This is a genomic window from Pseudomonas sp. sp1636 (assembly GCF_030376615.1).
Classification (GTDB): domain Bacteria; phylum Pseudomonadota; class Gammaproteobacteria; order Pseudomonadales; family Pseudomonadaceae; genus Aquipseudomonas.
The window spans coordinates 222,809-278,894 of record NZ_JARRAB010000005.1; the positions used below are offsets into that span (position 1 = coordinate 222,809).

Consider the following 56,086-nt stretch of genomic DNA (forward strand, 5'->3'; position numbering starts at 1 on the left):
CTACAAACGCTGGGTGCTGACTGACCTGCCGATCATCCCCGAGCGCTGGAAGATGCTGGTCAAGCCCAAGACCGCCAGCCAGTTCAAGGCGGTCAAGCGTCTGCTCGGCGAAGCCGACGAACTGGTGATCGCCACCGACGCCGACCGCGAGGGCGAGATGATCGCCCGCGAGCTGGTCGAGCATTGCCGCTATCGCGGGCCGATCCAGCGCCTGTGGCTGTCGGCGCTGGACGATGCCTCGATCCGCAAGGCCCTGGCCGCGCTCAAGCCCGGCGCCGACACCTTCAGCCTCTACCAGTCGGCGCTGGGCCGCTCGCGCGCCGACTGGCTGATCGGCATGAACATGAGCCGGCTGTTCACCCTGCTTGGCCAGCAGTCCGGCTATCAGGGCGTGCTGCCGGTGGGCCGGGTGCAGACCCCGACCCTGCGCCTGGTGGTCGACCGCGACCGCAGCATCGCCGCCTTCGTGGCGCTGCCGTACTGGGCCATCGAGGTGGCGCTGCTGGCCGACGGCACCGCGTTCAGCGCCCAGTGGCGCGCGGCCCCGGACGTCTGCGACGAGCAGGGCCGCTGCCTCAATCAGGCCCTGGCGCAAGCGGCGGCGACGGCCATGGGCAACGCCGCCAGCGCCCAGGTGGTGAAGCTGCGTAGCGAGCGCCTGCGCGAGGCGCCGCCGCTGCCGTTCGATCTCGGCACCCTGCAGGAAGTCTGCTCGAAGAAGCTCGGCCTCGGCGCCCAGGAAACCCTGGACATCGCCCAGGCGCTCTACGAAACCCACAAGCTGATCACCTACCCGCGCAGCGATTGCGGCTACCTGCCGCTCAGCCAGCACGCCGAGGCGCCGGCCATCCTCGCCGCCCTGGGCCGCGTCGACCCCGCCCTGACCGGCCTGCTCGAGCACCTGCAACCGCAGCGCCGCTCGCGGGCCTGGAACGACGGCAAAGTCAGCGCCCACCACGGCATCATCCCGACCGCCGCCGCGCAGCACCTCGAACGCCTGAGCGGCAAGCCGCGGGCGGTCTACAGCCTGATCCGCGCGCGCTACCTGGCGCAGTTCCTGGCCAACCACGAATACGAGCGCACCCAGGCCGACTTCGACTGTGCCGGCCAGGCCCTGCGCGCGGTCGGCAAGCTGATCGTCGAGGCCGGCTGGCGCCGCGCATTGCCCGAAGCCCTGGCGCCGGCCAAAGGCCGCGAAGCGCCCCCCGCGCAAACCCTGCCGGCCCTGCGCGAAGGACAGGACTGCAGCGTGGCGGGCGTGACCCTCAAGGATCTGTGGAGCCAGCCGCCGAAACCCTTCACCGAGGGCGACTTGATCAAGGCGATGAAGAACGTCGCCAAGCTGGTCGACGACCCACGGCTCAAACAGAAACTCAAGGACACCACCGGCATCGGCACCGAAGCGACCCGCGCCGGCATCATCCAGGGCCTGCTCGAGCGCGGCTACCTGGTCAAACAGGGCAAGGCCCTGGCCGCCACTCCGGCCGCTTGCAGCCTGATCGACGCCGTCCCCCGCGCCATCGCCGACCCCGGCACCACGGCGATCTGGGAGCAGGCACTGGACATGGTGCAGAGCGGCGAGATGAGCCTGGACGAGTTCGTCGGCAAACAATCGGCCTGGATGAGCAAGCAGGTGCAACGCTGCGCCGGCCTGCACTTGACCATCAACGGCCCGGCCAGCCCGGCGGCCGGCGCACCCTGGAAGGGCAAGCGCAAGACCGGTAAACGCAAGGCGGCGGGGAGCAAGCGGGTAGCCAAGCCGGTTGGGCGAGGGTGAGCGGGTAGCGGGGGAGGCTGCAAATAATTGTGCTCGCGGCTCAAAGCATAAAGTGTGGTTTGTTGCCTATTGCCTTGCTCTCCCGCTGCATTGTTTCTGCCTCAGAGCGATGCGATCTGTTGAATGTAGCCAAGCTTCTCTTCTGACAAGCCCGTCAGCTGCGCCTCTTGGACGCGTCCTTCACGAATCAGCTGACCGAACACGAAGAGCAACTGCGAGTAGCGATAGTCGTATTTGCGCTCGATCTCGCGTTGCTGGCGCGCCAGGTATTCCTGGAGCGGCCACATCTCCTGCGGCTCCGTGATGGCGGCGGCTCTTGCCTTGAAGTCGGCCATGATCTCGGCCAGTTCGGTTGTGAGCGCCGCCTCGAATACGCGGTGCGCGAGCTTCTTCTCGGCAGCGAGCCACTTGAGATCGTGCATGGATACTCCTGACCGGCGCGACGGCCCTGCTTGGCACACGGAACACTTGGGGGCAGGCCGCAATGTTGCGCCTGCCCCCGGCTTCAGTTCGATTAAAGCCCTCACTACCCCGCTGTTCAACCTGCTCAGGGGCGGAGTCGATTGCCGTGTTACTCCGCCTCGCTGTGCGGCGGCCATTTTTGCCTTGTCGTGGCGGCCTCGCCAACTTTTTCCAGCGATCGCCAAGGCATGACTGCAAAGGCTGCCGGAGCACAAGCGGTGCGTCGATGCGCCATCAGGTGCGGAAGCGGCTGACGTTTTCCTGCAGGGTGTCGGCCAGGTCGCGCAGACGGCTGGCGGTCTGGTGGTTGCTCCCCACGGCCTGGCCGTTTTCCTCGGCCATGCGCGCGATCATTTCTACCTGCTGGGCAATTTCGTTGGAAACGCTGCTCTGCTCGCGCAACGCGTTGGAGATTTCTGCCACGGTGGCCTGCACCTGCTCGGCTGCCTCGCGGATGCGCGACATGGCCTCGCCGGCTTTCTTCGCCCGTGCCACCCCGGCGCCGACTCGTTCCACGCCCTTCTCCATGCCGGCCACCGCGCCCTGGGTGCCCTGCTGGATGCTCTGCACCATCTCGGAGATTTCCCGTGTCGAGTTGGCCGTGCGTGCCGCCAAATTGCGCACCTCGTCGGCCACCACGGCAAAGCCACGGCCCTGCTCGCCAGCCCGCGCCGCCTCGATGGCCGCATTGAGCGCCAGCAGGTTGGTCTGCGCGGCGATATCGCCGATCACCCCGACAATGGTGGAGATCTGCCCGGAGCGCTCGCCCAGTTCTTCGATGGTGCGCGCCGATTCGGCCACCGACACCGCGATCTCGCTGATCTCCTGCACCACCGAGGCCACAATTGCCCCGCCCTCGCGGGACAGCTCGCCGGAGCGCAGCGCCAGGGCGTCGGCATCGCCGGCACCACGGGCGATGTGCTCGATGCCCACGGTCATCTCCTCCACCGCCGCGGCCATGCTGGAGGCCGCATCGCTCTGCTTCTGCGAGGCGACATTGATTTGTCCGGAGGCGGCGACCAGATCGCGGGCCGAGTCGGCCACCTGGCTGGAGTTGTTCTTGATGCCGCCGATTAGCCCGCGCATGGTTTCGGCCATGGAATTGAAGCCGCCGGCAACGAAACGCAGCTCGTCATGCGCCTGCAGCTGAATATGGCTGCTCAGATCACCGCCGGCGAGCTTCTCGCTGCCCTCGCGCAGGCAACGGATGCTGGTCATCACCGACAGGTAGGCGCCCATCGACAGGTAGCCGATCACCGCCATCACCAGCAAGGCCAACGCCAAGTTGAAGTACAGCACCTGCTGCGCCGCCGCCATGCGCTGCTCCAGCAGTTGGTCGAGGGTCGGCAGCAGCACGTCGTACATCTGCGCGTAGCCGATGGCGATGCCCGCGGTGGTCATGTCGAAGAACTGCGCCGAGCTGGTGCTCTGGAAGTCGTCCCGCAGCACCATGCCGTTGACCACCTGCTCCACCGCAGCGATCTTGGCATGCATGGCCGCCACCGCCTGCTGCAGCTGGCTGCGCAGTTCCGGGCGGCGCTCGGCAACCTTGTTCAGGCCGTCATCCACCTCCGCCATGGCGCCCTTGATTTCTTCGTTGAGCACGATGATCGCCACGCGTTGCGCGTTGTCGGCGCTGCCCTGGGCCAGCACGCCCGCGCCACGGGCGCGCAGGCGACCGAAGCGCTCCAGCAGGAGCGGCAGGCGATTGGTCGCAGCGGTCATCAGATAAAAGCTCGCCTCGTCCGGGTCGAAGCTCAGGCCGTAGGCGTCGGCCAGCTGGATCTGGAACTTCAGCAGGCGGGCGATCAGCAGGGTGTGTGCATCGAAGTTTTCCGCGCGGCTGCGCTGCAGGCCGTCACGGCGCAGCGCCGCCCAGTCGCTTTCGATCTGCTGCCATTGCGTCAACCGGCGCTTTTCTTCGCTCAGTTCGGCGCGCAGCGCGGCCATGGCCCGCTCGACATCGGCCTCATGCTCACTGCGGCGGCCCTGCACGGCCGTGTTGCCGCTCAGCAGCATGGACGACAGGCCACGATGCTGCTGGGTCAGCTCGACCACCTTAGCCAGCGGACGGGTCAGCGCGGTGGCGACCAGTTCGTTGCGCGAACGCTCAATGGTGCGCTGCAGCTCGCCGGTCAGGCTCCACATCAGGTTGGCAAAAGCGAGCAGCACCAGCAGACCGATCAGGCCGAACTTGAGCGGGTAATTGAGCCTGTTCATCAAGGCTTCGGCCGGAGCGAATAGCGTTCTCATGGGTGGATCCTTGATAACTGGAAAAGCAGCTGGTGGACACACGACGGAACTTAAGCAAACAACAGGCCAATCTCGGCCTGTAAGAAGCTGTCGGCAGGTGGCGCGCAATACCTGACAGCATTAATCGGAAAGGGCGAGCTGTCCCTGATTACAGTCAAGCCAAAGGAGCATTCAGGGGCAGGTCGCGGTGTCGCTGTTGTTAGGGGGCCGCGTCGGGCCATTCGCAGAAACAACCTAGCGCCATGGTGTTGCTGGCGTTGACCGCGCGCCCGCTGCTCAGGGCTTCGAGAATCGGCTCGATGACACTGTTGCTCGAATTGCAGGTGAGTCCTTCGCTGTAGGGGCCGAAATAGGCCAGCTGGCCCTGTTTGTCCCAGATCGCCACTGCTGGGCTGGCCGGTATGCCGGCGCTGCCGGGGAGCGGGGCCAGGGCCTGCATGGCGCTCAGGCTGGCCGGCAACTGGCCCTTGCTGCCAGGCTTTTGCACGGCATGGAAGTTCACGCCCAGGGGGCCGAAGCGCTTGATCAGTTCGGCCAGGTGTTGCTGGTTGCCGATGCTGCACGGGCAGGCTGGATCCCAGAAATGCACCAGGCGGATCGGTCCGGGGCCGGCCAGTTCGGCGGGCAGGCGCAGTTCGTCGCCGGCAAACAGTGCGGTTTGCTGGTCGAATGTGCGCACATAGCGCGCCTCGAACCACCGGAAGGCCGCGAACATGGCCGCGATCCAGATCAGCGTGATGAGGCTGGCGAGCAGGGTCTTGCGGCTGAGCTGGGGCATGGCACGATCGGTAGGTAAAAGGACGCCTAGCTTGCCATGATCGGCCGGGCAGCAGAATATCTTTAACCGGCCGCGTGGCTGTACATGCACCGCGGGAAGCCCGCCTGATTGGATGGAAAGCTTTATGCCAGAACGTTTTCAGCCCGCCGACCTGGTCGCCAATCTGCGACCCTTGGCCGCAGCGACGACGGCTCTGCCGCACGAACAGGCGTACCGGCGTTTCTACGGTTTCGAGCAGTTGCCGAGCAAGGGCCGTCTGCTCGGTTATTTTCAGGTCGGCGATTATCGGATTGCCGCCCAGGTCTGGTGGCCGCAGGCGCCGCGCGCCACCTTGCTGTTGATTCATGGCTATTACGACCACAGCGGCCTGTATCGCCATGTGATCGAGTGGGCGCTCGGCCTGGGATTTGCCGTGCTGGCCATCGACCTGCCGGGGCATGGCCTGTCCAGCGGTGCGCGCGCCAGTATTGACGACTTCGCCGAGTATCAGTTGGTGCTGCAGGGCGCGCTGGAGCAGGCCGCCGCCCTCGATTTGCCGCAGCCCTGGCACCTGTGCGGACAAAGTACCGGCGGCGCCATCCTGATCGACTACCTGTTGACCGGGAAACCCGCGCCCGAAGTGGGCGAAACCATTCTGCTGGCGCCGCTGGTGAGGCCTCGGGCCTGGAACTGGTCGCAGCTCAGCTATCGGCTGTTGAAGCCCTTTGTCCGCGAGGTGCCACGGCGCTTCAGCGATAACTCGAGCGACCCCGATTTTATCGACTTCGTGCACAACCGCGATCCCTTGCAGCCGCGCAGCCTGCCAACCGCCTGGGTCGGCGCCTTGAGCCAATGGGTGCCGCGCATCGAGGGGGCGCCACGCAGCGCGCGCAGCCCGCTGATCATCCAGGGCGAAGCGGACATGACCGTGGACTGGCAGTACAACCTCGAGCTGTTGCAGGACAAGTTCGCCGCGCCCGAGATTTTCCGCCTGGCCGAGGCGCGCCATCACCTGGCCAACGAGTCACCGGCCTTGCGTCGGCGTTATTTCGATTTTCTCAGTGAGCGGCTGGCCTGAGGGCAATCCGCCGCGACGTCCGTCAGATCCCCTGCGGAGCAGGCTCCAGATTGGTGCTGCTCTGGCCCACGGCCAGGCCGGCGCGGATTGCCGCCAGGGCGGCCAGGTAGTAGGCCTGGCCCTCTGGCGACTGGGCGAAGCCGACAAATTCTTCCAGCTCCGGGTCGGACAGTTCGCGGTAGACGTGCAGCAAGGTGTTGTCCAGATCCGTGCCTATCTGTTCCATCAGGCGCTGGCGCTGGCTGTTGAGCAAGCTCTGGGCGCCATCGCCACCGAATAGGCCGGGGAGCATCTGGCTGAGGCTGTCGGCCGCGACACCGGCCAGGGCCAGGCTGACTTCGGCGCCGGCTTCCTTGGCCGGCAACGCCTGGGCCAGGTGGCGGATCAGCAGGCGACGAGTGGCACTGGCGTCGATACGTGGCAAACCCTCGGCATGTTGGGCCAATTGATCGCGGTGGGTGGCGAGCAGTTCGGCGGCGACCACCTTACGCCCCAGTTCAGACTGGAAAAACTGCAGGGCGGGCAGTGGGTCGAGGAGATTCTGTCGCAGGCTCTGCTGCGCGCGGCGATCGATCGCCAGCGGGGCGAAGCGCTGGTTGCTGTTGTTCACCAGCGCCTGATAGACCGCTGGCGGCAGGCTGCTGCGATAGCGCGCCTGTGCGGCGCTCAGGGCGTCGTTGAAGTGCGCGCGCTGCTGCGGCCAGCCAGCTGCCTGATACAACTGGATTTGCGCGTCTGCCAGGCTCGGCAGGCTGAGGAACAACAGCAAAACTATGGATAGGACGCGCATACAGACTCCGGTCTAGCGGGCGACTATTTTCGATGGCTTGGCGGGGCTTGTCGAGGCATAGCCCACAGCTGATAGAATCGCCGGCATGTCTACTTCAACCCATTCTGCACTGTTAGCGCGCATCGTCGACGACCTGGCCGAACACGGCTGGTCGTTGCAGCCGCTGTTCGCTCCACCACTGTTGACCCTCGAATTGGCCGATGAGTGCCGCAAACGTGCCGCGCAAGGCGATCTGACCCCTGCCGGCGTCGGTCGCGGCAGCTCTCAGGAAGTGCGCGAAGGGGTGCGTGGCGATCGCATTCAATGGTTGGACGCGGGCTTCTCGCCGGCCTGCGACCGCTATCTGGGGCTGCTCGACGAGCTGCGGTTGGCGCTCAATCGCGAGCTCTATCTGGGGCTGGAGGATTGCGAGTGCCACTTCGCCCTGTACCCGCCTGGTGCCTTCTACCAGAAGCATGTCGATCGCTTCCGCGACGACGACCGCCGCGCGGTGTCGGCGGTGTTCTATCTCAACCCGGATTGGCAGCCCGAGCAGGGCGGCGCCCTGCGTCTGTATCTGGCCGACGGCACGACCCGCGAGGTACTCCCCGAGGCGGGCAGCCTGCTGGTTTTCCGCTCTGCCGACCTGCCCCATGAAGTGCTGCCGGCCAGCCGCGAGCGCTTGTCGCTGACCGGCTGGTTCCGTCGCCGCGGCGGCATCCTGTAGTTGCGGCAGTGCCCTGAATCGGGCGGAGGAGCCATGCACAAAGTTCTGGTCAGTCGTTGCCTGCTCGGCCAGCGCGTGCGCTACGACGGCGGCGCCCACGGCCCCTTCGCGCTGCTTCAGCGCTGGCAGGCCGAGGGCCGCGTGGTCGCGCTCTGCCCGGAAGTCGCCGGCGGACTGCCGACGCCACGAGCTGCGGCGGAAATCCCCGCTGGCCAGGGCGCGCAGGTGCTCGACGGGCTGGTGCCGGTGGTGACCATCGATGGCGACGACGTCAGCGCGGCCTTTATCGCCGGCGCCGAACAGGCGTTGGCGCTGGTCAGGCAGCACGGCATCCGCTTGGCGCTGCTCAAGGCGCGCAGCCCGTCGTGCGGCAACCGGGAGAACTACGACGGCAGTTTTAGCGGGACGCAAGTCGCCGGTGAAGGCGTGACCGCCGCCGCCTTGCGCCGCGCCGGGGTGCAGGTATTCAGCGAGGAAGAGTTGCCCGCCGCCGAGGCGGCGTTAAGGGGCTTGGAGCAGGTGTAGGGTGTTGCCGGTGGTTGGCTTACGCGGTGCGGGAAAATCGCGGCGTCTGTGGGTAACCGACCGGCGGCGCTGATCCAGCCTAGGTTTGCATCCGTTCTGCGCGGACAAAAAAGGGAAGCCGAAGCTTCCCTTTGCATGGCGCGCCAGCCGTTAGAACAGCACGCGGCTGCGGATGGTGCCGTGGACGTGTTGCAGCTTCTCCAGCGCCAGGTCGGAGTAGTCGGCGTCGACGTCGATCACCACATAGCCGACCTTGTCGTTGGTCTGCAGGAATTGGCCGGAGATGTTGATGTTGTTCTCGGCGAACACCTGGTTGATCTTGCTCATCACGCCCGGCACGTTCTCGTGAATGTGCAACAGGCGATGCTTGCCCGGGTGCGCCGGCAGGGCCACTTCGGGGAAGTTGACCGAGGACACCGAGGTGCCGTTGTCGCTGTACTTGACCAGCTTCTCCGCCACTTCCAGGCCGATATTGGCCTGGGCTTCGGCAGTCGAGCCGCCGATGTGCGGGGTCAGAATCACCCGATCCAGGCCGCGCAGCGGGCTGGCGAACTCTTCGTCGTTGGATTTGGGTTCGACCGGGAACACGTCGATGGCGGCACCGATCAGGTGTTCGTCCTTGATCGCGGCGGCCAGGTGCTCCAGTTCGACCACGGTGCCGCGGGCGGCGTTGATCAGGATGCCGCCTTTCTTCATCGCGCGGATTTCCTTCTCGCCGATCATCCACTGGGTGGACGGCAGCTCCGGCACGTGCAGGGAGACGATGTCGCACAGGCCCAGCAGGTCATGCAGCTTGGCGATCTGGGTGGCGTTGCCCAGCGGCAGCTTGGTCACGGTGTCGTAGAAGAACACCTGCATGCCGAGGGCTTCGGCCAGTACCGAGAGCTGGGTGCCGATCGAGCCGTAGCCGACGATGCCGAGCTTCTTGCCGCGAATCTCGAAGGAGTTGGCCGCGCTCTTGATCCAGCCGCCACGGTGGCAGGAGGCGTTCTTTTCCGGAATGCCGCGCAGCAGCAGGATGGCCTGGGCCAGCACCAGTTCGGCCACCGAGCGGGTGTTCGAGTAGGGCGCGTTGAATACCGCGATGCCGCGTTCACGGGCCGCGTCGAGGTCGACCTGATTGGTGCCGATGCAGAAACAGCCAACCGCCACCAGCTTGCTCGCGCAATCGAAGACCTCGGCGGTCAACTGGGTACGCGAGCGGATGCCGATGAAGTGCGCGTCGGCGATCTTTTCTTTCAGCTCGTCGTCGGACAGTGCGCCCTTGTGGTACTCGATGTTGCTGTAGCCGGCCGCCTTCAGGGTGTCCACGGCATTCTGGTGGACGCCTTCGAGAAGAAGGAACTTGATCTTGCTCTTGTCGAGAGAGGTCTTGCTCATCGGAGTACCTGTTGTCCCACAAAATAGTGTCAGGAGAGGCGTCAGCGGCAGTGCTGACCGAACCCGGCAAATCGGCGCGAGGGGCACGGTTCACGGGATGCGTATGCTAGCATGATCTTCTTTTTCCATGCTCGGTTGCGACCTGAATGGTTCTCAGGGCGACCATGAATCGTTTGAGAGTTCACTTGATGACCACTGCTGCCCTGATCGAAGAGCTGAAGACCCTGGTTGAGCCCGGCAAGGTGCTGACCGATGCCGACTCCCTCAATGCCTATGGCAAGGATTGGACCAAGCATTTCGCCCCGGCCCCCAGCGCCATCGCCTTTCCCAAGAGCATCGAGCAGGTGCAGGCGATCGTCCGTTGGGCCAACCGGCACAAGGTCGCCCTGGTGCCGTCGGGCGGGCGCACCGGGTTGTCGGCCGCTGCCGTCGCCGCCAACGGCGAGGTGGTGGTGGCCTTCGACTACATGAACCAGATTCTCGGGTTCAACCCATTCGACCGCAGCGTGGTCTGTCAGCCGGGGGTGGTGACCAAGCAGTTGCAGCTGTTCGCCGAAGAGCAGGGGCTGTACTACCCGGTGGATTTCGCCTCCAGCGGCTCGAGCCAGCTGGGCGGCAATATCGGCACCAATGCCGGCGGGATCAAGGTGATCCGCTACGGCATGACCCGCAACTGGGTGGCCGGCCTGAAGGTGGTCACCGGCACCGGCGAGCTGCTGGAGCTGAACAAGGATCTGATCAAGAACGCCACCGGCTACGACCTGCGCCAGCTGTTCATCGGCGCCGAAGGCACCCTGGGCTTCGTGGTCGAGGCCACCATGCGCCTCGATCGCGCGCCGCAGAACCTCACCGCGATGGTGCTCGGCGCCGCCGATTTCGATTCGATCATGCCGGTGCTGCACGCCTTCCAGAACAAGCTGGATCTGACCGCGTTCGAGTTCTTCTCCGACAAGGCCCTGGCCAAGGTCATGGGCCGCGGCGACGTGCCGGCGCCGTTCGAGACCGAGTGCCCGTTCTATGCGCTGCTGGAGTTCGAGGCGACCAGCGAGGCGGTGGCCGAGGCGGCCCTGGCCACCTTCGAGCATTGCGTCGAGCAGGGCTGGGTGCTGGATGGGGTGATGAGCCAGAGCGAGCAACAGCTGCAGAACCTGTGGAAGCTGCGCGAGTACATCTCCGAGACTATCAGCCACTGGACTCCGTACAAGAACGACATCTCGGTCACCGTATCGAAAGTGCCGGCCTTCCTCCACGATATCGACGCCATCGTCGCCGAGCACTACCCGGATTTCGAGATCGTCTGGTTCGGCCACATCGGCGACGGCAATCTGCACCTGAACATCCTCAAGCCGGAAAACCTGTCCAAGGACGAATTCTTCGCCAAGTGCGCCACGGTCAACCAGTGGGTGTTCGAAACCGTGCAGAAGTACGACGGCTCGATCAGCGCCGAACATGGCGTGGGCATGACCAAGCGCGATTACCTGCATTACAGCCGCTCGGAAGCCGAGATCGCCTACATGCAGGCGATCAAGGCGGTGTTCGATCCGAACGGCATCATGAACCCCGGCAAGATATTCCCGCTTTGACTGGCACCAATCATCTGTAGCCCGGATAAGCCTGGCGCAATCCGGGACGGCAGCTTCCCGGATTGCGCTGCGCTTATCCGGGCTACGAGATCAGGCCGCGAGAGGCGGGCATGATCGTCCTACAAGGCACACTCTCACAAAGAGCCGCGCAGCGCATTCCCATGTACCGCATTCCCATAAGGAGTCGCCCATGAGTTACCAGCACCAGTATGTCGACGGCACCCACATCCATTTCCCCATGGGCAAGGTGGTGTGCATCGGCCGCAACTATGCCGAACATGCCAAGGAACTGAACAACCCAGTGCCGAGCGAGCCGTTGCTGTTTATCAAGGCCGGCAGCTGCGTGGTGCCGCTGGACGAGGGTTTTGTCATCCCCGACGAGCGTGGTGCGGTGCATTACGAGGCGGAAATTGCCGTGCTGATCGGCAAGCCGTTGTCGCGCACGCCGAATGCCGAAGAGGTGCTGGACGCGATTTCCGGCTTCGCCCCGGCCCTCGACCTGACCCTGCGCGAGCTGCAGGCCGCGCTCAAGGAGAAGGGCTACCCCTGGGAAATCGCCAAGTCGTTCGACGGTGCCTGTGTGCTGGCGCCCTTCGTGCCGGGCGATGCGCTGGAAGACTTGAGCGATATCGGCATTCGCCTGAGCATCAACGGCGAAGTGCGCCAGGACGGCAACAGCCGTGACATGCTCAACCCGATCCTGCCGATGATCCAGCACATCGCCGGCCACTTCAGCCTGCAACCGGGCGACGTGATTCTCACCGGTACGCCGGTGGGGGTCGGGCCGTTGCACAAGGGCGACGAGCTGACGCTTGAGTTGCTCGGCCATTCGCGCTTCGTCAGCCGCGTGCTGTAACGGGCCATGCATTTGCGGGGCGCCTGGAGGCGTCCCTCGCGGTAATCGAACTTCAAGCCTGGTTGCTAGTCTGACGACCACCGCTTTCTTGAGTCGTGCCCGATGCTTGCCCCGCTCTTTCGTTTTATGCGTCCGCGCCGGATGCTGTTGCCGTTGCTGGTCGTTGCCACGGCGTTACTGGTCGACTTCCTGCGTCTGGATGAGCGCGCCTGGTTCTGGTTCAAGGAAGGCCAGCTGAGTGGCGTCGAACAGCAGGCGAGCATCTGGCTGCCGGGCTATCGGGTGGTCGTGCAGGGCAAGTCACTGGCCGGCCTGGAGCAGGACGAAACCTCAGGGCTGACGTACAACCCGGCCAGCGACACCCTGTTCAGCGTGACCGGCAAGCACCCGCAGCTGGTCGAGTTGTCGCTGGCCGGCGATGTGCTGCGGCGTATCCCACTCATCGGTTTCGCCGATCCCGAGGGCGTCGAGGTTCTATCCGGCGGACGCCTGGCGATCATCGACGAACGTCGGCGCAGCCTGACGGTGTTCAGTGTCGACGACCATACGCGGCGCATCGATGCGGAGGATTATCCGGCGTTCGATCTGGGTTTTGCCGATGCCGGCAACAAGGGGTTCGAGGGGATTGCCTGGGACTCGCTCAATCAACGTGTGTTGCTCGGCAAGGAGCGCAGTCCGCTGGGGTTGTTCAGCCTGCCGTTTCCCGGCGAGGACGGGGCGGTCGGGGCGCTGCAGGCCTTGCCCTCGCAGCGCGCGTTCGTGCGTGATATTTCTTCTTTGAGTTTCGACGCGCGCACCGGCCACTCCCTGGTGCTTTCCGACGAGTCGCGGTTGCTGCTGGAGCTGGATGGCCAGGGCCAGCCGGTCAGTTTCATCAGCCTGGTCGGCGGTCTCAACGGGTTGCACCGGAGCATCGAGCAGGCCGAAGGCGTGACCATGGATGCGGCGGGCAATATCTACATCGTCGGCGAGCCCAATCTGCTCTACGTGTTCAAGAAAAAGGCCGGGAGCTGACCCGGCCAGTCCGGTCTATTGGCGCGTCAAGCGCTTGACCCCCGCGGCGGTGCCGAGCAACAGCAGATCGGCCGGACGCGCGGCGAACAGGCCGTTGCAGACCACGCCGACGATATTGTTGATCTGCGCTTCCAGCTCGGCCGGGTTGACGATCGACAGGTTGTGCACGTCGAGGATCTGGTTGCCGTTGTCGGTCAGCACGCCCTCGCGGTACACCGGATCGCCGCCCAGCTTGACCAGTTCGCGGGCGACATGGCTGCGCGCCATCGGAATCACTTCCACCGGCAGCGGGAAGGCGCCGAGCACCGGCACCAGCTTGCTGGCATCGGCGATGCAGATGAAGGTCTTGGCCACGGCCGCGACAATTTTCTCGCGGGTCAGGGCGGCGCCGCCGCCCTTGATCAGGTTGAGGCGCTCGTCGCTTTCATCGGCGCCGTCGACATAGAACTCCAGGTCGCTGACCGCGTTCAGCTCGTAAACCGGGATGCCGTGGCCTCTGAGGCGCGTGGCGGTGGTTTCGGAGCTGGCCACCGCGCCGTCGAACTCGGCCTTGTGTTTGGCCAGGGCATCGATAAAACAGTTGGCCGTGGAGCCGGTGCCGACCCCGACGACGCTCTTGGCGTCGAGCTGGGGGAGGATGAAGTCGACGGCCGCTTGGGCGACTGCTTGCTTGAGTTGATCCTGGTTCATCGCGGTATTTGCGCCTGGGTGGAATCGGAAGGCGCGAATTATAGCGCGCAGCGCGGCAAAGCCTCGCCTGTTCGCGCCAGCAAAACCCCGGACCTCGTATGGTCGTTCGGCGCAAGCCTGGGGTAGACTCGCTGACTCCCTCGAAAAGCCGCCTGCGATAACGCCATGCTCGAACAGTACGTCAAGATGATCCTCACCTCGCGCGTCTACGACGTCGCGGTGGAAACCCCGTTGCAAGCCGCCCACCAGCTGTCCGAGCGTCTGGGCAACCAGATTCTGCTCAAGCGCGAAGACCTGCAGCCGGTGTACTCGTTCAAGATTCGCGGCGCCTACAACAAGTTGGCCCAGCTCTCGGCCGAGGAGCGCGCGCGCGGGGTGGTCACCGCCTCGGCCGGCAACCATGCCCAGGGTCTGGCGCTGGCGGCCAAGGTGCTGGGGGTCAAGGCGACCATCGTGATGCCCAAGACCACCCCGGAGATCAAGGTGCATGGCGTGCGCTCGCGCGGCGGCAAGGTGGTGCTGCATGGCGACAGCTTCCCCGAGGCGCTGGCCTATTCGCTGAAACTGGTGGAAGAGAAGGGCTACATCTATGTCCACCCCTATGACGACCCGCACACCATCGCCGGCCAGGGCACGGTGGCGATGGAGATCCTCCGCCAGCACCCCGGCCAGCTCGACGCCATCTTCGTTCCGGTCGGCGGTGGCGGGCTGATCGCCGGGATCGCCGCCTACGTCAAATACCTGCGTCCGCAGATCAGGATCATCGGCGTCGAGCCGGACGACTCCAACTGCCTGCAGGCCGCCATGGCCGCCGGCGAGCGCGTGGTGCTAAGCCAGGTCGGGCTGTTCGCCGACGGCGTGGCGGTGGCGCAGATCGGCCAGCACACCTTCGGTATCTGCCGCCACCATGTCGACGAGGTGATCACCGTCAGCACCGACGAGATCTGCGCGGCGATCAAGGACATCTACGACGACACCCGCTCGATCACCGAGCCGGCCGGCGCCCTGAGCGTCGCCGGGATCAAGAAGTACGTCGAGCGCGAAGGCTGCAGCGGCCAGGTGCTGGTCGGCATCGACTCGGGCGCCAACGTCAACTTCGACCGCCTGCGCCATGTCGCCGAGCGTGCCGAGCTGGGCGAGAAGCGCGAGGCGATCATCGCCGTGACCATTCCCGAGCAGCCGGGCAGCTTCAAGGCCTTCTGCGAGGCGATCGGCAAACGCCAGATCACCGAGTTCAACTACCGCTACCACAGCGACAAGGACGCGCACATCTTCGTCGGCGTGCAGACCCACCCGGAAAACGACCCGCGCGCGGCGCTGGTGGAGAGCCTGCGCGGCCAGGGCTTCCCGGTGGTGGATCTGACCGATAACGAACTGGCCAAGCTGCACATCCGCCACATGGTCGGCGGCCATGCGGCGCGGGTGCGCGACGAGGTGGTGCTGCGTTTCGAATTCCCCGAGCGGCCGGGCGCCCTGTTCAACTTCCTGCAGAAACTCGGCGGGCGCTGGAACATCTCGATGTTCCACTACCGCAACCACGGCGCCGCCGATGGGCGGGTGGTCGCCGGCCTGCAGGTGCCGGAGGCCGAACGCCACCTGGTAGCCGCGGCGCTGGACGCGATCGGCTATCCGTACTGGGACGAAAGCGACAACCCGGCCTACACCCTCTTTCTTGGTTGAGTCGGCAATCCGACAGGGAATAAAGACGTTATGGAACACTACCTGCTACTGAGGATCGTCCACAGCCTGCCCGGTATCCTCCTGCTGCTCGGTGTGCTGGCCCATGCCCTGATGCTGTGGAAGGCCAGGCGCGGCGGCGATGCGGCCATCCTGCAACGCAAGCTGCGACGTACCCGCATGATCAGCCTGCCGTTGCTGGGCCTGCTGGCGCTGAGCTTGCCGGTCAGTGGCTGGGCACTGGTGGACATGGTCGGTTGGCCGCTGGGGCAGACTTGGTTGCTGCTCGGCAGCATCCTGTTCGCGCTGATGATGCTCTTCGGCCTGTTGCTCGCCGGGCGCCTGGCCGCCTGGCAGGCGCTGGGCGAGGCGCCGGCCACCAGCCGCCTGCTGGTTTTTACCGCCGCCTATGCCGGGCTGATCGTCCTGCTGTTGCTGGCGATCATGGGCCTGATGGGCGCCAAACCGGCCTGACGGGGCAGGCGCTCATGGTTGATGCGCGCTGGACGTAGGAGCGGCCCATGGCCGCGATGCTTCTTGCTGGTGTATGCCCTATCGCGGCCATGGGCCGCTCCTACAATGTTGCAGGCCTTGCGCATAAACATAGAACCTAGAAGGACGTGCCGCCCTGAGGCGGGCCTGTGCTTGGGCAACCTACAAGGGGCAGGTGATTTCTAGCGCAGCGAGATCACCGGCCAGCCGCGCTTTTCGGCTTCGGCGCGCAGGTTCGGGTCGGGGTCGACGGCCACTGGCTGGCTGACTTGCTCCAGCAGGGCCAGGTCGTTCATCGAGTCGCTGTAGAAACAGCTGTCTTCCAGGCTGAAGCCGGTTTGCGCCAGCCAGCGGTTGAGGCGGGTGACCTTGCCTTGCTTGAAGCAGGGCACGTCGGTGGTGCGTCCGGTGTAGCGCCCGCCCGCCATCTCGCATTCGGTGGCCAGCAGGGTGTCGACGCCCAGGCGCGCGGCAATCGGCGCGGTGACGAAGCGATTGGTGGCGGTGATGATCAGCAACTTGTCGCCCGCGCCGCGGTGTTCGGCGAGCAGGGCTTCGCCCTTGCTCAGGATCATCGGTTCGACGCAATCGCGCATGAACTCGCGGTGCCACTGCTCGAGTTGCGCCATCTCGCTGCGGCCGAGGATTTCCAGGCTGAAATTCAGGTAGTCGGTAATGTCCAGGCGACCCGCCAGGTAGTCCTGATAGAAGGCGTCGTTGCGCGCTTTATAGGCGACGCCGTCGAGAATGCCGCGCTCACACAGGTAATCGCCCCAGGCGTGGTCGCTGTCGCCGCCGAGCAGGGTGTTGTCGAGATCGAATAAAGCCAGACGCACAGGGCACCTTTCATCAAAACCTAGAAGGGCAGTCAGAATAACGACTTTTAGACGGCCTGCCCATTCGGGTGCCCGCGTTGCTGCTGTCGCGACCTTTGTGGAACAATGCCGAAACATGCGTTTACGAGGTTGTGCGCCGTGATCGATCCTGATGGTTTTCGCCCCAATGTCGGCATCATTCTGACCAATGATGTCGGCCAGGTGCTCTGGGCGCGTCGGATAAACCAGGACGCCTGGCAGTTCCCGCAAGGCGGGATCAACGACTATGAGTCGCCGGAAGAGGCGCTGTATCGCGAATTGAACGAGGAAGTCGGCCTGGAGCAGCAGGATGTGAAAATTCTCGCCTGCACTCGGGGTTGGTTGAGGTATCGTCTGCCTCAGCGTCTGGTTCGCACCCACAGCCAACCCTTGTGTATCGGCCAGAAACAGAAGTGGTTCCTGTTGCGTCTGACCTCGGACGAACAGCGGGTGCGCATGGATCTGACCGGCAAGCCCGAGTTCGATGGTTGGCGTTGGGTCAGTTACTGGTACCCGCTGGGCCAGGTGGTCACATTCAAGCGCGAGGTCTATCGCCGCGCCCTCAAGGAACTCGCTCCGCGCCTGCTGGCGCGGGACTGATACGGACTAGAGCCGAACCATGCTCAATACGCTGCGCAAGATCGTCCAGGAAGTGAATGCCGCCAAGGATCTCAAAGCGGCTTTGGGCATCATTGTGCTGCGGGTCAAGGAGGCCATGGGCAGCCAGGTCTGCTCGGTCTATCTGCTCGACCCGGAGAGCAATCGCTTCGTGCTGATGGCCACCGACGGCCTGAACAAACGCTCCATCGGCAAGGTCAGCATGGCGCCCAACGAGGGCCTGGTCGGTCTGGTGGGCACCCGCGAGGAGCCGCTCAACCTGGAGAACGCCTCCGAACACCCGCGCTACCGCTACTTTGCCGAAACCGGCGAGGAGCGCTATGCCTCCTTCCTCGGTTCGCCGATCATCCACCACCGCAAGGTGATGGGCGTGCTGGTGATCCAGCAAAAGGAGCGGCGTCAGTTCGACGAGGGCGAAGAAGCCTTTCTGGTGACCATGAGCGCCCAGCTCGCCGGGGTGATTGCGCACGCCGAGGCCACCGGCTCGATCCGCGGCCTGGGCAAGCAGGGCAAGGGCATCCAGGAGGCCAAGTTTGTCGGCGTGCCGGGATCGCCCGGCGCGGCGGTGGGCACGGCCGTGGTGGTGCTGCCGGCGGCCGACCTGGAAGTGGTGCCGGACAAGAGCGTCGATGACATCGGCGCCGAGCTGCTGCTGTTCAACGCCGCCCTGGAAGGTGTGCGCACCGACATGCGCGCGCTGTCGGCGAAGATGGCCAGCCTGTTGCGCCCGGAAGAGCGCGCGCTGTTCGACGTCTACCTGATGATGCTGGAAGACGCCGCCCTGGGTAACGAGGTGGTCAAGGTCATCAAGACCGGGCAGTGGGCCCAGGGCGCCTTGCGTCAGGTGATCAGCGAGCACGTCAATCGCTTCGAGCTGATGGACGATGCCTACCTGCGCGAGCGTGCCTCCGACGTCAAGGATCTCGGCCGGCGTCTGCTCGCCTACCTGCAGCAGGCGCGGCAGCAGACCCTGGTGTATCCCGATAATTGCATCCTGGTCAGCGAGGAACTGTCGCCGGCCATGCTCGGCGAAGTGCCGGAGGGCAAGCTGGTCGGCCTGGTCTCGGTGCAGGGCTCGGGCAACTCGCATGTGGCGATCTTCGCCCGCGCCATGGGCATCCCCACGGTGATGGGGGTGGTCGACCTGCCCTATTCGAAGATCGACGGCATCCAACTGATCGTCGATGGCTACCACGGCGAGGTGTTCACCAACCCCAGCGAGCTGCTGCGCAAGCAGTATGCCGAGGTGGTCGAGGAAGAGCGCCAGCTGACCCAGGGCCTCGACGCCTTGCGCGCCCTGCCGTGCGAGACGCTGGACGGTTACCGCATGCCGCTGTGGGTCAACACCGGCCTGCTGGCCGATGTCAAGCGCGCCCAGGAGCGCGGCGCCGAGGGTGTGGGTCTGTACCGCACCGAAGTGCCGTTCATGATCAAGGAGCGCTTTCCCAGCGAGAAGGAGCAACTGGCCATCTATCGTGAGCAGTTGCAGGCCTTCCACCCGTTACCGGTGACCATGCGCAGCCTGGACGTCGGTGGCGACAAGGCCCTGAGCTATTTCCCGATCAAGGAAGAAAACCCCTTCCTCGGCTGGCGCGGTATCCGCGTGACCCTCGACCACCCGGAAATCTTCCTGGTGCAGACCCGCGCCATGCTCAAGGCCAGCGAAGGCCTGGATAATCTGCGCATCCTGTTGCCGATGATTTCCGGGATTCAGGAGCTGGAAGAAGCGCTGCACCTGATTCACCGCGCCTGGGGCGAGGTGCGCGACGAGGGCGTCGACATCCCGATGCCGCCGGTGGGGGTGATGATCGAAATCCCCGCCGCGGTCTATCAGGTGCGCGAGCTGGCGCGCCAGGTCGACTTCCTCTCGGTCGGCTCCAACGATTTGACCCAGTACCTGCTGGCGGTGGACCGCAACAACCCGCGGGTCGCCGACCTCTACGACTTCCTCCATCCGGCCGTGCTGCAAGCGCTGTGCAAGGTAGTCGAAGGCGCGCATGCCGAAGGCAAGCCGGTGAGCATCTGTGGCGAGATGGCCGGCGATCCGGCGGCGGCGGTGCTGCTGATGGCGATGGGCTTCGACAGCCTGTCGATGAACGCCACCAACTTGCCCAAGGTCAAGTGGCTGCTGCGTCAGGTCAGCCTGGGCAAGGCCAAGGAACTGCTGGGCCAGGTGATGACCATCGACAACCCGCATATGGTCCATAGCACCCTGCAACTGGCCCTGCGCAACCTGGGTCTGGGCCGCATGATCAATCCGGCGTCGGCTATCCAGGCCTGATGCCCGCAGGGGCGGGCGGCTGGGCTGCGCGCCTCAGCCCCGCCTACGGCGCTTCAACCCATTCCTCGCCAAGCGGCACGCCATCTGGGCCGAAGCTGCGCTCGACCAATTGCCGTCGGCCATCGGCATGCATGACCAATACCGTGCTGGCGCGGGTGCCATAGCTACGGGTGGCGATGAAGATACTGGAAAGCAGGCGCTCGGTATTCAAGCCTATGCCGGTGTCGGGGAGGCGAGCGTCCTCGACTTGCTGGCCATCGTGGAGCAAATCCAGCAGGGACGATATCTGTGGCGTGATCAGGCATTCGCTGAGCAACGCCTTGGCTTTCTCCACCTTGGGCCAGGGGGTGTCCAGTTCGGCATTCGACAGGCCGTAGATGCCCGCCGTCAGTTGCTCGGGCTCGCCGCGCTGCGAATTCAGCAGCCAGAGCTGCTCGCGGTCGCCGAGCAATAGGTTGAAGCCCGAGTAGTCCCCGGCGCGTTGCGCCAGGTCGCGTAAAAACGCTTGCGGGCCAAGCGGGCCGCTCAAGTACTGTATGGGCAGCTCGCCCCTGGAGCGGCCGCGCGGCGGTTGGCGCGGGTCGCGGATATTGGTCAGCGCGGCGAAACGCCCCTGGGGGCCAATCCCCAGCCAGGTGCCGCCCGCTTGCTGGTCGCGCCCGGCGATGAGGCCGGGCACGTCTGGCCACTCAGCCAGCGGCAGGCTGGGGCGGTCATAGAACTCGTCACGGTTGGCGGCCAACAGCAAGGGCAACGGCTGGCCGGGACGCCAGGCGAAAACGATCAAGCACATGGAGCCCCCTTGGGGAGTCGAAAGTTTGCAGCGCTAAGCTTGTAACGCCAGCGCCCCATTGTGCAACCGTCAATTGCCGCTTAACGCTTCCCGCCCATGTCTGTGCCGATTACCATTGCGCTTTGTTTGCGGGGGTGTCGATGGAACTGCTGCTGTATTTAGTGCTGGGCGCCGCTGCCGGCGTGCTGGCCGGGCTGTTTGGCGTCGGTGGCGGAATCATCATCGTCCCCGTGCTGGTATTCAGCTTCGCCGCCCAGGGCTTCGATGCGGCCGTGCTGACTCATCTGGCGGTGGGGACGTCGTTGGCGACCATCGTCTTCACCTCGATCAACTCGGTACTGGAACACCATCGTCGGGGCGCGGTGCGCTGGCCGATCTTCGTCTGGATGACCCTGGGCATTCTGCTTGGCGCGGCCTTGGGCGCCATGACCGCGGCCGCGATCCAGGGGCCGTTGCTGCAGAAAATCATCGGCGTGTTCGCCATCGTCATCGCCCTGCAGATGGCCCTGGATCTGCGGCCCAAGGCCAGCAGTTCGGTGCCGGGAAAACTGGGCTTGAGCGGCGCCGGCGTAGTGATCGGCTGGGCCTCGGCGATTTTCGGCATCGGCGGCGGCTCGCTCAACGTGCCCTTCCTGACCTGGCGCAGCGTGCCCATGCAGCAGGCGGTGGCGACCTCCTCGGCCTGCGGCCTGCCGATTGCCGTGGCCGGCGCGCTGACCTTCATGTGGCTGGGCTGGGACAGCCCGCAACTACCGGACTGGAGCCTGGGTTTCGTCTACCTGCCGGCGATGGCCGGGATTGCCTTCACCAGCATGTTCTTCGCCCGTTTCGGCGCACGCCTGGCGCATCGTCTGTCGCCACGCCTGCTCAAGCGTCTGTTCGCCTTGCTGCTGTTTAGCGTGGGCCTGAGTTTTTTGATTTGAGGAGTTGTTGATGCTGGCTTACCCGCAGATCGACCCGGTGGCGATTGCCCTGGGGCCGCTGAAAATTCACTGGTACGGCCTAATGTACCTGGTCGGCATCGGCGGTGCCTGGTGGCTGGCGTCGCGCCGGTTGCACAGCTTCGCGCCGAACTGGAACAAGGAAAAGCTCTCCGATCTGGTGTTCTGGGTGGCCATGGGGGTGATCCTCGGCGGCCGGCTGGGCTATGTGCTGTTCTACGACCTAGCCGCCTATATCGCCGAACCCGTGCGCATGCTGCGTATCTGGGAGGGCGGCATGTCCTTTCACGGCGGCTTTATCGGCGTGATGCTGGCGAGCTGGTGGTTTGGCAAGCGCAACGGTAAGAGCTTCTTCCAACTGATGGACTTCATCGCGCCGCTGGTGCCGATTGGCCTGGGGGCCGGGCGTATCGGCAACTTCATCAACGCCGAACTCTGGGGCAAGGCCAGCGACCTGCCCTGGGCCATGGTCTTCCCTACCGACCCTGCACAGCTGGCGCGGCATCCCTCGCAGCTCTACCAGTTCGCCCTGGAGGGCGTGGCGCTGTTCGCCATCCTCTGGTTCTACTCGCGCAAACCGCGGCCGACCATGGCGGTGTCGGGCATGTTCGCCCTGAGCTACGGCATCTTCCGCTTTATCGTCGAGTTCGTGCGGGTGCCGGATGCCCAACTCGGCTACCTGGCCGGCGGCTGGCTGACCATGGGCCAGGTGCTCAGTCTGCCGATGATCCTTCTCGGGGTGTTTTTGATCTGGCTCGCCTACCACCGCCAGACCGCCCAAGGAGCCAGCCGATGAAACAGTACCTCGAGCTGATGCGCCTGGTGCGCGAGACCGGCACCTTCAAGAGCGACCGCACCGGCACCGGCACCTACAGCCTGTTCGCCCAGCAGATGCGCTTCGACCTGGCCGAGGGGTTTCCCCTGGTCACCACCAAGAAGTGCCACCTCAAATCGATCATCCACGAGCTGCTGTGGTTCCTTGCGGGCGACACCAACATCCAGTATCTGAAGGACAACGGCGTGCGCATCTGGGACGAGTGGGCCGACGAAAACGGCGACCTCGGCCCGGTCTACGGCTACCAGTGGCGCAACTGGCCGGCGCCGAACGGCCAGTCGATCGACCAGATCAGCCAACTGATCGAGATGCTCAAGACCAATCCGGATTCGCGCCGCCTGATCGTCTCCGCCTGGAACCCGGCGCTGGTCGAGCAGATGGCCCTGCCGCCGTGCCATGCGCTGTTCCAGTTCTACGTCGCCGACGGCAAGCTGAGCTGCCAGCTGTACCAGCGCTCGGCCGACATCTTCCTCGGCGTGCCCTTCAACATCGCCAGCTACGCGCTGCTGACCCTGATGGTCGCCCAGGTCACAGGCCTCGAGCCAGGTGAGTTCATCTGGACCGGCGGCGACTGCCACCTGTACGCCAACCACCTCGAACAGGCCGACCTGCAACTCACCCGCGAACCGCTGCCGCTGCCGACCATGCAGCTCAATCCGGCAGTGAAGGACATCTTCGCCTTCAAATTCGAGGACTTCGAGCTGCTCGGTTACCAGGCCCATCCGCATATCAGCGCGCCGGTCGCGGTCTAGCAGGCTCTGGCCGGCAACCGGGCCGCAAGCGTTGCCGGTAGTTTTGTTACCCTGACGCTTTGCCGGTTGGGGAGGAGTCTGTTTGTGCCTAGGATTTTGATCATTCTGCTGCTGTGTCTGCTGGGTTTACCCGCCGCCGCGCAGGAGTCGAGCGCGCCGGTCTTGCGGGTGGGCATCAACGAGGTGCCGCCGTTCGTCATCCGCGAGCCGGATGGCAGCTGGCGCGGCATCAGCATCGATCTGTGGAGGGCGGTCGCCGAGCAGTCGGGCTATCGCTACGAGCTGCTGCCGATGCCCTTCGAACGCCTGTTGCCGAGCCTGGCCGACGATCAACTGGATGTGGTGGTCGGCGCCCTGACCATGACCGCCGAGCGCGAGGAGCGCTTCGACTTCACTCATCCGTTCTATCGCACCGGCCTGGCCATCGGCGTGCCGCGGGGCGGCGATGGCAGCGGCTGGGCGGCGGTCAAGGGGTTGCTGTCCTGGCAGTTCGTCAGCCTGATCCTCGGCCTGGCGGTGTTGCTGCTGGTCGTTGGCGGCCTGCTCTGGCTGTTCGAGCGGCGGCGCAACCAGGAGCAGTTCGGCGGCACCCCGGTGCAGGGCTTGGGCTCCAGCTTCTGGTGGGCGGCGGTGACCATGACCACGGTCGGCTACGGCGACAAGGCGCCGGTGACCCTGGGCGGGCGGCTGATTGGCCTGGTGTGGATGTTCGCCGGTCTGATCATGGTTTCGACCTTCACCGCTGCGGTGACCAGCGCGCTCACGGTGGGCAACCTGCAGGGCGGCATCCAAGGGGCCGAGGATCTGCGGCGTGCTCATGTGGCGACTATCGATGGCACCATCAGCGCGCGTTATCTGGACAGCCAGCGCATCCGCCGTAGCGACTACCCCGGCCTGCTCGAAGCGATGCGCGCGGTGCAGCAGGGCGAGGCCGATGCCGTGGTCTACGACCTGCCGATCCTGCAGTACCGCAATGGCGAGCTGGGCCAGGGTGGCTTGCGCATGCTGCCCGGCACCTTCGAGAACCAGTCCTACGCCTTCGCCCTGGCCAACGGCAGCCCCTACCGCGAGCGGCTCAGCCAGGAAGTGCTGCGCATAACGAACGGCGCTGACTGGAACAAGGTGCTGGAGCTGTACCTGGGCAGACCCTGAGAGGGCGTGAAAAACTCTCGCCGACGGCGACCGTCCCCGGGCAGCCCGCTGCTGGCAATGCGCTACGCAAAAAACGGGAGCACTTCAGCTCAGCAAACGCCCCCGTTTTTTGCGTGGCGCGTCTTGCCGTGACTCGAATAACCAAGTGCGCTGTGCGTTTGGCTCGGATTGTTCGTAGCTGGGTGGTTTCAGGCGTTTACGGTTGCGGGCTGCAATCGGCCAAAAGCTGCCAATTGCAGAAGCTGGTGGACAAGTAAACGTTGACCACCCTACAGAGACTTAAACTCACGGTGGAAAACCGCGAAACGTTATCCACCAATGGTCATCCTGGCCACATTGCTTTTTAAGCTTTATCACACATAAAGCTTTTCGCCCTGTTGAGTGAGAGATTTTTCACAGATTTTCAAAATCGGAAGCCATCGATCAGACCATTCATCAAAGTTTGTAGAACTCAACTTTCCGACAAACCAATTGAAAAATTGCTCTTTATTTCCATCCTTAATTTTGAACGGCAAAATCTTTTCCTGCGCATCTTCCGCATATTCTTCAAACCAGTTCGGATGATCAAAATGGATCTGCCTAATCCAGTCGTCAGGCAAAAGCCCCTCTATCGCAAAACGATCTCTGACAATTGCGAACTCGACATTGCTATGAAATGCGACGTTCTTTTTACCAAAAAAACCTTGAAGATCTCTTCTTGCTCGATCGCCGGCATCGTCACCGTCAAGTAAAGTTATTGATGCACGCTCTGTGCTAACAAACTCGAAGGTTGCACGTAAGAAACCCTCTAGGCCTTTTACGCCGCCGTAATCATGAACGCTGAAGTCTCCTGACGTTAATGTAGGGAATTGCGGAGCCAGAGAGTCGGAAGCACGAAGCTTATCAATCACATGCTCAATGTACTTTCTATCGGTTTGCCCTTCAACCAATACATTATATTTGGAGAAATTATAGTAGTCCGAGAATTTCACCCCTAAGGAGCTTCGAATCTTTTTTGTGGCCTCATGATAGGTTTGGAATTTACTGGATTTGGTCCAGCCATGTTCAAGATCAACCCCTAGGACCTTTGATGGATCCTGAGGTACAAACCCTAAAGAATGGGTAGTCAAGACCACTTGAGACTCACTTGAGAGGGATTTCAGTAAACTTAGACACTGTGAAGCCAATTCTGGATGCAAATAGGATTCCGGTTCTTCCAGAAGCCAGATGGAGAGCTTTCCGTCGCCTTTCTCTTGCCTTGCAATCCAACAAAAGCTTGCCAGCAACACTGCAGATTGAATGCCCATGCCTTTCTGAAAGACACTTGTAGTATTGGTGTCCTTCAAATTGAACCCAAGATTTCGAAAAAAATCGTCTGGCTCCGTTGGGAGTTCAAAAGAAGCTTTAAATCCGTCCAGTCCACCATTCTTTAAGAAGCCGTTGATCTCATTAGACGCCCCGGCCAAGGCTTGATTCAATGCAGTAAAATGAGGGTCGAGAACTTTGTGCATTTTTCTGAAAAGATATGGCATCACCAAGCTTCGATAAAGATCGCTTGTACTCTTCTCTGAAGGAATGTAGTGAATAGAAAATTTCCCTAGCACATAGTCGAAAAGCCTTCGCTCCAATCTCGAGTAGGCAACACCATCACTCCCCTTGGGTCTTTTGGAGTTCGGGAAAACCCTATAAACAGGGTTCGAGTTTGGGGAGAATGTTAAGTAGAGTGTAATCTCCTCCTCAGAGCCGGCAGTTATTTCTAGCGCCGCCCGAACTTGACTAGTTATTTCGACTAGATCTGCGTCACCGGCTGAGTTTATATCAGCTATAGTTATCTGTATGTTTGTTCTAAGCGAGCTTTCACCTTTGCAAATGTCACTCTGAAAATCATACTTCAAATCATTCTCGTAACCTGTAAAAAACAGATGGATCGCTCTGAGAGTATTGGTTTTCCCGGAGTTATTCGGCCCTACCAATGTAACCATGTTTTCAAGGTCAAAATTCAACTCGTCCTTGATTGTTCGATATCCACGAACGCTAATATTCTTGATTTTCAATTTTACCCTCGATGAAATTGGCGAGTGTGCTCTAATTTTTGTCTGTGCGATAAGGCTCCAAATAGAAAATTGAAGCTCATCTTTCTTAAACTGAACGGCAATCGGGATTACCAAAATCATACAAGAAAATGCTCTACTACGTCTCTGACGCCCCTGTCGATCGTACCCTGAACCCATATCGTGAACTTTTCAACTAGGAAGGGCGACCGCGGAACCTGGCTCGACTTTGCCAAATTCGATCAAAATTAAACGACAATCGGGGCAGTCCACGATATTGATACTGCCGAGCGTCATCTCTGGGTCGACTCTGCCTGTCGTGACTGATCGCTCCTGGCCGAAAACGGACATTTAGACCAGGAAAAATCTTCTTTGGCCGACGAACCAAGCCAAGACATTGAATACAATGTGCGCCCGATTACCCTGGGCCATGAATATGGCTGCATCGAACAAGGAACTCGCCTCCATGGCCTCCGCAGATAAACAGCAAAAACGCGCCCAGCGGGCCAAAGCCAAGGCCAAGCAGAACCGTTCGGGCAAGTCCAAGGCCAATGTCGTACATCCGCTGCTGGCCAATCCGCTGATCAACGAGCCGTTCGATGATGTCGAAATCGACCTGAGCACCTTCGACTTCAAGGACATCGAAGAGAACGGTTTCGACCCGGCCGACTTCGACGATCTGTTCCAGGCGATGAAAGTCGGCGAAGGCATCAGCCTGCTAGCGATGTGCCTGGTGTTCCTGCAATACCCGGTGTTGGAGCTGGTGGTCGCTGAGGAAGCGGAAGACGCGGCCACCGACTTCATGATGGGCCTGCTGATCACCTATCGCGGGATCTTCCACGATGAAGACGAAGACACGGCAGTGGATTGGATTGGCGGCGACGCCTTTCTGAATGCCTACAACGAAGCGTCGATGATCTTGCAGAAGAAAAACGCTCGCGGCACCCCAGGTGCCCGCGTTTAGCCGCGCGCCGAGCAGCCATTGTCGGCAAGCCCATTCGGCCGGTGTCCGGATCGGCCGGGAGCAGTCATTGCGCTTAATCTGGCCGATGACTGCACCTGGCCGATCTGAGCCAGTCGTAAAGGCTTCCAAAGTGGACATCCACAGTGCCGCCCCTACATCTGGCAGAGCGGTCTGCTAGTCGGTGCCCGCCTGTAGGCCATAGCGACACTGGTTGAGTTTGATCGACGGTGGCCGCAGTTGCGCTCTTCCTGTGGCGAGTGGTCATGATCCTTTGAACTTGCCCATCGCTCCGTGTCGGGCTAGAGTGCGTCCGTCACGGTCAATCCCGTGGCCGGGTGTAGGAGCCCGACATTCACGAAGGCGCGGTAGCGCCATAGCCGAGAGCAGGCGCTTTTTTTGTGCCTGCTGTTTTCTCGCGCAGTTATGGCGGGCCGTGCGAGGCAGGCTTCGGCCTGGCCGGCGTCCTTCGTGGCCGGTTTCCTACCCTTGCACGGTCCGCCACCCATACCCGTAGGAAGGTTGGATGGCGGCTCCTTAAATACGCGAAGGAGCATAAGGAAAATGCGCTACCCCCCTTTTACCCAAGGGCTCCGCCTTGGGCTGTTCGTCTTGTCGTTTACCTCCAGCATGGAGGTGCGCCATGACTAGATCCAACCCCGTTGTTATCCCCTTCCCGAAACGCTTTAAGCCGCTCGATTGCCTGGATGATCCTGTCTGCTATTTCCAGGCAGCGGCCGAGTTGCGGGTGGCGATGCTGCACAAGCTGTTCAACATTCTGGCTCGCTCGGGGGTGGCTGCACCGGCCGCAACGGAGTTGCACGAGCTCTGCCAGAATGCCCGCGAGCTGCTCAACGATGTGGTGGTGCTGTACCGCAGTTCGTTGGCACAGGCACAGGGGAGGGCTGGCGATGAGTAAGCCCTGTACCAGTTTCCTGCCCAGCCATGACGGCCAGAGCGGCGCGGTGATCGAGTGGCCGTGGGATTGCCAGCAGGCCTTCGACAAGGGCGTGATCTGCGCCCAGGCCTGGTTGAGCAACGACGACACCGGCTGGCTGTGGGCCAACCTGATCATCGAGCGCGACGTGCTGCCCGGCGGGCTGCAACGTCGGGCCTTCGAGGTCGGTTTCCTCAGCCGGGTGCACCAGCGTTTGTGTTCGCCGTTCGGCGGCAATCACCAGGCCAGGAAAACCTGTTTGAGCCTTTGAACCTAGGGCGCTACTCGCCGCAGGCAGTACGCCGACGCTTGGCGGGCTGCGGCGAGGCCGCTCTATCTAAAGCTGCGCAAGTTCTTGCGCAGTCGATGGTTTTAGATGCGAATCAGCGCATTGCACGCGATTGGCGAAAAGATCATGGCCTACGCCCAGGGGCAGCTGCTACCGGCGTCGTGCCTGCAATAACAGTCCATATACGGATGCCATCCGGGGCGGAATATAGGGTTTATAGGACTCCCTTGGATGCTATCCCACTAGGATGCGGCAGCCAGCGTCGCGCTCAGCGCGGCGAGCTGCTCCTGGCGTTCGCTCTGTTGCAGGCGCGCGCCGGGGTTGAGCGACGACCATTCGGGGTGGGCGCGGGCCTTGTGCAGGGCGGCGGGCAGTTTGCCCTCGCGCCATAGCGCCTCCTGCGGTGCGGCCAGGGCGATGGCCTGCACCGCCGCATGGCCGCGGGCTTCCAGGGTTTGCAGCAATAATTGTTGGCGCAGGGCGAGCAGGCGCAGCACGGCGTCGTCCACCGTCAGTTCGCGCTGGCCCTTGAGCTTGCCTTTCAGGCGCGCGCCGTAGCCGCGCAGGGTCTGCGCGCCGCCGCCGATCAGGGCGCCGAGGGCGGCAGCGGCGCCGAGGGTGACGCCGCCCACCAGCAGGTCGATGCCGACTCCGGTGGCGGCGCCGGCGGCCATCCCGCCGCCGACCTTGACCCCAAGTTGCTTGAGGGTTTCCGGGTTGAACAGGTCATTACCCCAGCGGCCGTCGAGCAACGGCAGCTCTGCCGCTTTGGCGTCGTCCTGGCGGAAGGCGTACAGCCGTAGCAGTGCCTCGACGCAGCGCTGTTCGCGCTGGCGGATGGCTTCGCGCAATGCGCGGATCGCGCCTTGTTCCGGCAGCGCTTGCGCGGCCACGCTGCGCCGGCAGGCGGCGCAGTCGAGCAGCAGCTCGGCGATCAGCCGGATTCCGCTGTGGCGGCGGGCCTGGCGCTGCGTCTGGTGGTCGTCGATCAGCCGTTGCAGCGCTGGCCGGGCCTTTTCCAGCAGCAGGGCGAGGCTCTCGTACAGCCGCCGTTCGCCGTCCAGTGGCGGCGCCACGCTGTCGAAGGCGACCCGCGCATGCAGGCCCAGGCGGGCCAGGGCTTGGCCCCAGTCGTCTTCGCGGTGCTGGTGGCCGGCGACGAAATTCAGCACCGGCAGCAAGGGCCGGCCGCACATGGTGAGGATCGCCAATTCGTCGCGGTACTTGGCCAGCACCGGCTCGCGGGCGTCGATCACATACAGGCCGGCATCCGAGGCGAGCAACTGGCGCAGCACCTTGGCCTCCTGCTCGAAACGCTGGCGCGCCTCGCTGCCGTCGAGAAAGCGCGCCAGCCGGGCCGGGCCATCCAGGCGCTCGCCGGGACGCTCGAGACGTTCCAGGTAGTCGAGCAGGGCGATGGCGTCTTCCAGGCCGGGGGTGTCGTACAGCTCCAACAGGGGCTGGCCGTCCACCGACAGGCGTACGCCCTCGACATGGCGGGTGGTGCTGGGGCGATGGGAAACCTCGCCGAAGTCGACATCGCGGGTCAGGGTGCGCAGCAGCGAGGTCTTGCCGACGTTGGTGTGGCCGACCACGGCCAGCTTGAGAGGGTGGTTCATGGCGTGGCCCCGGTAGCCCGGATAAGCCTTGGCGCAATCCGGGGCAGTGGCTTCCCGGATTGCGCTGCGCTTATCCGGGCTACGTAAGCAATGGGTTCAGTCATGGCCGCTCTCCAGCCAGCGCAGCGGGGCGCCGTCACTGTGCGCCAATTGCAGCTGATCCAGGGCGGCGTGCCAGTCGCCGAGACGTTCGCTGTCCAGGGCTTCGCCGGGCTGGGCCGGCAGCAGCCAGACGCGCGTGGCGGCGGCCGTGCGCGCCAGTTCGCCGAGCAGCGCCAGGCTGCCGCGATCCGGCGAGCGGCGCGGGTCGCAGGCTATCGCCAGGCGCGCCGGGGGGAAGCGGCTGAGTTGTTCGAGCAGGCGCTGGCGCTGTTCGCGGCTGTCGATCACCCCGGCATCGCCGACCCCCCTGGGCAAGGCCGGCGGCCAGGGGCGTCGCTCGTCCAGTTCGATGGCGACCAGCAACGCACCCTGGTTGCCTTGCGCGTTGCTGCCGGCGGTTGGCGGTGGCAACGGTGCGGGCGCCGTATCGCACACGCCCAGGCGTTCGCTGCTCGGTTGCAGGCGCTCGCGCAGCAGGCTGTAGCCGGGCAGGCCAATATCCAGCTGCAAGGCGGCGCAACCCCGGCGCCAGCGCCACAGGCAGAACAACCCGAGCAGCAGGCGCGGCAGCAGGCCGTAGACCAGCAACACGCCGACCAGCCAGCCGGCCCAGCTCAGGCGCGCGGCTTCGCTGGCCAGGGCGCTGTCGCCGCTGGCGCGGATCAGCTCGGCGTCCGGCAGGCTGAAGCCGAGCAGTGCCGGCAGCGCACCCAGGGCCTGGGTCAGGGCGATAAAGGTTTCGCCGCCGAGAATGGTGCTTTCCCAGACGAAGCCATAGCGGCGGGTGGCGAGCAGCGTCAGCAGGCTCAGCAGTGCCGCCAGTAGGGCCAGCAGCCACAGGCCGTGGATCAGCATGCCCAAGCCCCAGCGGCTCAGGCGCTGGCGTTGCAGCAGCACCAGCAAGGCCGGCGCCAGTTGCGCGGCCTGGGCGTCGCGGGCGAGTTTTTCGCTGAGCCACCACCACAGCCGGCCGAGGGCGCCAGTGCTGTCGCGCGCCAGCAGCAGACCCAGAACCCAGCCGAGCAAGAGCAGCAGGTTGAGGCCGAGCAGGCTGCCCAGGGCCCAGAACACGTTGACCGGGCGTTGGCCGTCGCCGAGAGCGGCGACAGCCAGGCCGATGCCGCTGAGCAGGGCCAGCAGCAGCAGCGCCGCCAGGGCCAGGCGCGCGCCCTGCAGCCAGTGGCGCAAGGCCTGGGTCTGGCCGTCACGCTCGGCCAGCAGCAGGGCGCGGGCCTGGATGCGTGCGGCCAGAGTGCCGCCGCCGGCCTGGGCGCGGCGGTTGGCTTCACGGTCTTCCAGCGGGCCGGCGTGCTCTTCGCGCAGGCGAATCGCTTCGCTCAGCCAGAGGCACTGGAGTTTGTGCGGGACAGGGTTTGCGCTCACGCGGTGTCTCGTCGTTCGGCTCAGGGGCTGAGCATAACCCGTGCCGCCGCGTTGGGTTAAGCCTTGTCCGCCTGGGCCGGCTGCACGGGCGGCGGTGGCTCTGCTATGCTCGCCGCCATGAAAAACTCCCTGCCCCTCTGCCTGATCGCCGCCCTCGCGCAGAACCGCGTGATCGGCCGCGACAACCAACTGCCTTGGCATCTGCCGGCCGACCTCAAGCACTTCAAGGCGCTGACCCTGGGCAAGCCGATCATCATGGGGCGCAAGACCTGGGACTCGCTCGGCCGGCCCTTGCCCGGCCGGCTCAATCTGGTGGTCAGCCGCCAGCCCGGCTTGCGCCTCGAAGGCGCCGAAGTCTTCGCCTCGCTGGAGGCGGCCATCGCCCGCGCCGAGCAGTGGGCGCGCGAGCAGGGGGTCGACGAACTGATGCTGATCGGCGGCGCGCAGCTGTATGCCCAAGGCCTGGCGCAGGCCGAGCGGCTGTACCTAACCCGGGTCGAACTGAGCCCGGAGGGCGATGCCTGGTTCCCCGAGATCGCCGCTGGCGCCTGGCAGCGCACGGCCTGCGAGGCCTTTGCCGCCCAGGAACAAGCGCCGGCCTACGCCTTCGAGACCTGGACGCGGCGCTGAGGGTGGCGAGCCGCTGCCCCTGAGCCGCGCTGCGACATTCTGCCGCTTTCTTGACCCCAGCCAATTCGAGCCGGGCCCGATAGGGCTATGCTTCGCCCTTCTGCAATCGCCATCACAGGTTGTACAGCATGCGTGGAGCCGACTCCGACAGCCACCAGGCGGATGCCATTGCCGCGCTTTTCATGCGCCATCCCTTGTGGGAGGACGCCTTGGCGTTGCTGCTCGGCACGGCCATGGTCGCCTTGGGTATCGCCTTCTACGCCCAGGCCGGGTTGTTGACCGGCGGCACCGTGGGCCTGGCGTTTCTCTTGAAATACCTGTTCGGCTGGCAGTTCGGCCTGGCGTTTTTCCTGATCAATCTGCCGTTTTATGCCCTGGCCATCTGGCGGATGGGCTGGCGGTTTACCCTGCGTACCTTCTGCGCGGTCGGCCTGGTTTCGCTGTTGGCCGAACTGACTCCGCAGTGGGTCGGTTTCGCCCAGCTGAATGTGGTCTATGCGGCCTTGTTCGGCGGTTTCGCCATGGGCCTGGGGCTGCTGATGCTGTTCCGCCATCGCGCCAGCCTGGGGGGGGTGAACATCCTCGCGCTGTATCTGCAGGAGCGCTTCGGCCTGCGTGCCGGCAAGGTGCAGATGGGCATCGATGTGCTGATCGTGTTGGCGGCGGTGCTGGTCGTGCCGCTGGACAAGGTGGCGCTGTCGATCCTCGGCGCTGTCGCGCTGAATATGGTGCTGGCGATCAACCATCGGGCCGGGCGTTATATGGGCGTCAGCTGACCGGGCCGCGCTCGGTGCGCGCGGCGCAGAGCCGGTAAAACGCAGAAGCCCGGCACAAGGCCGGGCTTCTGTTGTTGCGGGGACGCTGCTTAGGACACCAGTTTGTCCAGCAGCGCCTTGTCGCGTACCGCGCCCTTGTCGGCGCTGGTGGCGAGCAGGGCGTAGGCCTTGAGCGCGGTGGTGACCTTGCGTGGGCGTTGCTCCGCCGGCTTCCAGCCTTGCTTGTCTTGTTCCACGCGGCGTGCGGCCAGTTCTTCGTCGCCGATCAACAGGTTGATCGAGCGTTCATGGATGTTGATCAGGATCTTGTCGCCTTCGCGCACCAGGCCGATGGCGCCGCCCGCGGCGGCTTCCGGCGAGGCGTGGCCGATCGACAGGCCCGAGGTGCCGCCGGAGAAGCGCCCGTCGGTGAGCAGGGCGCAGTCCTTGCCCAGGCCCTTGGACTTCAGGTAGCTGGTCGGATAGAGCATTTCCTGCATGCCCGGGCCGCCTTTCGGCCCTTCGTAGCGGATGATGACGATGTCGCCGGCCTTGACTTCGTCATTGAGGATGCCGCGTACCGCGCTGTCCTGGCTCTCGAAGATCTTGGCGCTGCCTTCGAACACCAGAATCGACTCGTCCACCCCGGCGGTCTTCACCACGCAGCCGTCGACGGCGATATTGCCGTAGAGCACGGCGAGGCCGCCTTCTTGCGAGTAGGCATGCTCCACCGAGCGGATGCAGCCGTGTTCGCGGTCGTCGTCGACCGTGTCCCAGCGGGTGCTCTGGCTGAACGCGGTCTGGGTCGGAATGCCGGCGGGCCCGGCCTTGAAGAAGGTGTGTACGGCTTCATCGTCGGTTTGGGTGATGTCCCACTGGGCGATGGCCTCGGCCATGCTCTTGCTGTGCACGGTCGGCAGGTCGGTGTGCAGCAGGCCGCCGCGGGCCAGGGAGCCGAGGATGCTGAAGATGCCGCCGGCGCGGTGCACGTCTTCCATGTGGTACTTCTGGATATTCGGCGCCACCTTGCACAGCTGCGGCACCTTGCGCGACAGGCGGTCGATGTCGCGCAGGTCGAAGTCGATTTCCGCCTCCTGGGCGGCGGCCAGCAGGTGCAGGATGGTGTTGGTCGAGCCGCCCATGGCGATGTCCAGGCTCATGGCGTTCTCGAACGCCTTGAAGTTGGCCACGTTGCGCGGCAGCACCGAGGCATCGTTGTCCTGGTAATAGCGTTTGCACAGTTCGACCACGGTGCGCCCGGCCTGCAGGAACAGCTGTTCGCGGTCGCTGTGGGTGGCCAGGGTCGAACCGTTGCCCGGCAGGGCCAGGCCTAAGGCTTCCATCAGGCAGTTCATCGAGTTGGCGGTGAACATGCCGGAGCAGCTGCCGCAGGTCGGGCAAGCGCTGCGCTCGTATTCGGCGACCTTCTCGTCGGAGGCCGAGTCGTCGGCGGCGATTACCATGGCGTCGACCAGATCCAGGCCGTGGCTGGCCAGCTTGGTCTTGCCGGCTTCCATCGGCCCGCCGGAGACGAACACCACCGGGATGTTCAGGCGCAGCGCGGCCATCAGCATGCCGGGGGTGATCTTGTCGCAGTTGCTGATGCAGACGATGGCGTCGGCGCAGTGGGCGTTGACCATGTACTCGACCGAGTCGGCGATGATCTCGCGGCTCGGCAGCGAATAGAGCATGCCGTCGTGGCCCATGGCGATGCCGTCGTCGACGGCGATGGTGTTGAACTCCTTGGCCACGCCGCCGGCGCGTTCGATCTCGCGGGCGACCAACTGGCCCATGTCCTTGAGGTGCACGTGGCCGGGGACGAACTGGGTGAAGGAGTTGGCGATGGCGATGATCGGCTTCTTGAAGTCCTCGTCCTTCATCCCGGTGGCGCGCCAGAGGGCGCGGGCGCCGGCCATGTTGCGACCGTGGGTGGAAGTTTTCGAGCGGTAATCGGGCATGGCGATAAGTCCTGCAAAGGCTAATCAGGTCGCGGATTCAACGGCGCTCGCCTGGGCGAGCGCACTGTGCTGGCAACGGGCTGTTGGTGCGTATGTTGAGCCGGGTTCAGGCCCAAGGCAAACGGAAGTGACCATTTGCAGGGCTGGGGCGGAGGCTGGCGCGGGGTCTGCGTCGGCTCGGCCGGGTTCAAAAATCCGCCTGGGATGGGGCCGGAGATGGATGATTCTAAGCCCAGGTGGCGTGGCGGCGAAAGCGCGGAGCACTTAGTTAAAGCGCAAGCCGCTTATTCGATCAACTCGACGCCGCGCAGGCGCTCGGCGCGGCGGCGCAGCAGTTCGATGGTCACCAGCAGGGCGATGGAGACCAGGATCAGCAGGGTGGCGATGGCCAGGATGCTCGGGTTGATCTGCTCGCGCAGGCCGGAGAACATCTGCCGGGGAATGGTGCGTTGCTGCGGGCCGGCCATGAACAGGATGACCACCACTTCATCGAACGAGGTGATGAAGGCGAACAGTGCGCCGCTGATCACCCCGGGGCGGATCAGCGGCATGATGATGTCGAAAAACACCCGCAACGGCCTGGCGCCGAGGTTGACTGCGGCGCGTGCCAGGGAATAGTCGAAACCGGTCAGGGTCGCGGTCACGGTGATGATCACGAAGGGCGTGCCCAGGGCCGCGTGGGCCAGGATCACCCCCAGGTAGCTGCCGGCCAGACCCAGGTTGGAATAGAAGAAGAACATCCCGGCAGCGGTGATGATCAGCGGCACTATCATCGGCGACAGCAGCAGGGCGGTGATGAAGCGCCGGTAGGGCATGTCGTCACGGGCCAGGCCGACGGCGGCGCAGGTGCCCAGGACGGTGGCGAGGATGGTGGCGAAGATGCCGATCAGGAAGCTGTTCTGAATCGCCAGGATCCATTTCGGGTCATTGAGGATTTCCCGGTACCAACGTAGCGAATAGGCTTCCGGCTGCAGGCGCAGCATGCCTTCGGTAAAGCTGAAGAACGGCTCGACGTTGAATGACAGCGGAATGATCACCAGGATCGGCATGATCAAAAAAAACAGCACCAGCCAGGAGCTGGTTTTCAACAGCCAGGCGCCGAGGTGGTGCCAGAAGCCAAAGTAGCTGGGGATTCTCATGTAGGCGCTATCCCAGTTTGATATTGCTGGCGCCGACGAAACGGTCGTACAGCCAGTACAGCAGCAGGATCAGGCCAAGCAGCAGGGAACCCAGCGCGGCGGCCAGCTCCCAGTTGTTCGAGCGCTGCATATGAAAGGCGATGATGTTGCTGATCATCTGTCCATCGGTGCCGCCGACCAGCGCCGGGGTGATGTAGTAGCCCACGGAAATGATGAACACCAGCAGCGCGCCGGCACTCAGGCCCGGCAGGGTCATCGGGAAGTAGACCCGGGCGAAGGCCGGAATCGGCTTGGCGCCGAGTGACATGGCCGCACGCAGGTAGCTGGGGTCGATGCCGCGCATCACGCTGTACAGCGGCAGGATCATGAACGGCAGGAGAATATGGGTCATGGCGATGATGGTGGCGAACGAGGTGTAGAGCATCTCGAGCGGCTCGCCGATCAGGCCGCTGCCGAGCAGGAATGAATTGATCACGCCGTTGGTCTGCAGCAGCGCGATCCAGGCCGTGGTGCGCACCAGCAGCGAGGTCCAGAACGGCAGCAGCACCAATACCAGCAGCAGATTGGCGCGGTTTTCCGGCAGGCCGGCCAGGTAGTAGGCCAGCGGGTAGCCGAGCAGGGCGCAGAACAGGGTAATGACCAGGGCCATGTTCAGGGTCTTGCCGTACAGCTGCAGGTAGATCTGCGTGTCTTCGCGTACCTGGATGCCCTGCTCCGGGTGCAGCTCCAGATCGAGGGCGGTCAGGTAATAGTCGTAGGTGTAGGTCTGGCCGGCGCGTTTGATCGCGTACCAGACCTCGGTTTTGCTCCAGTTGCGATGTGCCTGCAGCAGGGTCTTGGCGCCCTGGCTCTCAAGCTGTTCGGGCTTGAGCCGGGCGACGCGTCGGGCGCTGGATTTGACCACGCTGGACATGCCGGTATAGGCACGGTTGAACTCCTCGGACAGTTTGCCGGACAGGCGCACTTTGGCCAGGCCATGCAGTTCGCGGGCGAATACGTTGAGGGTCGTTTCGTCGGGGACTGCCTGGCCGTCCCAGCGTTGCAGCTCCACCAGGGTCAGCGGGATCAGCTCGGCCACGGCCGGGTGATGCACGCTGCGCCAGAGCATGCTGCCGATGGGGGCCACGAAGGTCAGCAGGATAAAGGCCAGCAACGGCACCACGAACAGAAAGGCGCTCAGGCGCTTCTTGCTGCGGGCGCTGGCGGCTTGGCCGGCTTCGGTGGTGGTAAGGGATGGCAAGCAGCAACTCCTCGACGGCGCGATGGCAGCGCCCCTCTCTGCGGGAGAGGGGCGCCCGCAGGTGTTACTTCAACAGCCACTCGTTGAACTTCTCGCCGAGCGACTCGCCGTAATCCGCCCAGAATTCCGAACTGGCCTGGATGCCTTTATCCAGGTGTGCGGTCGGCAGGTGCGGGGCGGCGGTCGGATCCATCATCGGCGTGGAGGATTTGCGGGTCGGGCCGTAGGCCACGTCCGGCATGCCGGCCAGCGGCTTGGAGCCGGTGGCGTAGGCGACGAACTTGAGGGCCAGATCCTTCTTCGGCGAGCCCTTGACGATGGCCCAGGCGTCGAGGTCGTAGACGTGGCCGCCCCAGACGATGACGAAGGGCTTGTTCTCCTGGCGGATGGCGTCATAGAAACGGCCGTTGGCCGATTGCACCAGCACCGCGCCGCCGTCATTGAGCAGTTGCGGCGCCTGCGACCAGGAGTCGAACCAGACGATGTCGTTCTTGATCGTGGCCAGTTTGTCGAAGGCGCGCTGCTGGCCCTCCGCGGTGGCCAGTACTTCGTAGACCTCGGCTGGAGCTACCCCGTCGGCCAGCAGCGCCCACTCCATGTTGACCTGCGGGCGCTTGCGCATGGCGCGCTTGCCGGGGATCTTCGCGGTGTCGAAGAAGTCGGCGATACCCGTCGCCTTGGTGCCGCCGATAGTCTTCTCGTTGTAGGCGAACACCACCGACCAGACGATGTTGCCGACCGCGCATTCGCTGGCCAGGGCTTCGGGGATGAAGTCTTGGGCGGCGGGGGTGCCGTCGGCGCCGGGCGGCAGGATGTCATGATCGATGACCTCGAGCAGGCCTTCGGAGCAGGCACGCTCGAGATCGATCACCTCGAAGTCGACCACGTCCCACTGGATATTGCCGGACTCGACCTGGGCCTTGATCTCGGCCACGCCGCCGGAGTAGTCCTCGAACAGCACCTTGACCCCGGTGTCTTTCTGGTAGGGGTCGATGACGTGTTTCTGTTGCGCCGCGCCATAGGCGCCGCCCCAGGAGACCACGGTCAGGCTGTCTGCGGCGCTGGCGGCGAAGCTGGCCGTACCTAACGCCGCAGCCAAAGCGAATGTGGAAAAGCGGGTGGTCAGTGATCTAGCCATTGCTGTGCTCCATTGCTTTTGGTTGTGGGGTTATAGCGTCGTCGGGATTGCTGGGCGATCCAGCGCCTGACTGTCCTGGGGCAGCCAGGCCAGGGCGGCCTCGTCACTGCTGCTGAACTGCGGGGCCGAGCTGTCGTTCAGGTTCTTCACCACCAGTTCGGTACCGTCGGCGGTCTCGAAGTGGTAACGGATGTATTCGCCGACATAGTGGCGGGTCACGAAGCGCGCCTTGACCTGATTGCCGGCATTGCCGAGGCGGTCGGTGAAGGTGAGTTTCTCCGGGCGGATCGAGACGGTGGTCGGCAGGCCGACTTCGCAACAGTTGGCCTTCAGGCTGCTGACCAGGCCGCCGTCTTCCAGGCGCACCTCGACAGTGTCGTCGCCGACCGACTCGATGGTGCCCTTGAGCTTGTTGCTCTCGCCGATGAAGTCGGCGACGAACAGGTTGGCCGGGCGCTCGTAGAGCACATGGGGTGCGGCGCATTGCTGGACGATGCCGTTCTCGAACACGGCGATGCGGTCGCTCATGGTCAGGGCTTCGGTCTGGTCGTGGGTGACGTAGATCACCGTGAAACCGAGCTGCTCGTGCAGGCGCTTGATCTCGAACTGCATCTGCTCGCGCAGCTTCTTGTCGAGGGCACCGAGCGGCTCGTCCATCAACACGATGTCCGGGGCGAAGATCAGCGCGCGGGCCAGGGCCACGCGTTGGCGCTGGCCTCCGGACAGTTGTCCGGGAAAACGGTTGCCGAACTCCAGCAGCTCGACCAGGGACAGGTACTCGTCGACCTTGGCGTTGATTTCGGCTTTGGGCAGTTTGCGGATTTTCAGCGGGTAGGCGAGGTTTTCGCGCAGGGTCATGTGCGGGAACAGGGCGTACTGCTGGAACACCATGCCGATGTTGCGCGCGTAGGGCGCGATGCTGGTGACCGAGCGGCCGTTGATCAGGATTTCGCCGCTGGTCACGTCCTCGAAGCCGGCGAGCATCATCAGGCAAGTGGTCTTGCCCGAGCCGGAGGGGCCGAGCAGGGTGATGAATTCGCCCCTGGCTACCTCCAGGTTGAAATCCTTGACCACCAGGGTCTTGTGGTCGTAGGTCTTCTTGACGTTGGTGAATTGCAGAAACGCCGAGTCACTAGCTTGCGCAGCCATAAGCCTCCTCACCTGCCCGTGAGCCGGATCGGCGGGCGCGGCGGGGTATGCCCCGGCGCCGGCGCGATCCCTGTCAGTGCGTGCTTTTAAGCCTAGTTCAGGTTGGCATTTGCGCGAGCTCTGGTGATGGCCAGTGGCTCCGTCAGGCGGGCCCGGCGGCCAGTCGGCGCAGTTTGTCCAGCTCTGCGGCCGGCAGGCGGATGCCCTGGCGCAGCGATTCTGCGCGCTGGCGGTAGCGGCGGTCGCCCGGCTGGCGCGTTTGTCCGGCGTCGTGCATGCGCCCGATCAGCTGTTCGCAGCGCTCGGCGAAGTTGCGCCCGGCGCCCAGGCTGGGGTCGATGACGATCAGCAGCTGGCCGGTCCAGGGCGTCTGGGCGCCGGGATGGCCCGACCAGTCGAACTCGAAGGAGAAGTTGCCGCCGGTCAGGGCTGCCGCCAGCAGTTCGACCATCATCGACAGCGCCGAACCCTTGTAGCCGCCGAACGGCAGCAGCGCGCCGCCATCGAGGATTGCCTTGGGCTCGCGGGTCGGCTGGCCCTGGCGGTCGACGCCATAGCCCTCGGGCAACTGCCGGCCTTCGCGGGCGGCGATCTGCACGTCGCCGTTGGCGATGGCGCTGGTGGCCAGGTCGAACACCAGCGGCTGGCCGTTCGCGCGCGGGGCGGCGAAGGCGATCGGGTTGGTGCCGAACAGCGCGCTGTGGCCGCCGTGGGGCACCACGCAGGCGAAGCTGTTGACGAACGACAGGGCGACCAGGCCCTGCTCGGCGAAGGGTTCCACATCCGGCCAGAGGGCGGCGAAGTGGTGCGAGTTGCGGATCGCCAGCAGGGCGATGCCGGCGCTACGGGCCTTGGCTTCGAGCAGCGGACGGGCGGCGGCCAGGGCCGGCTGGGCGAAGCCGCCGCGGGCATCGACGGCGACGAAGGCCGGCGCCAGGTCCTCGACCCGGGGTTCGGCCTGGCCGTCTACCCAGCCGCTGGCCAGGCTCGACAGGTAGCCGGGGATACGGAATATGCCGTGGCTGTCGGCGCCGTCGCGCTGGGCGCTGGCACAGTTGTGCGCCAGGCAGCGGGCGACCTCGGCGGAGGTGCCGTGGCCCTGGAAAATGGCGGCGAGCAGGTCGCTCAGCTCGGCAAAGCCGATGGTTTCCTGCGGAGGGGCGGCGGTCATGCGGATTTCTCCTGCGGTTGTCTTAGGGGTTGCTCACTATCTGATCAATGCCAGTTATCTGTCAAATGTTGACGTCATGACAGAAAACATTCATTTTAATCGTGAACGGGGAGTCACAGATGAATCAATCGATCAAACAACGTCTCGAGAATAGCCTGGAACACTCGGCGGCCTCCGGCCGGGCGCTGGCCCATTACATGCTGGCCAACCTGCACGAGTTGCCGTTCCAGACCTCGGCCGCCATCGCCGACAAGCTCGGCGTCAGCGAGTCCACGGTCGGGCGTTTCTGCCGCTCGCTGGGCTATCCCCATTTCAAGGCGCTGAAGAACGATCTCAAGGACGACCTGGGCGACAGCCCCTGGCTGATCGGCGATCGGCTCAAGGAGTTCCAGCGCCAGGGCGGCGAGGAGGGCCAGGGCCGTTCGCACAGCCTGGAGTTGGAGATCGCCGGCCTGGTGCAGGTCTACGAGCACAGCCGCAGCCCGCAGTGGCAGGCGGTGGCCAAGCGCCTGGCGACTGCCCCGCGGGTGTTCGTCGCCGGTTTCCAGACCGAACGCGGTATCGCCGTGTCGGCGGTGCACCTGCTGCAGTACCTGCGCGACGGCGTGCAACTGGTCGACGGCGCCTCGGGCCACTTCGGCGAGGTGCTGCTCTGTCCGCCGCAGCAGGCCTGCCTGCTGGTGTTCGAGGCGCGCCGCTATTCGCGTCACGCCCAGCTGCTGTGCCGCAAGGCGCGCGAGGCCGGGATCAAGGTGACCCTGGTCACCGACCCCTATTGCGACTGGGCCGACAGCCATGCCGACGAGGTGCTGCGGGTGCCCACCGATATCAAGCTGTTCTGGGAGTCGACGGCGGCGATGCTGTCGCTGGTTCATCTGTTGATCAACGAGGTGTTCCGCCACCTGGGACCCGAAGTCGAGGCGCGCTTGGAAGCCACGGCCGCGCTGCATAACGAGTTTGTCGGCTACACCACGTCGCCGGGATTCAGCAAAAACCATCAAAAACCATAACAACAAGTAGAGGTGCATGATGAATCGAGTAAAGAGCTTGGCCACCGCTTGCGTCCTGTTGATCGGCGGCCTAGGCGCCGCCCAGGCGCAGTCGCTGCGGATCGCCACCGAGGGCGCCTACCCGCCCTTCAACTACGTGGATTCGAACAATGAACTGCACGGCTTCGACGTCGACATCGCCAAGGCGCTGTGCGCCAAGATGCAGGTCGAGTGCACCTTGGTCGCCCAGGACTGGGACGGCATCATTCCGGCCCTGATGGCCAAGAAGTTCGACGCCGTGGTGGCCTCCATGGTGGTCACCGAGGAACGCCAGAAGCAGATCGGCTTCACCGACCGCTACTACCGCACCCGCCTGGCCGTGGCGGTGCCGAACGATTCCAGCCTGGCCGATACCCTGCCGGCGACCCTGGACGGCAAGGTGGTCGGCGCGCAGTCTTCGTCGACCCAGAGCATCTACGCAGAGGACGTCTATGGCGCGGCCGGGGCCGAGGTCAAGCTCTACCCGACCCAGGACGACGCCAACAGCGACCTGGCCAACGGCCGCCTGGATGCGGTGGTCAACGACAAGTTCCCGCTGCTCGACTGGCTGGCCAAGACCGGCAAGGACTGCTGCAAGCTGCTCGGCGATATCCAGGGCAGCGACGACGATGTGGCCATCGCCGTGCGCCAGGACGACCAGGCGCTGCGCGAGCGGCTGAACCAGGCGCTGGCCGAGATCCGCGCCGACGGCACCTACCAGCAGATCGTCAGCCGTTACTTCGAATTCGACATCTACTGATCGAGCCGGCGCACCGGCCCGCGCTCGCCACCCGAGGGTGGCCGCGGGCCGGGCAAGCGTCATCCTGCCTGAACCGCCAATTCCGGGGTTGCGACCATGTTCGAACCTTTCTCTCTGCTGCTGTTCGGCGACGGTGGCTGGGGCCTGGCCCTGCTCGCCGGCGCCCTGGTGACCATCGCCCTGGCCCTGTGCTGCCTGCCCCTGGGGCTGCCGCTGGGCCTGCTGGTGGCGGTCGCGGCGCGCTCGAACAAGCGCCTGCCGCGGGCCCTGTCGACCCTGTTCGCCACCGTGTTTCGCGGCCTGCCCGAGCTGCTCACCCTGTTGATCGTCTACTACGGTTGCCAGATCGGCCTGCAGAAGCTGCTGGCCTCCTGGGGCTACAGCAGCGAAGTCAGCATCAATGCCTTCGCCGCCGCGGTGATCGCCTTCGGCCTGGTGTTCGCCGCGTTCTCCAGCCAGGTCTGGCTGGCGGCCTTCAAGACCGTCGGCAAGGGCCAGTACGAGGCGGCCAGCGTGCTCGGCCTGTCGCGCTGGCAGGCCTTTCGCAAGGTGATCCTGCCGCAGCTGGTGCGGGTCTCCCTGCCGGGGCTGTCGAATAACTGGCTGACCCTGCTCAAGGACACCTCGCTGGTGTCGACCATCTCCCTGGTCGACCTGATGCGCCAGACCAACCTGGCGGTGAGCGCGACCAAGGAACCCATGTTGTTCTATTTCGCCGCCTGCCTGCTGTACCTGTTCTTCTCGGCGATTTCCGGGCGGCTGTTCAGCTTCGCGGAAAAACACTACAGCTACGGCCAGCGGAGTGCCCAGCCATGACTGCCCCCGAGTGGTTGCATCTGTTCTTCGACCCCGAGCTGTTCGAGCGCTACGGCCTGCGCATGTTCGATGGCCTGCTGGTGACCGCCAAGCTGGTGGCGATCTCCTTCAGCCTGGGCCTGCTGCTCGGCTTGCTGCTGGCGCTCGGGCGGCTGTCGGGCAACCGCCTGCTGCGTTCGGCGACCTCGGGCTACATCTACTTCTTTCGCGGCTCACCGCTGCTGGCGCAGCTGTTCATGCTCTATTACGGCCTGGGTTCGCTGCGCGAGCTGTGGCAGGATCTGGGCCTGTGGTGGTTCTTCCGCGACGCCTGGTACTGCGCGTTGCTGGCCTTCACCCTGAACACCGCGGCCTACCAGGCCGAGATCCTGCGCGGCAGCATTCAGGCGGTGGCTCGCGGTCAGCGCGAGGCCGCAGCGGCCCTGGGTCTGAGCCGGCGCACCGCCTTCTTCAAGGTGATCCTGCCGCAGTCGCTGCTGATCGCCGTCGGCCCCCTGGGCAACGAGTTGATCCTGATGATCAAGGCCAGCGCCATCGCCTCGCTGGTGACCATCTACGATCTGATGGGGGTGACCAAGCTGGGCTTCTCGCGCACCTTCGACTTCCAGCTGTACCTGTGGGCGGCGGTCTTGTACCTGCTGATCGTCGAAATCATCCGCCGTCTGCTGCAGCGTATCGAGGCGCGCCTGGGGCGGCACCTGCATAGCTGATTTCAGGCTATTTTCGTTAACGGTCGCGCCCGGGCATGCGGGCGCGCGGCAAGGAATTCTGCATGAACTGCGACACTATCGTTCTGGGCGCCGGGATCATCGGCGTGTGTACGGCTCTCCACCTGCAGGCGCGCGGCCGCCGGGTGACGCTGGTCGACCTCAAGGAGCCGGGCGAAGGCACCAGCTTCGGCAATGCCGGCCTGATCGAGCGTTCCAGCGTGGTGCCCTACGCCTTCCCCCGGGAGTTCCTGCGGCTGCTGCGCTATGGCCTGAACCGCGAATCGGATGTGCGCTACAGCCCCAGCTACCTGCCCACGGCAGCGCCCTGGCTGCTGAGTTTCTGGCGTCAGTCGGCGCCCAAGCCGCTGGCCGAGTCGACCCGCGCCCTGCAGCCGCTGATCGAGCGCTGCGTGCTCGAGCACGACGCCCTGGTCGAACAGGCCGGGCTGGGCCGGCTGATCCGTGCCAACGGCTGGATCGAGGTCTTCCGCTGCCCCCGTGCCCTGCGCCGGGCCCAGCAGGAGGCCGAGGCGATGCGCGCCTACGGCCTGCACTTCGACCTGCTGGATGGCGCGCAACTGCGCGAACGCGAGCCGAATCTGTCGGGCGAAGTCTGCGGCGGCGTGCACTGGCTGGATCCGAAGACGGTCAGCGACCCCGGCAACCTGGTCAAGGGCTACGCGGCGCTGTTCGCCTTGCGCGGCGGCCAGGTGCGCAAGGGCGATGCCCGTTCGTTGCGCCAGAGTCCGGAGGGCTGGCAGCTGCTGACCGCCCAGGGCCTGCTCAGCGCCCGGGAGGTGGTGGTCGCCCTGGGGCCGGAGTCCAACGAGATCCTGCAGCCGCTGGGCTACCGCATTCCCCTGGGCATCAAGCGCGGCTACCACATGCACTACGCCCACGACCGCGAACTCAGGCACTCGCTCTGCGACACCCGGGGCGGCTATGTGCTGGCGCCGATGGAGCAGGGCATTCGCCTGACCACCGGCATCGAGTTCGCCGCGCCCGACGCGCCGGTCAACGAGATCCAGCTGAACCGGGCCGAGGCCCTGGCGCGCAGCATCTTCCCCCTGGGCCGGCGTCTCGAGGCGCAGCCCTGGCTGGGCAAGCGGCCGTGCCTGCCGGACATGCGCCCGGTGATCGGCCCGGCGCCGCAACACCCCGGCCTCTGGTTCAACTTCGGCCATGCCCACCATGGCCTGACCCTGGGGCCGGTCAGCGGCCGCCTGCTGGCGGAGATGATGACCGGCGAGCAACCCTTCACCGACCCGGCGCCCTTCAGCGTCGAACGTTTCGCCTAGGCGGCGACCAATAGCGCTGCCCCACACAACAATAAACGCCAGTCGTGCCGCCCGGATTTGCCGGCGTGGGCGAGCTGGCCGCAATGGGAGACAACTCGCATGCTTTCGTTTAGCCGTCAGATCGACGCAATCGCGCCCACCCGCCACCTGGCCCAGGCCGCTACGCGTGGCGGGCCGGCCGTGGAGATTCAGGGCCTGAACAAATGGTACGGCCCCTTCCAGGTGCTGCACGACATCGACCTGAGCGTGCAGGCCGGCGAGCGCATCGTGCTGTGCGGGCCCTCGGGTTCGGGCAAGTCGACCCTGATCCGCTGCATCAACCGCCTGGAGATCGCCGAGCAGGGGCGCATCCTGGTCGAGGGCAGCGACTTGTCCAAGGACAGCCCGCAGGCGGCCAAGGTGCGCCGGGAGATCGGCATGGTGTTCCAGCATTTCAACCTGTTCCCGCACATGAGCGTGCTGGACAACTGCAGCCTGGCGCCGATCAGCGTGCACGGCCTGAGCCGTGCTGCCGCAGTGGAGCGGGCGAGGCATTACCTGGCCAAGGTCGGCATCGAAAACCAGGCGGACAAGTACCCCGGCCAGCTCTCCGGCGGCCAGCAACAGCGCGTGGCCATCGCCCGGGCGCTGTGCATGCAGCCGCGGATCATGCTGTTCGACGAGCCGACCTCGGCGCTCGACCCGGAGATGGTCAGCGAGGTGCTGGATGTGATGGTCAAGCTGGCCGACAGCGGCATGACCATGCTCTGCGTCACCCACGAGATGGGCTTCGCCCGCCAGGTGGCGCAGCGCGTGCTGTTCCTCGACGGCGGGCGCATCGTCGAGGACAGCCCGCCCGAGACCTTCTTCAATGCACCGAAGAGCCCGCGGGCGCAGGCCTTCCTGAACCAGATCCTGCACTGAGCCGGCCCCTGGCTCAGAGCCCGATCAGCTGTTGGGCAGCAGGCGGCAGGTCAGCGACTTGATGTAGCGGGTCTCGGCGATGGCCGGGTGCACCGGATGGTCCGGGCCCTGGGCGCCGCGCTCGAGCAGCTGGATATTGCGGTCCAGGTGGCGGGCGCTGGTCAGCAGGATGTTCTGCAGATCGTCTTCCGGCAGGTGCATGGAGCAGCTGGCGCTGACCAGGATGCCGTCCTTGCCGAGCAGGCGCATGGCCTGTTCGTTGAGGCGGCGGTAGGCGGCCTCGCCGTTCTTCAGATCCTTCTTGCGCTTGATAAAGGCGGGCGGGTCGGCGATCACCACGTCGAAACGCTCCTCGGCGCTCTTGAGCTCCTTGAGGGCGGCGAACACGTCGCCTTCGACGCAGGTGACCCGCTCGGCGACGCCATTGAGCGCGGCATTGCGCTCGACGCCGTCGAGGGCGAAGCCGGAGGCGTCCACGCAGAACACTTCGCTGGCGCCGAAGGCCGCCGCTTGCACGCCCCAGCCGCCGATGTAGCTGAACAGGTCGAGCACCCGCTTGCCCTTGACGTAGGGCGCCAGGCGCGCGCGGTTCATGCGGTGGTCGTAAAACCAGCCGGTCTTCTGCCCCGCGATCACCGGGGCCTCGAACCGTACCCCGTTCTCTTCCAGGGCGACCCATTCGGGCACCACCCCGAAGGCGGTGTCCACGTAGCGTTCCAGGCCTTCGGCGTCGCGCGCGGCGGAGTCGTTCTTGAGCAGGATGCCGCTGGGCTTGAGCACCTGGATCAGCGCGGCCAGCACCTCGTCCTTATGCCGCTCCATGGCGGCGGAGGCCAGCTGCACCACCAGGATGTCGAAGAAGCGATCCACCACCAGCCCCGGCAGCAGGTCGGAGTCGCCGTACACCAGGCGGTAGCAGGGCTGCTCGAACAGGCGCTCGCGCAAGGACAGGGCGACGTTGAGCCGGTGCACCAGCAGCGACTTGTCCAGCACCAGCTTGCTGTCGCGCGACAGCAGGCGCGCGCAGATCAGGTTGTTCGGGCTCATGGCGACCACGCCCAGGGGCTTGCCGCCGGCGGCTTCGAGCAGCGCCTGGTCGCCGGCGGCAAAGCCGTGCAGCGGCGTGGCGGCGACATCGATCTCGTTGCTGTAGACCCACAGGTGGCCGGCCCGCAGGCGTCGATCGGCGTTGGCTTTCAGGCGCAGGCTGGGCAGGGACATGGGGGGTTCTCCAGAAAAAGAGCGCGATTATAGCCGGTTCGCCAAGCGCAGGCGCAGCTCGGACGGGCTTTCCATCGTGCCGATGAATGTTCCCGGGCATGTTCGCGTGGGGGCAATCCGGCTACACTCTGGCCTTCTGCCATCTTTGTCGACTCGCCATGGCCCACGCCCTCTCCGCCGAACAGATTCACAAAGTCCTGCAAGGCATCAGCGTGCCGCCGCAGCCACAGATCATGGTCGACCTGCAGATGGAGCAGGTCATGCCGCATCCCGACCTGAAGGCCATTGCCAGGCTGATCAGCCAGGATCCGGGGCTGTCCGGGGCGTTGTTGAAGATCGTCAACTCGCCGTTTTTCGGTCTGGACAACCGCATCGCCTCGATCCAGCAGGCGGTCAATCTGCTCGGTTGCGACACGGTGATCAACCTGATCAACGCCCAGTCGATCAAGGGCGAGCTCAGCGACGAGACCATAGTCACCCTCAGCCGCTTCTGGGACAGTGCCCAGGACGTGGCCATGACCTGCCTGACCCTGGCCAAACGCATCGGCTACCAGGCGCCGGACGAGGCCTACACCCTCGGCCTGTTCCACAACTGCGGCATCCCCTTGATGGTCAAGCGCTTCCCCCACTACATGACGGTGCTGGAGGAGGCCTATTACAGCGCCAGTGCCGAGTTGCGGGTGGTCGACACCGAGAACCGCCTGCTCAACACCAACCACGCGGTGGTCGGCTACTTCACCGCCAAGTCGTGGAACCTGCCGCTGCACCTGTGCGAAGCCATCGCCAGCCACCACAACGCCTTGGCGATCTTCAGCGACGACTCCGGCCGCGATGCCCAGTTGAAGACCCTGCTGGCGATCCTGAAAATGGCCGAGCACATCTGCCAGAGCCATCGGGTGCTGGGCAACCAGGCCGAGGATCATGAATGGCAGAACATCGAACAGCTGGTGCTGGAGTACGTCGGCCTGTCCGGGTACGACTTCGAACACTTGCGCGAGAGCATTCGCGAGTTGGGAGCCGCCTGAGCCGCCTGCCGCCCCGGAGGCGGCAGGCGGGATGGCTACTGCTGTTGTGCGGCGAGGATGGCGCTGGCCAATGCCATGTCGCTGGCCTGCAGGTCGGGGTGTTCGGCGCGCAGTTGGCGTAGCGCCGCTTCCAGATAAGGCCCGCGAATTTTCCCGCCGCTGGCGACATAGCTGCTGGCATCGTCACGCGCCGGCACTACCAGCTTCTTGTCCTTGAAGGTCAGATAGGTCGAGGCGGTGGTCGCGCCGGACGAGAGGATGTCGCGCACCATGCTGTCAGCGAAAGCTGGGGCGGTGAACGCGAAGAGTGCGGCAAAGAGTAACGGGCTGAAGTGGCGCATGCGCTGACTCCGAAAGGTGGGCTTATGCAATAAGAGTCCGGCCCGCCGCAGGGGTTCAACCAGGCCGATCAAGGGTGGGGGCGCGGTCTGCTGGCTCATGGCCTTTGCTCGGCGATAGTGAGGCCGCACAGCAGTGCAGCCTGCAGCAGCTGCTCGGGCTTCAGTCGCGAAGCTCGACGGGTGCCTTGATGGCCTTCACGACTGTGGAGCTGAGAGGCGGTGTCTTTACCCGATGGCTTCGACTCTCAGGCGCACGCCCTCCTGGGCGGTCACCTTGACCGGGCTGCCGGCCGGCAGATCCGGGCCGCTGACCAGCCACAGGGTGTCGCCGGCCTTGATCTTGCCGTGGCCGTTGCTGATGGCTTCATGGAGGACGAACTGGCGCCCCACCAGCTCACTGCCGCGGCGGTTCAGCCCCGGTTGGTCGGAGGGTTTGGCCGCGGTGCGCTGGCGGCGCCACCAGTACACGGCGGTGAGCACCGAGAGCACGCCGAACAGGATGAACTGCACGGCCCAGGGCAGCTCCGGGAACAGGTAGGTGAACACGCCGACGCTGGCCGCGGCGATGCCGATCCACAGCAGGTAACCGCCGGCGCCGAACACTTCGAGGATCAGCAGCAGGGTGCCGAAGGCCAGCCAGTTCCAGAACGACAGGTGCTGCAAGTAGTCCCACATCGCTTAACCCTGCTTGTTATCGCCGAAGGTGGCTTTGACGATCTCGCCGATGCCGCTGACCGCGCCTATCACCTGGCTGGCTTCCAACGGCATGAGGATGACCTTGCTGTTGTTGGCGCTGGCCAACTGGCCGAGGGCGTCGATGTATTTCTGTGCGACGAAGTAGTTGATCGCCTGCACGTTGCCGTCGGCGATGGCGACCGAGACCACCCGGGTGGCTTCGGCTTCGGCGCCGGCGGCGCGTTCGCGGGCTTCGGCTTCGAGGAAGGCCGCTTGCCGTTCACCCTCGGCCTCGAGGATCTGCGCCTGCTTCTTGCCCTCGGCGGTGAGAATGGCGGCGGCGCGCAGGCCTTCGGCTTCGAGGATTTGCGCCCGCTTGATCCGCTCGGCCTTCATCTGCCCGGACATGGCGGCCATCAGGTCGGCCGGCGGGCTGATGTCCTTGATTTCGATGCGGGTGATCTTGATCCCCCAGGGCGCGGTCGCCTCATCCACGGTGCGCAACAGTTTCTCGTTGATCGCGTCGCGCTGGCTGAGCATCGCGTCCAGCTCCATGGAGCCGAGCACGGTGCGGATATTGGTCTGCAGCAGGTTGCGGATGGCATGGGTGAGGTTGTTCACCTCGTAGGCGGCCTGGGCGGCGTTGATCACCTGGAAGAAGCACACGGCATCGATCTGCACCGTGGCGTTGTCGGAGGTGATCACTTCCTGGGGCGGAATATCCAGCACCGTTTCCATGACGCTGAGCTTGTGGCCGATGCGATCCATCACCGGCACTATGATGTTCAGGCCCGGGGTCAGGGTGTTGGTGTAGCGGCCGAAGCGCTCGACCGTCCATTGCGAGCCCTGGGGCACCACTTTGAAACCCATAAAGACCACGGCGACGGCCAGGCCGACGAAGAGAAAGATCACACTGCCGATTTCCATGAGGCGTAGTTCCTTGCGCAGAGCTTGTAGGGTGACGGGCGATTGTATGCCTATCGCCAGGGATTTTCCCGGGATCCGGGCGAACTTGTGAATCAGTATGGGTCGCCTTGCAGCGCCGCGAGCAGTCTTCGATCGCGCGCATAGAGGTCGTTGCGCAGGATCAGTTCGCCGGCGGCGTTGACCCCCGCGGTCCAGTAGGCGAGGACGATCGGCAGGCGCCCGCGGATGGGGAATTCTGTGGTTTTGCCGCTGGCCAGCAGGCGCGCGATCTCGGCGCAGTCATCGGCCGGCAGCAGGACGTCGAGCAGTTCGACGATGCCTTCGATGCGCACGCAGCCGGAGCTGAACGCGCGCGGCGATTTGCCGAACAGGTGCTGGCTGGGGGTGTCGTGCAGGTACACCGAGAACGGGTTGGCGAAGCGGATGACCAACTGCCCGAGGGGGTTTTGCGGCCCGGCATCCTGGCGCAGGATGATCGCGCCGGGATGCTGCCAGTCGACCGTGGCCGGGTCGAGGGGCTGGCCGTCGCGGTCGAGCACGCGCAACTGCTGGCGCTGCAGATAACCGAGGTCGCGGCGGATCTCCGGCAGTTTGTCCTCGCGCAGGATGGTCGGCGGCACTGTCCAGGTGGGGTTGAGGGTCAGGCGGCTGACCAGTGATTTGAGCTGCGGCGTCTGCCGTGCCGGCCGCCCGACCTGGGCACGCCCCTGCCAGAGCAACTGGTGGTCACGGTAATAGCCGAGCTGGCCCGCGGCGATATCCACCAGCAGGGTTTCGGCCTCGATGTCGCCGGCCAGCCAGCGCCAGCGTTCGAGGTTGACCCGCAGTTGCTCGAGCCGCTCGGTCGCGCTGGTGTTCAGGGCGGTCAGGCTGTCCGCGCCGACCAAACCGTCGGCCTGCAGGCCATGGCGGCTCTGGAAACGTTCCACGGCGGCAACCAGGGGGGCGTCGTAGCGCTCGGCGTCAGTGCTTGGCCGTTGGCCGATATAGCCCTCCGCCGCCAGGCGGGCGGCCAGCAGGGGAATGCGCTGATCGCGCATGCCCGGGCGCAGCAGGCGGCCGGGCGGAACCCTGGGCCACTCGGCCAGTGGCAGACGACGCCGCTCGGCGTAGGCGCGGCGCAGTTGCTGGTATTGGCGCAGAGCGGGGCGCGCCGCGGCGAAGGCCGCCGGCAGGTCGTCGAGGCCTTGCCAGGCGCGCCTGAGCAGGCTGGCCGGTGGCGTCGGGCTGGCGCTGTCGGGGGCGCGCCAGAAGGGTTCTAGCGGTTCTTGCGTCAGGCGCCCGTGTGCCAGGTGCTGCAGGGCTTGCAGGTAGCCATGGCTGATCAGCAGGTCGGCGCAGGCGCGCTGCTGGATATCGTTCGGCAGCGCGGCGGCCAGGCGGTCGAGCCGATACTCGCCGGGGTCGAGGCCGTCGTCGGCCAGTTGCTCCAGTTCATGCAACAGCGCCGCACGTCGGCTAGGCTCCTGCCAGAGCGGGACGAAGGCCTGCTGCGTATAGAACTCGTACAGCAGGCCGGATACCTGCAGCTCGGCGGCCGTGAGCGACGGGGCGCAGGCGCTCGGTTGCGCGGCGAAACTCAGGCGAATCGCCTGGCTGGCGCCGTCATCGACGGCGTAGGCCTGGGCCGCAATAGCCAATAGACCGGCGGCAGCCAGGTGGCGTGCGGTGTTTGTGTACAATCGCGCTCTCCAGTTCATGGGTTGCCAGTTGCGTGACGGTTGTTTGCCGTCGAATGGGGCGCCGTCGGCTCGTGCGGCGCCGGCAGCGATTAAAGCAGGCGCTCGCAAGCGTTCGCCGAATGTTGGTCGCAGTGTACACAGGAGCTTCCTGCGCATGATCCAAGCACTCCGCCGACTCGGCATTTACCTGAGCGGGCTCTGTCTGCTGGTTTCACCCTGGCTGGCGGCGGCAAGCGCGCCGCCGCCGCTGTTCGACAGTCTGACGCGGGCCGCGCCCGGGCTCGACCGCCAGGTGCTTGAACATGCGCTGATGGCCATGCAGTGTGCGCTCAAGCATGGTGCCGAGCCGGCGCAGCGGCTGGCGGTGATCGACTATGCGCAGCCATCCACCGCTCGCCGCTTGTGGATCTTCGATCTGCAGCAGCCGCGCTTGCTGTTGCGCGATTTTGTCGCTCACGGGCGTTTGTCGGGAGAGAATTTCGCCACGCGCTTTTCCAACACCTTGGGCAGCTACCAGTCCAGCCTGGGCTTGTTTCGCGCCGCGGAGAGCTACAGCGGCAAGCACGGCTATTCGTTGCGCATGGACGGCCTCGAGCCGGGAGTCAACGACCGGGCTCGCGAGCGCGCCATCGTCATCCACGCCGCCAGCTACGTCGACCCGCGCCTGGTACAGAGCCAAGGCCGGATCGGCCGCAGCCTCGGTTGCCCGGCGGTGCGGCCGGAGGTGGCACGGATGGTGGTCGACCAGCTCAAGGGCGGCCAGTTCATCTTTGCCTGGTATCCGGATCAGGCCTGGCTGCAGGGCTCGGCCTACCTCAACTGCCCGCCGCGCAAGGGGACGCCGGTCGTCGCCCAACGCTGAGGCGCAGGCCGCGCTAACGCTGCTCGCTCTGCGGGGTGACCCGTAGCACTTCCTCGATGGTGGTCAGGCCCGCGGCGACTTTTTGTGCGCCCGACAGCCTGAGGCTGCGCATGCCCTCCTTGAACGCCTGTCGGCGCAGGGCTACCAGGTCGGTGTCGGCGCCGATCAGCGCTTTGATGCCATCGTTGAGCTGCATGATTTCGTAGACCCCGGCGCGCCCGCGGTAGCCGGTGTCGCGGCATTCCAGGCAGCCCACGGCCTTGTGCGCGCCGCTCGGCAGCGGCGCGTTCCAGGGTTTGGTCAGGCTCTGCCAGTCGTCTTCGCCGAGTTCGTGCGGTGCCTTGCAATGCGGGCAGAGGGTGCGCACCAGGCGCTGGGCCATGACCCCGAGCAGGGTGGCCTTGAGCAGGTAATGCGGCACGCCCAGCTCGAGCAGGCGGGTGATGGCGCTGGGCGCGTCGTTGGTGTGCAGGGTCGAGAGCACCAGGTGGCCGGTCAGTGCGGCCTGGATCGCCATCTCGGCGGTTTCCAGGTCGCGGATCTCGCCGACCATGATGATGTCCGGATCCTGGCGCATCAGCGCGCGCACGCCGCTGGCGAAGGACAGGTCGATGTTGTGCTGCACCTGCATCTGGTTGAAGGCGCCCTCGATCATCTCTATCGGGTCTTCGATGGTGCAGACGTTGACCTCGGACGTCGCCAGCTGCTTGAGCGTGGTGTACAGGGTGGTGGTCTTGCCCGAGCCGGTGGGGCCGGTGACCAGGATGATGCCGTTGGGTTGCCCGGTCATGTCGGCCCAGCGCTTCATGTCGTCCGGCGAGAAGCCCAGCTGGTCGAAGCTTTTCAGCAGCACTTCCGGATCGAAAATGCGCATCACCAGCTTCTCGCCGAAGGCGGTGGGCAGGGTCGACAGGCGCAACTCGACCTCGCCGCCATCCGGGATCCTGGTCTTGACCCGGCCATCCTGCGGTTTGCGCTTTTCCGCGACGTTCATCCGCCCCAGGCTTTTCAGGCGGCTGACCACCGCCATGGTCACCTGCGGCGGGAATTGGTAGACGTTGTGCAGCACGCCGTCGATGCGAAAACGCACGCTGCCCTGCTCGCGGCGCGGCTCGATGTGGATATCGCTGGCGCGTTGCTGGAAGGCGTACTGGAACAGCCAGTCGACGATGTTGACGATATGCGCGTCGTTGGCGTCCGGCTCTTGATCCTGGGCGCCGAGGTTGAGCAGTTGCTCGAAGTTGCCGACGCCGCTGATCTTCATCTCGCCGGCGCTGGCGCCGCTGACCGACTTGGCCAGGCGGTAGAACTCCACGGTAAAGCGCTGGATCTCCGCCGGGTTGGCCACCACCCGCTTGATCGGGCGTTTCAGCACATGGGTCAGGTTGGCTTCCCAGCTGTGCATCAGCGGTTGCGCGCTGGCGATGGTCACCGCCTCGGGGGCTACCGCCACGGCAAGAATCTTGTGCCGTTGGGCGAAGGCGTAGGACATCAGCGGGGTGACGGCGGCCACATCGATTTTCAGCGGGTCGATGCGCAGGTAGGGTTGCCCGACCCACTCCGCCAGCCACCGGGTGAGGCTTTCCAGGTCGAGCGCCTTGCCTGGACAACCCAGGTCGTTGACCTGCTGCGCGGCGAGAAATTCCAGCGGATGCTGCTGGTTGTTCACCGCGCTGCGGCGGATCGTCAGGCACTGCTCGGCACTGTCCTGGTCGATCCGGCCCTGACTGACCAGTTCGCGCAGCAGGTCGCCGAGATCGAGGGTGCGGTCGGCGGTGGGCGAGATGATGGCGGACATGGGACTCCCTGTGGTGGTAGCGGTAAGCGGCAAGCTTAAAGCGGCAAGTCGAAAACTGCTGCGCGCCAACGCATAAATGCCACATTGGCTTGCCGCCTGCCGCTTATTTCACCAGCATTCTCCAGGCTTTCAAGGCTGCCACAGTATGGGTCTGGGCTTGCCGTGCGGCCAACGACTCGGGATCGATGGGGCGACTGGCCTGTTCGCTCAGCTTGCTCAGTTCGCCGTACAGGCGGTCGACTTCCGGCACCTCCAGCACGCCACGGGCCAGGCGTAGCCAGACCAGCAGGCGCTCGATGCGCGGCAGTTGTTCGGCCAGGTCTTCCGGTTGTTTCTGGTAGCGGCTCAACTGCAGGTCATGGCCTTCCTCGGCGATCAGGGTCGCCAGCCAGTTGCCCAGCGGCGCGGCGCCCTGACGGTTGCCGCGGTTGTTGCGGGCGTTCGTCCAGCCCCTGGCCAGCAGCCAGCGCGAGGCGTTCAGGGAGAACTGGCCCCAGCGCGTGCTTTGCAGTTCGCTGGCGAACTGCGCCGGTGCGGCCTGACGCGCGGCATCGTCGAGTTGGCCGGCCTGCAGGCGTGGGCGCCAGTCGTGCAACAGGGCATCGAGGCTCTGGCGCAGTTCGCTGCTGCTGCTGCGCGGTGCGGCTTGGCCGAGGCTGCCGATCAATGCCCGCAGGCCGACCAGTTGTTCCAGCCAGTCGACCAGCAGGCGCCAATGGCCATTGAAACGGTACTGCTCGGCCAGCCGTTGGCTGCTGCCGAGCAGGTGCCAGGCGAGCGCGGCAAAGCCGTCGTCCAGGCTCATCTCGGCGTTCAGTTCGGGGGCCGGTAGGCTGAGGCTGTAGCTGCCGGCATCGAACAGGCGGTAACCGCGCTCGGCCTTGCTGATGTCGCAAGGCATCAGCGGCAGATCGGCGGCGAGTTCGGCGGCCAGCTCCAGCAAGGCTTCAGGTTCGCCCTGGCGCAGCTCCAGCTCCAGCTCGCAGATTTCTTCCTCGCCTTCGCCGGCGATGACCTGGCCGAGATCCAGGGCGGCTTCGATGACCACCTTGGCCTTGCCGCGGCCCCAGGCGATATCGGCACGCTGGCGGACGAAGTCGGTGCTGAAGATCGGTTGCAGCAGGCTCTTGTCCAGTTCGGCCAGGGCCGCCGGCCAGCAGTTGGCGTCGAGTTTGCTCAGATCCAGTTCGGCCTGCTCCAGAGACCAGTCGAACTCGTTGCGCTCGGACAGGCCGGCCACGCTCTGGCCGCGGCTTTTCAGGGTCTGGATAAA

At 64.8% G+C, this 56,086-nt stretch carries 52 protein-coding genes (2 of these 52 cut by a window edge); 28 read left to right on the forward strand and 24 right to left on the reverse strand.

Annotation, left to right across the window (positions count from 1 at the left end; translation table 11 throughout):
* Positions 1-1,777 carry the 3' portion of a DNA topoisomerase III gene (locus P8H27_RS07450; protein ID WP_289636431.1) on the forward strand. The gene continues 164 nt to the left of window position 1, outside the view, so only the last 1,777 of its 1,941 coding nucleotides appear in the window; its start codon lies off the left edge, out of view; its stop codon occupies positions 1,775-1,777.
* A 101-nt stretch (positions 1,778-1,878) separates the two neighbouring features.
* On the opposite strand, the gene P8H27_RS07455 is transcribed toward P8H27_RS07450, so the two are convergent.
* The 3 genes from P8H27_RS07455 to P8H27_RS07465 form a co-directional block, all read right to left on the reverse strand.
* A complete protein-coding gene (locus P8H27_RS07455; protein WP_289636433.1) occupies positions 1,879-2,199 on the reverse strand; it encodes a hypothetical protein in 321 nt (106 codons plus the stop codon).
* Between the two features lie 274 nt (positions 2,200-2,473).
* Complete coding sequence (locus tag P8H27_RS07460; RefSeq protein WP_289636435.1) at positions 2,474-4,492, reverse strand: methyl-accepting chemotaxis protein; 2,019 nt, start codon at positions 4,490-4,492, stop codon at positions 2,474-2,476.
* Positions 4,493-4,691: 199 nt separating this feature from the next.
* Entirely contained in the window at positions 4,692-5,270 is a 579-nt protein-coding gene (locus P8H27_RS07465; RefSeq protein WP_289636437.1) for a DUF6436 domain-containing protein, read from the reverse strand.
* Positions 5,271-5,394: 124 nt separating this feature from the next.
* On the opposite strand from P8H27_RS07465, the gene P8H27_RS07470 reads away from it, so the two are divergent.
* Entirely contained in the window at positions 5,395-6,327 is a 933-nt protein-coding gene (locus P8H27_RS07470; RefSeq protein WP_289636439.1) for an alpha/beta hydrolase, read from the forward strand.
* Between the two features lie 22 nt (positions 6,328-6,349).
* Here the strand turns inward: P8H27_RS07470 and P8H27_RS07475 are convergent, their stop codons facing one another.
* Entirely contained in the window at positions 6,350-7,117 is a 768-nt protein-coding gene (locus P8H27_RS07475) for a hypothetical protein (RefSeq protein ID WP_289636440.1), read from the reverse strand.
* Between the two features lie 85 nt (positions 7,118-7,202).
* Here P8H27_RS07475 and P8H27_RS07480 point away from each other — a divergent pair, with 85 nt between their 5' ends.
* Positions 7,203-7,823, forward strand: a complete 621-nt coding sequence (locus tag P8H27_RS07480) for a 2OG-Fe(II) oxygenase (protein ID WP_289636442.1) — start codon at positions 7,203-7,205, stop codon at positions 7,821-7,823.
* A gap of 33 nt (positions 7,824-7,856) precedes the next feature.
* Positions 7,857-8,348 (forward strand): DUF523 domain-containing protein, encoded by a 492-nt coding sequence (locus tag P8H27_RS07485; protein ID WP_289636444.1) that lies wholly within the window; start codon positions 7,857-7,859, stop codon positions 8,346-8,348.
* A gap of 150 nt (positions 8,349-8,498) precedes the next feature.
* Here P8H27_RS07485 and serA read toward each other — a convergent pair whose 3' ends face one another.
* Entirely contained in the window at positions 8,499-9,728 is a 1,230-nt protein-coding gene (gene serA, locus P8H27_RS07490; protein ID WP_289636446.1) for a phosphoglycerate dehydrogenase, read from the reverse strand.
* Between the two features lie 188 nt (positions 9,729-9,916).
* Here serA and P8H27_RS07495 point away from each other — a divergent pair, with 188 nt between their 5' ends.
* From P8H27_RS07495 to P8H27_RS07505, 3 genes are all read left to right on the forward strand, one after another.
* Positions 9,917-11,311, forward strand: coding sequence for an FAD-binding oxidoreductase (locus tag P8H27_RS07495; RefSeq protein ID WP_289636448.1), 1,395 nt, complete (start codon positions 9,917-9,919; stop codon positions 11,309-11,311).
* Between the two features lie 190 nt (positions 11,312-11,501).
* A complete protein-coding gene (locus P8H27_RS07500) occupies positions 11,502-12,167 on the forward strand; it encodes a fumarylacetoacetate hydrolase family protein (RefSeq protein ID WP_289636449.1) in 666 nt (221 codons plus the stop codon).
* Between the two features lie 102 nt (positions 12,168-12,269).
* Positions 12,270-13,181 carry an SdiA-regulated domain-containing protein gene (locus P8H27_RS07505; protein WP_374761339.1) on the forward strand — a complete coding sequence of 304 codons (912 nt, stop codon included), beginning with the start codon at positions 12,270-12,272 and terminating at the stop codon, positions 13,179-13,181.
* Positions 13,182-13,196: 15 nt separating this feature from the next.
* Here P8H27_RS07505 and rpiA read toward each other — a convergent pair whose 3' ends face one another.
* Entirely contained in the window at positions 13,197-13,871 is a 675-nt protein-coding gene (gene rpiA, locus P8H27_RS07510) for a ribose-5-phosphate isomerase RpiA (RefSeq protein WP_289636451.1), read from the reverse strand.
* 165 nt (positions 13,872-14,036) lie between these two features.
* Here rpiA and ilvA point away from each other — a divergent pair, with 165 nt between their 5' ends.
* Positions 14,037-15,551 (forward strand): threonine ammonia-lyase, biosynthetic, encoded by a 1,515-nt coding sequence (gene ilvA, locus P8H27_RS07515; RefSeq protein ID WP_289636452.1) that lies wholly within the window; start codon positions 14,037-14,039, stop codon positions 15,549-15,551.
* Positions 15,552-15,581: 30 nt separating this feature from the next.
* Entirely contained in the window at positions 15,582-16,022 is a 441-nt protein-coding gene (locus P8H27_RS07520; protein ID WP_289636454.1) for a DUF2269 family protein, read from the forward strand.
* Between the two features lie 200 nt (positions 16,023-16,222).
* Here the strand turns inward: P8H27_RS07520 and P8H27_RS07525 are convergent, their stop codons facing one another.
* The gene (locus P8H27_RS07525; protein WP_289636455.1) at positions 16,223-16,876 is read right to left on the reverse strand and encodes an HAD family phosphatase; all 654 of its coding nucleotides are present in this window, start codon (positions 16,874-16,876) and stop codon (positions 16,223-16,225) included.
* 138 nt (positions 16,877-17,014) lie between these two features.
* Here P8H27_RS07525 and P8H27_RS07530 point away from each other — a divergent pair, with 138 nt between their 5' ends.
* Both P8H27_RS07530 and ptsP read left to right on the forward strand, forming a co-directional pair.
* On the forward strand, positions 17,015-17,494 hold the full coding sequence (locus tag P8H27_RS07530) for an RNA pyrophosphohydrolase (RefSeq protein ID WP_079203695.1): 480 nt from the start codon (positions 17,015-17,017) through the stop codon (positions 17,492-17,494).
* 19 nt (positions 17,495-17,513) lie between these two features.
* On the forward strand, positions 17,514-19,793 hold the full coding sequence (gene ptsP, locus P8H27_RS07535) for a phosphoenolpyruvate--protein phosphotransferase (protein ID WP_289636456.1): 2,280 nt from the start codon (positions 17,514-17,516) through the stop codon (positions 19,791-19,793).
* A gap of 43 nt (positions 19,794-19,836) precedes the next feature.
* Here ptsP and P8H27_RS07540 read toward each other — a convergent pair whose 3' ends face one another.
* A complete protein-coding gene (locus tag P8H27_RS07540) occupies positions 19,837-20,586 on the reverse strand; it encodes an NRDE family protein (RefSeq protein ID WP_289636457.1) in 750 nt (249 codons plus the stop codon).
* A 140-nt stretch (positions 20,587-20,726) separates the two neighbouring features.
* Here P8H27_RS07540 and P8H27_RS07545 point away from each other — a divergent pair, with 140 nt between their 5' ends.
* From P8H27_RS07545 to P8H27_RS07560, 4 genes are all read left to right on the forward strand, one after another.
* Positions 20,727-21,509: a sulfite exporter TauE/SafE family protein gene (locus P8H27_RS07545; protein WP_289636458.1), complete on the forward strand. Its 783-nt coding sequence runs from the start codon at positions 20,727-20,729 to the stop codon at positions 21,507-21,509.
* Positions 21,510-21,519: 10 nt separating this feature from the next.
* Positions 21,520-22,323 (forward strand): prolipoprotein diacylglyceryl transferase, encoded by an 804-nt coding sequence (gene lgt, locus P8H27_RS07550; RefSeq protein WP_289636459.1) that lies wholly within the window; start codon positions 21,520-21,522, stop codon positions 22,321-22,323.
* The gene (locus P8H27_RS07555) at positions 22,320-23,114 is read left to right on the forward strand and encodes a thymidylate synthase (RefSeq protein ID WP_289636461.1); all 795 of its coding nucleotides are present in this window, start codon (positions 22,320-22,322) and stop codon (positions 23,112-23,114) included. Before lgt ends, P8H27_RS07555 begins: the two co-directional genes overlap by 4 nt.
* Positions 23,115-23,198: 84 nt before the next feature.
* The gene (locus P8H27_RS07560; RefSeq protein WP_289636463.1) at positions 23,199-24,266 is read left to right on the forward strand and encodes a transporter substrate-binding domain-containing protein; all 1,068 of its coding nucleotides are present in this window, start codon (positions 23,199-23,201) and stop codon (positions 24,264-24,266) included.
* Positions 24,267-24,619: 353 nt separating this feature from the next.
* Here P8H27_RS07560 and P8H27_RS07565 read toward each other — a convergent pair whose 3' ends face one another.
* Positions 24,620-26,419: an ATP-dependent endonuclease gene (locus tag P8H27_RS07565; RefSeq protein WP_289636465.1), complete on the reverse strand. Its 1,800-nt coding sequence runs from the start codon at positions 26,417-26,419 to the stop codon at positions 24,620-24,622.
* Between the two features lie 343 nt (positions 26,420-26,762).
* On the opposite strand from P8H27_RS07565, the gene P8H27_RS07570 reads away from it, so the two are divergent.
* From P8H27_RS07570 to P8H27_RS07580, 3 genes are all read left to right on the forward strand, one after another.
* Positions 26,763-27,260: a hypothetical protein gene (locus P8H27_RS07570; RefSeq protein ID WP_289636467.1), complete on the forward strand. Its 498-nt coding sequence runs from the start codon at positions 26,763-26,765 to the stop codon at positions 27,258-27,260.
* Between the two features lie 640 nt (positions 27,261-27,900).
* Complete coding sequence (locus P8H27_RS07575) at positions 27,901-28,176, forward strand: hypothetical protein (protein ID WP_289636469.1); 276 nt, start codon at positions 27,901-27,903, stop codon at positions 28,174-28,176.
* A complete protein-coding gene (locus P8H27_RS07580) occupies positions 28,169-28,465 on the forward strand; it encodes a LasR-specific antiactivator QslA (RefSeq protein ID WP_289636471.1) in 297 nt (98 codons plus the stop codon). Before P8H27_RS07575 ends, P8H27_RS07580 begins: the two co-directional genes overlap by 8 nt.
* A 260-nt stretch (positions 28,466-28,725) precedes the next feature.
* On the opposite strand, the gene P8H27_RS07585 is transcribed toward P8H27_RS07580, so the two are convergent.
* Together P8H27_RS07585 and P8H27_RS07590 are read right to left on the reverse strand one after the other, a co-directional pair.
* Positions 28,726-30,102 (reverse strand): GTPase/DUF3482 domain-containing protein, encoded by a 1,377-nt coding sequence (locus P8H27_RS07585; protein ID WP_289636473.1) that lies wholly within the window; start codon positions 30,100-30,102, stop codon positions 28,726-28,728.
* 96 nt (positions 30,103-30,198) lie between these two features.
* Positions 30,199-31,587 (reverse strand): DUF2868 domain-containing protein, encoded by a 1,389-nt coding sequence (locus P8H27_RS07590; RefSeq protein WP_289636475.1) that lies wholly within the window; start codon positions 31,585-31,587, stop codon positions 30,199-30,201.
* Between the two features lie 105 nt (positions 31,588-31,692).
* Between P8H27_RS07590 and P8H27_RS07595 the strand changes: the two genes are divergently transcribed.
* Positions 31,693-32,217 carry a dihydrofolate reductase gene (locus tag P8H27_RS07595; protein WP_289636477.1) on the forward strand — a complete coding sequence of 175 codons (525 nt, stop codon included), beginning with the start codon at positions 31,693-31,695 and terminating at the stop codon, positions 32,215-32,217.
* Between the two features lie 128 nt (positions 32,218-32,345).
* Positions 32,346-32,993: a YitT family protein gene (locus P8H27_RS07600; RefSeq protein WP_289636479.1), complete on the forward strand. Its 648-nt coding sequence runs from the start codon at positions 32,346-32,348 to the stop codon at positions 32,991-32,993.
* Positions 32,994-33,082: 89 nt separating this feature from the next.
* On the opposite strand, the gene ilvD is transcribed toward P8H27_RS07600, so the two are convergent.
* The 6 genes from ilvD to P8H27_RS07630 all read right to left on the reverse strand — a co-directional run bounded on the left by ilvD (position 33,083) and on the right by P8H27_RS07630 (position 40,767).
* Complete coding sequence (ilvD, locus tag P8H27_RS07605) at positions 33,083-34,930, reverse strand: dihydroxy-acid dehydratase (RefSeq protein WP_289636481.1); 1,848 nt, start codon at positions 34,928-34,930, stop codon at positions 33,083-33,085.
* Positions 34,931-35,214: 284 nt separating this feature from the next.
* The gene (locus P8H27_RS07610; protein WP_289636482.1) at positions 35,215-36,069 is read right to left on the reverse strand and encodes an ABC transporter permease; all 855 of its coding nucleotides are present in this window, start codon (positions 36,067-36,069) and stop codon (positions 35,215-35,217) included.
* Between the two features lie 7 nt (positions 36,070-36,076).
* Positions 36,077-37,309 (reverse strand): ABC transporter permease, encoded by a 1,233-nt coding sequence (locus tag P8H27_RS07615; protein WP_289636483.1) that lies wholly within the window; start codon positions 37,307-37,309, stop codon positions 36,077-36,079.
* Between the two features lie 64 nt (positions 37,310-37,373).
* A complete protein-coding gene (locus tag P8H27_RS07620) occupies positions 37,374-38,447 on the reverse strand; it encodes an ABC transporter substrate-binding protein (RefSeq protein WP_289636484.1) in 1,074 nt (357 codons plus the stop codon).
* A gap of 30 nt (positions 38,448-38,477) precedes the next feature.
* Entirely contained in the window at positions 38,478-39,596 is a 1,119-nt protein-coding gene (locus tag P8H27_RS07625; RefSeq protein ID WP_289636486.1) for an ABC transporter ATP-binding protein, read from the reverse strand.
* A gap of 142 nt (positions 39,597-39,738) precedes the next feature.
* Positions 39,739-40,767 (reverse strand): Ldh family oxidoreductase, encoded by a 1,029-nt coding sequence (locus tag P8H27_RS07630; protein WP_289636487.1) that lies wholly within the window; start codon positions 40,765-40,767, stop codon positions 39,739-39,741.
* A 119-nt stretch (positions 40,768-40,886) separates the two neighbouring features.
* Here P8H27_RS07630 and P8H27_RS07635 point away from each other — a divergent pair, with 119 nt between their 5' ends.
* The 6 genes from P8H27_RS07635 (at position 40,887) to P8H27_RS07660 (ending at position 46,282) form a co-directional block, all read left to right on the forward strand.
* Positions 40,887-41,777 (forward strand): MurR/RpiR family transcriptional regulator, encoded by an 891-nt coding sequence (locus P8H27_RS07635; protein WP_289636488.1) that lies wholly within the window; start codon positions 40,887-40,889, stop codon positions 41,775-41,777.
* A 19-nt stretch (positions 41,778-41,796) separates the two neighbouring features.
* A complete protein-coding gene (locus P8H27_RS07640; RefSeq protein WP_289636531.1) occupies positions 41,797-42,555 on the forward strand; it encodes an ABC transporter substrate-binding protein in 759 nt (252 codons plus the stop codon).
* Between the two features lie 96 nt (positions 42,556-42,651).
* A complete protein-coding gene (locus P8H27_RS07645) occupies positions 42,652-43,371 on the forward strand; it encodes an ABC transporter permease (protein ID WP_289636489.1) in 720 nt (239 codons plus the stop codon).
* Positions 43,368-44,081, forward strand: a complete 714-nt coding sequence (locus tag P8H27_RS07650; protein ID WP_289636490.1) for an ABC transporter permease — start codon at positions 43,368-43,370, stop codon at positions 44,079-44,081. Before P8H27_RS07645 ends, P8H27_RS07650 begins: the two co-directional genes overlap by 4 nt.
* A gap of 62 nt (positions 44,082-44,143) precedes the next feature.
* Positions 44,144-45,379, forward strand: a complete 1,236-nt coding sequence (locus P8H27_RS07655; protein WP_289636491.1) for an FAD-binding oxidoreductase — start codon at positions 44,144-44,146, stop codon at positions 45,377-45,379.
* 99 nt (positions 45,380-45,478) lie between these two features.
* The gene (locus P8H27_RS07660) at positions 45,479-46,282 is read left to right on the forward strand and encodes an amino acid ABC transporter ATP-binding protein (RefSeq protein WP_289636492.1); all 804 of its coding nucleotides are present in this window, start codon (positions 45,479-45,481) and stop codon (positions 46,280-46,282) included.
* A gap of 24 nt (positions 46,283-46,306) precedes the next feature.
* Here the strand turns inward: P8H27_RS07660 and P8H27_RS07665 are convergent, their stop codons facing one another.
* The gene (locus P8H27_RS07665) at positions 46,307-47,503 is read right to left on the reverse strand and encodes a class I SAM-dependent rRNA methyltransferase (protein ID WP_289636493.1); all 1,197 of its coding nucleotides are present in this window, start codon (positions 47,501-47,503) and stop codon (positions 46,307-46,309) included.
* A gap of 212 nt (positions 47,504-47,715) precedes the next feature.
* On the opposite strand from P8H27_RS07665, the gene P8H27_RS07670 reads away from it, so the two are divergent.
* Positions 47,716-48,528, forward strand: a complete 813-nt coding sequence (locus tag P8H27_RS07670; protein WP_289636532.1) for an HDOD domain-containing protein — start codon at positions 47,716-47,718, stop codon at positions 48,526-48,528.
* Between the two features lie 35 nt (positions 48,529-48,563).
* On the opposite strand, the gene P8H27_RS07675 is transcribed toward P8H27_RS07670, so the two are convergent.
* The 4 genes from P8H27_RS07675 to P8H27_RS07690 form a co-directional block, all read right to left on the reverse strand.
* Positions 48,564-48,869 (reverse strand): DUF2388 domain-containing protein, encoded by a 306-nt coding sequence (locus P8H27_RS07675; protein ID WP_289636494.1) that lies wholly within the window; start codon positions 48,867-48,869, stop codon positions 48,564-48,566.
* Between the two features lie 225 nt (positions 48,870-49,094).
* Complete coding sequence (locus P8H27_RS07680) at positions 49,095-49,544, reverse strand: NfeD family protein (RefSeq protein ID WP_289636496.1); 450 nt, start codon at positions 49,542-49,544, stop codon at positions 49,095-49,097.
* A 3-nt stretch (positions 49,545-49,547) separates the two neighbouring features.
* Positions 49,548-50,471, reverse strand: coding sequence for an SPFH domain-containing protein (locus P8H27_RS07685; protein ID WP_289636498.1), 924 nt, complete (start codon positions 50,469-50,471; stop codon positions 49,548-49,550).
* 92 nt (positions 50,472-50,563) lie between these two features.
* Complete coding sequence (locus P8H27_RS07690; protein ID WP_289636499.1) at positions 50,564-52,153, reverse strand: murein L,D-transpeptidase; 1,590 nt, start codon at positions 52,151-52,153, stop codon at positions 50,564-50,566.
* Positions 52,154-52,307: 154 nt separating this feature from the next.
* On the opposite strand from P8H27_RS07690, the gene P8H27_RS07695 reads away from it, so the two are divergent.
* Positions 52,308-53,015 (forward strand): murein L,D-transpeptidase catalytic domain family protein, encoded by a 708-nt coding sequence (locus P8H27_RS07695; protein ID WP_289636500.1) that lies wholly within the window; start codon positions 52,308-52,310, stop codon positions 53,013-53,015.
* Between the two features lie 13 nt (positions 53,016-53,028).
* On the opposite strand, the gene P8H27_RS07700 is transcribed toward P8H27_RS07695, so the two are convergent.
* Together P8H27_RS07700 and P8H27_RS07705 are read right to left on the reverse strand one after the other, a co-directional pair.
* A complete protein-coding gene (locus P8H27_RS07700) occupies positions 53,029-54,813 on the reverse strand; it encodes a GspE/PulE family protein (protein ID WP_289636502.1) in 1,785 nt (594 codons plus the stop codon).
* Between the two features lie 103 nt (positions 54,814-54,916).
* On the reverse strand, positions 54,917-56,086 hold the 3' portion of the coding sequence (locus P8H27_RS07705) for an inorganic triphosphatase (protein ID WP_289636503.1). It continues 195 nt past the right edge of the window; only the last 1,170 of its 1,365 coding nucleotides appear in the window; its start codon lies beyond the right edge, outside the window; it ends in the stop codon at positions 54,917-54,919.

Coding starts and splice junctions, on each gene's coding strand:
- P8H27_RS07505 (WP_374761339.1), top strand. CDS start 12,270: ATGCTTGCCCCGCTCTTTCGTTTTATGCGTCCGCGCCGGATGCTGTTG.
- P8H27_RS07665 (WP_289636493.1), bottom strand. CDS start 47,503: ATGTCCCTGCCCAGCCTGCGCCTGAAAGCCAACGCCGATCGACGCCTG.
- P8H27_RS07585 (WP_289636473.1), bottom strand. CDS start 30,102: ATGAACCACCCTCTCAAGCTGGCCGTGGTCGGCCACACCAACGTCGGC.
- P8H27_RS07635 (WP_289636488.1), top strand. CDS start 40,887: ATGAATCAATCGATCAAACAACGTCTCGAGAATAGCCTGGAACACTCG.
- serA (WP_289636446.1), bottom strand. CDS start 9,728: ATGAGCAAGACCTCTCTCGACAAGAGCAAGATCAAGTTCCTTCTTCTC.
- P8H27_RS07455 (WP_289636433.1), bottom strand. CDS start 2,199: ATGCACGATCTCAAGTGGCTCGCTGCCGAGAAGAAGCTCGCGCACCGC.
- P8H27_RS07500 (WP_289636449.1), top strand. CDS start 11,502: ATGAGTTACCAGCACCAGTATGTCGACGGCACCCACATCCATTTCCCC.
- P8H27_RS07480 (WP_289636442.1), top strand. CDS start 7,203: ATGTCTACTTCAACCCATTCTGCACTGTTAGCGCGCATCGTCGACGAC.
- P8H27_RS07600 (WP_289636479.1), top strand. CDS start 32,346: ATGCGTGGAGCCGACTCCGACAGCCACCAGGCGGATGCCATTGCCGCG.
- P8H27_RS07695 (WP_289636500.1), top strand. CDS start 52,308: ATGATCCAAGCACTCCGCCGACTCGGCATTTACCTGAGCGGGCTCTGT.
- P8H27_RS07650 (WP_289636490.1), top strand. CDS start 43,368: ATGACTGCCCCCGAGTGGTTGCATCTGTTCTTCGACCCCGAGCTGTTC.
- rpiA (WP_289636451.1), bottom strand. CDS start 13,871: ATGAACCAGGATCAACTCAAGCAAGCAGTCGCCCAAGCGGCCGTCGAC.
- P8H27_RS07620 (WP_289636484.1), bottom strand. CDS start 38,447: ATGGCTAGATCACTGACCACCCGCTTTTCCACATTCGCTTTGGCTGCG.
- P8H27_RS07520 (WP_289636454.1), top strand. CDS start 15,582: ATGGAACACTACCTGCTACTGAGGATCGTCCACAGCCTGCCCGGTATC.
- P8H27_RS07625 (WP_289636486.1), bottom strand. CDS start 39,596: ATGGCTGCGCAAGCTAGTGACTCGGCGTTTCTGCAATTCACCAACGTC.
- P8H27_RS07645 (WP_289636489.1), top strand. CDS start 42,652: ATGTTCGAACCTTTCTCTCTGCTGCTGTTCGGCGACGGTGGCTGGGGC.
- P8H27_RS07465 (WP_289636437.1), bottom strand. CDS start 5,270: ATGCCCCAGCTCAGCCGCAAGACCCTGCTCGCCAGCCTCATCACGCTG.
- P8H27_RS07595 (WP_289636477.1), top strand. CDS start 31,693: ATGCTCGCCGCCATGAAAAACTCCCTGCCCCTCTGCCTGATCGCCGCC.
- P8H27_RS07640 (WP_289636531.1), top strand. CDS start 41,797: ATGAATCGAGTAAAGAGCTTGGCCACCGCTTGCGTCCTGTTGATCGGC.
- ilvA (WP_289636452.1), top strand. CDS start 14,037: ATGCTCGAACAGTACGTCAAGATGATCCTCACCTCGCGCGTCTACGAC.
- P8H27_RS07485 (WP_289636444.1), top strand. CDS start 7,857: ATGCACAAAGTTCTGGTCAGTCGTTGCCTGCTCGGCCAGCGCGTGCGC.
- P8H27_RS07680 (WP_289636496.1), bottom strand. CDS start 49,544: ATGTGGGACTACTTGCAGCACCTGTCGTTCTGGAACTGGCTGGCCTTC.
- P8H27_RS07555 (WP_289636461.1), top strand. CDS start 22,320: ATGAAACAGTACCTCGAGCTGATGCGCCTGGTGCGCGAGACCGGCACC.
- P8H27_RS07580 (WP_289636471.1), top strand. CDS start 28,169: ATGAGTAAGCCCTGTACCAGTTTCCTGCCCAGCCATGACGGCCAGAGC.
- P8H27_RS07700 (WP_289636502.1), bottom strand. CDS start 54,813: ATGTCCGCCATCATCTCGCCCACCGCCGACCGCACCCTCGATCTCGGC.
- P8H27_RS07575 (WP_289636469.1), top strand. CDS start 27,901: ATGACTAGATCCAACCCCGTTGTTATCCCCTTCCCGAAACGCTTTAAG.
- P8H27_RS07565 (WP_289636465.1), bottom strand. CDS start 26,419: ATGATTTTGGTAATCCCGATTGCCGTTCAGTTTAAGAAAGATGAGCTT.
- P8H27_RS07460 (WP_289636435.1), bottom strand. CDS start 4,492: ATGAGAACGCTATTCGCTCCGGCCGAAGCCTTGATGAACAGGCTCAAT.
- P8H27_RS07655 (WP_289636491.1), top strand. CDS start 44,144: ATGAACTGCGACACTATCGTTCTGGGCGCCGGGATCATCGGCGTGTGT.
- P8H27_RS07475 (WP_289636440.1), bottom strand. CDS start 7,117: ATGCGCGTCCTATCCATAGTTTTGCTGTTGTTCCTCAGCCTGCCGAGC.
- P8H27_RS07570 (WP_289636467.1), top strand. CDS start 26,763: ATGGCCTCCGCAGATAAACAGCAAAAACGCGCCCAGCGGGCCAAAGCC.
- P8H27_RS07540 (WP_289636457.1), bottom strand. CDS start 20,586: ATGTGCTTGATCGTTTTCGCCTGGCGTCCCGGCCAGCCGTTGCCCTTG.
- P8H27_RS07685 (WP_289636498.1), bottom strand. CDS start 50,471: ATGGAAATCGGCAGTGTGATCTTTCTCTTCGTCGGCCTGGCCGTCGCC.
- ptsP (WP_289636456.1), top strand. CDS start 17,514: ATGCTCAATACGCTGCGCAAGATCGTCCAGGAAGTGAATGCCGCCAAG.
- lgt (WP_289636459.1), top strand. CDS start 21,520: ATGCTGGCTTACCCGCAGATCGACCCGGTGGCGATTGCCCTGGGGCCG.
- P8H27_RS07630 (WP_289636487.1), bottom strand. CDS start 40,767: ATGACCGCCGCCCCTCCGCAGGAAACCATCGGCTTTGCCGAGCTGAGC.
- P8H27_RS07470 (WP_289636439.1), top strand. CDS start 5,395: ATGCCAGAACGTTTTCAGCCCGCCGACCTGGTCGCCAATCTGCGACCC.
- P8H27_RS07660 (WP_289636492.1), top strand. CDS start 45,479: ATGCTTTCGTTTAGCCGTCAGATCGACGCAATCGCGCCCACCCGCCAC.
- P8H27_RS07495 (WP_289636448.1), top strand. CDS start 9,917: ATGACCACTGCTGCCCTGATCGAAGAGCTGAAGACCCTGGTTGAGCCC.
- P8H27_RS07610 (WP_289636482.1), bottom strand. CDS start 36,069: ATGAGAATCCCCAGCTACTTTGGCTTCTGGCACCACCTCGGCGCCTGG.
- P8H27_RS07545 (WP_289636458.1), top strand. CDS start 20,727: ATGGAACTGCTGCTGTATTTAGTGCTGGGCGCCGCTGCCGGCGTGCTG.
- P8H27_RS07675 (WP_289636494.1), bottom strand. CDS start 48,869: ATGCGCCACTTCAGCCCGTTACTCTTTGCCGCACTCTTCGCGTTCACC.
- ilvD (WP_289636481.1), bottom strand. CDS start 34,930: ATGCCCGATTACCGCTCGAAAACTTCCACCCACGGTCGCAACATGGCC.